Source organism: Mesorhizobium sp. M7A.F.Ca.US.005.03.1.1 (assembly GCF_003997975.1).
In the GTDB taxonomy this organism is placed as follows: domain Bacteria; phylum Pseudomonadota; class Alphaproteobacteria; order Rhizobiales; family Rhizobiaceae; genus Mesorhizobium; species Mesorhizobium ciceri.
On the sequence record NZ_RZRO01000037.1, the window covers coordinates 1 to 55015 of the forward strand.

At 63.7% G+C, this 55015-nt stretch carries 52 protein-coding genes and 1 tRNA gene; 28 read left to right on the top strand and 25 right to left on the bottom strand.

Annotated elements, in window-relative coordinates; genetic code table 11:
- Positions 1-1971 (top strand): TonB-dependent siderophore receptor (locus EN990_RS16865; RefSeq protein WP_127388329.1); only part of this gene is annotated, 1971 nt, incomplete at its 5' end.
- Between the two features lie 80 nt (positions 1972-2051).
- On the opposite strand, the gene EN990_RS16870 is transcribed toward EN990_RS16865, so the two are convergent.
- Complete coding sequence (locus EN990_RS16870) at positions 2052-6866, bottom strand: NAD-glutamate dehydrogenase (protein WP_127368341.1); 4815 nt, start codon at positions 6864-6866, stop codon at positions 2052-2054.
- A 136-nt stretch (positions 6867-7002) separates the two neighbouring features.
- On the opposite strand from EN990_RS16870, the gene EN990_RS16875 reads away from it, so the two are divergent.
- Positions 7003-7566, top strand: coding sequence for a peroxidase-related enzyme (locus tag EN990_RS16875; protein ID WP_063169467.1), 564 nt, complete (start codon positions 7003-7005; stop codon positions 7564-7566).
- A 138-nt stretch (positions 7567-7704) separates the two neighbouring features.
- Complete coding sequence (locus tag EN990_RS16880; RefSeq protein ID WP_013529006.1) at positions 7705-8028, top strand: hypothetical protein; 324 nt, start codon at positions 7705-7707, stop codon at positions 8026-8028.
- A 9-nt stretch (positions 8029-8037) separates the two neighbouring features.
- Here EN990_RS16880 and EN990_RS16885 read toward each other — a convergent pair whose 3' ends face one another.
- On the bottom strand, positions 8038-8652 hold the full coding sequence (locus EN990_RS16885) for a LysE family translocator (RefSeq protein ID WP_127385320.1): 615 nt from the start codon (positions 8650-8652) through the stop codon (positions 8038-8040).
- A 394-nt stretch (positions 8653-9046) separates the two neighbouring features.
- Between EN990_RS16885 and EN990_RS16890 the strand changes: the two genes are divergently transcribed.
- The gene (locus tag EN990_RS16890) at positions 9047-9673 is read left to right on the top strand and encodes a DUF1062 domain-containing protein (protein ID WP_127368952.1); all 627 of its coding nucleotides are present in this window, start codon (positions 9047-9049) and stop codon (positions 9671-9673) included.
- 61 nt (positions 9674-9734) lie between these two features.
- On the opposite strand, the gene typA is transcribed toward EN990_RS16890, so the two are convergent.
- Positions 9735-11564, bottom strand: a complete 1830-nt coding sequence (typA, locus tag EN990_RS16895) for a translational GTPase TypA (RefSeq protein WP_013529003.1) — start codon at positions 11562-11564, stop codon at positions 9735-9737.
- A gap of 197 nt (positions 11565-11761) precedes the next feature.
- Between typA and EN990_RS16900 the strand changes: the two genes are divergently transcribed.
- Positions 11762-12043: a hypothetical protein gene (locus EN990_RS16900; protein ID WP_244506871.1), complete on the top strand. Its 282-nt coding sequence runs from the start codon at positions 11762-11764 to the stop codon at positions 12041-12043.
- A gap of 46 nt (positions 12044-12089) precedes the next feature.
- Here EN990_RS16900 and EN990_RS16905 read toward each other — a convergent pair whose 3' ends face one another.
- Positions 12090-13664 carry an alkaline phosphatase gene (locus EN990_RS16905; protein WP_127368954.1) on the bottom strand — a complete coding sequence of 525 codons (1575 nt, stop codon included), beginning with the start codon at positions 13662-13664 and terminating at the stop codon, positions 12090-12092.
- Between the two features lie 180 nt (positions 13665-13844).
- Positions 13845-15128 (bottom strand): MFS transporter, encoded by a 1284-nt coding sequence (locus EN990_RS16910; RefSeq protein ID WP_024504198.1) that lies wholly within the window; start codon positions 15126-15128, stop codon positions 13845-13847.
- Between the two features lie 74 nt (positions 15129-15202).
- Between EN990_RS16910 and EN990_RS16915 the strand changes: the two genes are divergently transcribed.
- The gene (locus tag EN990_RS16915) at positions 15203-15820 is read left to right on the top strand and encodes a TetR/AcrR family transcriptional regulator (protein ID WP_127368956.1); all 618 of its coding nucleotides are present in this window, start codon (positions 15203-15205) and stop codon (positions 15818-15820) included.
- 45 nt (positions 15821-15865) lie between these two features.
- Positions 15866-16459: a hypothetical protein gene (locus EN990_RS16920; RefSeq protein WP_027163693.1), complete on the top strand. Its 594-nt coding sequence runs from the start codon at positions 15866-15868 to the stop codon at positions 16457-16459.
- 9 nt (positions 16460-16468) lie between these two features.
- On the opposite strand, the gene ppa is transcribed toward EN990_RS16920, so the two are convergent.
- The 5 genes from ppa to EN990_RS16950 form a co-directional block, all read right to left on the bottom strand.
- A complete protein-coding gene (gene ppa, locus EN990_RS16925) occupies positions 16469-17002 on the bottom strand; it encodes an inorganic diphosphatase (protein ID WP_127385704.1) in 534 nt (177 codons plus the stop codon).
- Between the two features lie 112 nt (positions 17003-17114).
- The gene (locus EN990_RS16930) at positions 17115-17621 is read right to left on the bottom strand and encodes a GNAT family N-acetyltransferase (RefSeq protein WP_013528996.1); all 507 of its coding nucleotides are present in this window, start codon (positions 17619-17621) and stop codon (positions 17115-17117) included.
- A gap of 118 nt (positions 17622-17739) precedes the next feature.
- Entirely contained in the window at positions 17740-18378 is a 639-nt protein-coding gene (locus EN990_RS16935; RefSeq protein ID WP_027163695.1) for a TPM domain-containing protein, read from the bottom strand.
- An 8-nt stretch (positions 18379-18386) separates the two neighbouring features.
- On the bottom strand, positions 18387-19256 hold the full coding sequence (locus EN990_RS16940; protein ID WP_127388330.1) for a YgcG family protein: 870 nt from the start codon (positions 19254-19256) through the stop codon (positions 18387-18389).
- Positions 19257-19433: 177 nt separating this feature from the next.
- Positions 19434-20072 carry a LemA family protein gene (locus EN990_RS16950; RefSeq protein WP_013528992.1) on the bottom strand — a complete coding sequence of 213 codons (639 nt, stop codon included), beginning with the start codon at positions 20070-20072 and terminating at the stop codon, positions 19434-19436.
- A gap of 163 nt (positions 20073-20235) precedes the next feature.
- On the opposite strand from EN990_RS16950, the gene EN990_RS16955 reads away from it, so the two are divergent.
- The 6 genes from EN990_RS16955 to EN990_RS16980 all read left to right on the top strand — a co-directional run bounded on the left by EN990_RS16955 (position 20236) and on the right by EN990_RS16980 (position 25527).
- Positions 20236-20487, top strand: coding sequence for a hypothetical protein (locus EN990_RS16955; protein WP_013528991.1), 252 nt, complete (start codon positions 20236-20238; stop codon positions 20485-20487).
- A 13-nt stretch (positions 20488-20500) separates the two neighbouring features.
- Positions 20501-21385 carry a pyridoxal kinase PdxY gene (gene pdxY, locus EN990_RS16960; RefSeq protein ID WP_064995967.1) on the top strand — a complete coding sequence of 295 codons (885 nt, stop codon included), beginning with the start codon at positions 20501-20503 and terminating at the stop codon, positions 21383-21385.
- Positions 21382-22152, top strand: coding sequence for a DUF429 domain-containing protein (locus tag EN990_RS16965; RefSeq protein WP_013528989.1), 771 nt, complete (start codon positions 21382-21384; stop codon positions 22150-22152). The genes pdxY and EN990_RS16965 overlap by 4 nt, the downstream gene beginning before the upstream one ends.
- A gap of 148 nt (positions 22153-22300) precedes the next feature.
- The gene (locus tag EN990_RS16970) at positions 22301-22945 is read left to right on the top strand and encodes a carbonic anhydrase (protein WP_013528988.1); all 645 of its coding nucleotides are present in this window, start codon (positions 22301-22303) and stop codon (positions 22943-22945) included.
- A complete protein-coding gene (locus tag EN990_RS16975; RefSeq protein WP_013528987.1) occupies positions 22942-23376 on the top strand; it encodes a hypothetical protein in 435 nt (144 codons plus the stop codon). Before EN990_RS16970 ends, EN990_RS16975 begins: the two co-directional genes overlap by 4 nt.
- Positions 23377-23472: 96 nt before the next feature.
- Entirely contained in the window at positions 23473-25527 is a 2055-nt protein-coding gene (locus EN990_RS16980) for a M3 family metallopeptidase (protein WP_013528986.1), read from the top strand.
- Here the strand turns inward: EN990_RS16980 and EN990_RS16985 are convergent, their stop codons facing one another.
- From EN990_RS16985 to EN990_RS17000, 4 genes are all read right to left on the bottom strand, one after another.
- Positions 25528-27033, bottom strand: coding sequence for a M81 family metallopeptidase (locus tag EN990_RS16985; protein ID WP_013528985.1), 1506 nt, complete (start codon positions 27031-27033; stop codon positions 25528-25530). It lies immediately after the preceding gene.
- A gap of 24 nt (positions 27034-27057) precedes the next feature.
- Positions 27058-27882 carry a carbohydrate ABC transporter permease gene (locus tag EN990_RS16990; protein WP_127384654.1) on the bottom strand — a complete coding sequence of 275 codons (825 nt, stop codon included), beginning with the start codon at positions 27880-27882 and terminating at the stop codon, positions 27058-27060.
- The gene (locus EN990_RS16995) at positions 27879-28748 is read right to left on the bottom strand and encodes a sugar ABC transporter permease (protein ID WP_024504714.1); all 870 of its coding nucleotides are present in this window, start codon (positions 28746-28748) and stop codon (positions 27879-27881) included. The genes EN990_RS16990 and EN990_RS16995 overlap by 4 nt, the downstream gene beginning before the upstream one ends.
- Positions 28749-29238: 490 nt before the next feature.
- Positions 29239-30471 carry a sugar ABC transporter substrate-binding protein gene (locus EN990_RS17000; protein WP_127368162.1) on the bottom strand — a complete coding sequence of 411 codons (1233 nt, stop codon included), beginning with the start codon at positions 30469-30471 and terminating at the stop codon, positions 29239-29241.
- Positions 30472-30654: 183 nt separating this feature from the next.
- On the opposite strand from EN990_RS17000, the gene EN990_RS17005 reads away from it, so the two are divergent.
- Genes EN990_RS17005 through EN990_RS17015 form a run of 3 tightly spaced genes read left to right on the top strand, consistent with a single transcriptional unit; the run spans position 30655 to position 33405 of the window.
- A complete protein-coding gene (locus EN990_RS17005; RefSeq protein ID WP_013528981.1) occupies positions 30655-31443 on the top strand; it encodes an SDR family oxidoreductase in 789 nt (262 codons plus the stop codon).
- A 2-nt stretch (positions 31444-31445) separates the two neighbouring features.
- The gene (gene ugpC / locus EN990_RS17010) at positions 31446-32513 is read left to right on the top strand and encodes a sn-glycerol-3-phosphate ABC transporter ATP-binding protein UgpC (RefSeq protein ID WP_013528980.1); all 1068 of its coding nucleotides are present in this window, start codon (positions 31446-31448) and stop codon (positions 32511-32513) included.
- 10 nt (positions 32514-32523) lie between these two features.
- Positions 32524-33405, top strand: a complete 882-nt coding sequence (locus EN990_RS17015) for a MurR/RpiR family transcriptional regulator (RefSeq protein WP_013528979.1) — start codon at positions 32524-32526, stop codon at positions 33403-33405.
- A 16-nt stretch (positions 33406-33421) separates the two neighbouring features.
- Here EN990_RS17015 and EN990_RS17020 read toward each other — a convergent pair whose 3' ends face one another.
- Positions 33422-33739 carry a DUF167 family protein gene (locus EN990_RS17020; protein ID WP_127368163.1) on the bottom strand — a complete coding sequence of 106 codons (318 nt, stop codon included), beginning with the start codon at positions 33737-33739 and terminating at the stop codon, positions 33422-33424.
- Between the two features lie 13 nt (positions 33740-33752).
- Positions 33753-34043: a YggT family protein gene (locus EN990_RS17025; RefSeq protein WP_013528977.1), complete on the bottom strand. Its 291-nt coding sequence runs from the start codon at positions 34041-34043 to the stop codon at positions 33753-33755.
- A 160-nt stretch (positions 34044-34203) separates the two neighbouring features.
- Between EN990_RS17025 and EN990_RS17030 the strand changes: the two genes are divergently transcribed.
- The 6 genes from EN990_RS17030 to EN990_RS17060 all read left to right on the top strand — a co-directional run bounded on the left by EN990_RS17030 (position 34204) and on the right by EN990_RS17060 (position 37877).
- Positions 34204-34279 (top strand) — tRNA-Ala (locus EN990_RS17030).
- 331 nt (positions 34280-34610) lie between these two features.
- Entirely contained in the window at positions 34611-35360 is a 750-nt protein-coding gene (locus tag EN990_RS17035) for a helix-turn-helix transcriptional regulator (RefSeq protein WP_013528976.1), read from the top strand.
- Positions 35361-35890: 530 nt separating this feature from the next.
- The gene (locus tag EN990_RS17045) at positions 35891-36853 is read left to right on the top strand and encodes a SagB/ThcOx family dehydrogenase (RefSeq protein WP_224674654.1); all 963 of its coding nucleotides are present in this window, start codon (positions 35891-35893) and stop codon (positions 36851-36853) included.
- Positions 36854-36997: 144 nt separating this feature from the next.
- Positions 36998-37174: a hypothetical protein gene (locus tag EN990_RS17050; RefSeq protein ID WP_224700463.1), complete on the top strand. Its 177-nt coding sequence runs from the start codon at positions 36998-37000 to the stop codon at positions 37172-37174.
- 4 nt (positions 37175-37178) lie between these two features.
- Positions 37179-37436, top strand: a complete 258-nt coding sequence (locus EN990_RS17055; RefSeq protein WP_127368165.1) for a hypothetical protein — start codon at positions 37179-37181, stop codon at positions 37434-37436.
- Positions 37437-37556: 120 nt separating this feature from the next.
- A complete protein-coding gene (locus tag EN990_RS17060; protein WP_127368166.1) occupies positions 37557-37877 on the top strand; it encodes a hypothetical protein in 321 nt (106 codons plus the stop codon).
- A 25-nt stretch (positions 37878-37902) separates the two neighbouring features.
- Here the strand turns inward: EN990_RS17060 and EN990_RS17065 are convergent, their stop codons facing one another.
- The 4 genes from EN990_RS17065 to EN990_RS17080 all read right to left on the bottom strand — a co-directional run bounded on the left by EN990_RS17065 (position 37903) and on the right by EN990_RS17080 (position 41144).
- Positions 37903-38847 (bottom strand): energy transducer TonB, encoded by a 945-nt coding sequence (locus tag EN990_RS17065; RefSeq protein WP_127368167.1) that lies wholly within the window; start codon positions 38845-38847, stop codon positions 37903-37905.
- On the bottom strand, positions 38844-39311 hold the full coding sequence (gene exbD / locus EN990_RS17070) for a TonB system transport protein ExbD (RefSeq protein ID WP_127368168.1): 468 nt from the start codon (positions 39309-39311) through the stop codon (positions 38844-38846). The genes EN990_RS17065 and exbD overlap by 4 nt, the downstream gene beginning before the upstream one ends.
- A 4-nt stretch (positions 39312-39315) precedes the next feature.
- The gene (exbB, locus tag EN990_RS17075; protein WP_127388331.1) at positions 39316-40287 is read right to left on the bottom strand and encodes a tonB-system energizer ExbB; all 972 of its coding nucleotides are present in this window, start codon (positions 40285-40287) and stop codon (positions 39316-39318) included.
- Positions 40288-40352: 65 nt separating this feature from the next.
- The gene (locus EN990_RS17080) at positions 40353-41144 is read right to left on the bottom strand and encodes an ATP-binding cassette domain-containing protein (protein WP_164753497.1); all 792 of its coding nucleotides are present in this window, start codon (positions 41142-41144) and stop codon (positions 40353-40355) included.
- 212 nt (positions 41145-41356) lie between these two features.
- On the opposite strand from EN990_RS17080, the gene EN990_RS17085 reads away from it, so the two are divergent.
- From EN990_RS17085 to EN990_RS17105, 5 genes are all read left to right on the top strand, one after another.
- Entirely contained in the window at positions 41357-43540 is a 2184-nt protein-coding gene (locus tag EN990_RS17085) for a TonB-dependent siderophore receptor (protein WP_245460888.1), read from the top strand.
- A 25-nt stretch (positions 43541-43565) separates the two neighbouring features.
- On the top strand, positions 43566-44426 hold the full coding sequence (locus EN990_RS17090; RefSeq protein WP_127368171.1) for an ABC transporter substrate-binding protein: 861 nt from the start codon (positions 43566-43568) through the stop codon (positions 44424-44426).
- On the top strand, positions 44423-46426 hold the full coding sequence (fhuB, locus tag EN990_RS17095; RefSeq protein ID WP_127388332.1) for a Fe(3+)-hydroxamate ABC transporter permease FhuB: 2004 nt from the start codon (positions 44423-44425) through the stop codon (positions 46424-46426). Before EN990_RS17090 ends, fhuB begins: the two co-directional genes overlap by 4 nt.
- Before the next feature lie 109 nt (positions 46427-46535).
- Entirely contained in the window at positions 46536-48260 is a 1725-nt protein-coding gene (locus tag EN990_RS17100) for an ABC transporter ATP-binding protein (protein ID WP_027163019.1), read from the top strand.
- A gap of 36 nt (positions 48261-48296) precedes the next feature.
- Positions 48297-48983: an isochorismatase family cysteine hydrolase gene (locus EN990_RS17105; RefSeq protein ID WP_127369481.1), complete on the top strand. Its 687-nt coding sequence runs from the start codon at positions 48297-48299 to the stop codon at positions 48981-48983.
- 6 nt (positions 48984-48989) lie between these two features.
- On the opposite strand, the gene EN990_RS17110 is transcribed toward EN990_RS17105, so the two are convergent.
- Entirely contained in the window at positions 48990-49931 is a 942-nt protein-coding gene (locus tag EN990_RS17110) for an LLM class flavin-dependent oxidoreductase (RefSeq protein ID WP_013528961.1), read from the bottom strand.
- Positions 49932-50041: 110 nt separating this feature from the next.
- Positions 50042-50197, bottom strand: a complete 156-nt coding sequence (locus EN990_RS17115; protein WP_013528960.1) for a hypothetical protein — start codon at positions 50195-50197, stop codon at positions 50042-50044.
- 289 nt (positions 50198-50486) lie between these two features.
- Between EN990_RS17115 and EN990_RS17120 the strand changes: the two genes are divergently transcribed.
- On the top strand, positions 50487-51254 hold the full coding sequence (locus EN990_RS17120; protein WP_024504731.1) for an SDR family oxidoreductase: 768 nt from the start codon (positions 50487-50489) through the stop codon (positions 51252-51254).
- 27 nt (positions 51255-51281) lie between these two features.
- On the opposite strand, the gene EN990_RS17125 is transcribed toward EN990_RS17120, so the two are convergent.
- The 3 genes from EN990_RS17125 to EN990_RS17135 are packed head-to-tail and all read right to left on the bottom strand — an operon-like array spanning position 51282 to position 54789.
- Positions 51282-52226, bottom strand: a complete 945-nt coding sequence (locus EN990_RS17125; RefSeq protein WP_013528958.1) for an ABC transporter permease — start codon at positions 52224-52226, stop codon at positions 51282-51284.
- Positions 52223-53278 carry an ABC transporter permease gene (locus EN990_RS17130; protein ID WP_063169488.1) on the bottom strand — a complete coding sequence of 352 codons (1056 nt, stop codon included), beginning with the start codon at positions 53276-53278 and terminating at the stop codon, positions 52223-52225. Before EN990_RS17130 ends, EN990_RS17125 begins: the two co-directional genes overlap by 4 nt.
- A complete protein-coding gene (locus EN990_RS17135; RefSeq protein WP_013528956.1) occupies positions 53278-54789 on the bottom strand; it encodes an ABC transporter ATP-binding protein in 1512 nt (503 codons plus the stop codon). Before EN990_RS17135 ends, EN990_RS17130 begins: the two co-directional genes overlap by 1 nt.
- Between the last annotated feature and the right edge of the window lie 226 nt (positions 54790-55015).

Sequence of the window (55015 nt, forward strand, 5' to 3'; positions counted from 1 at the left end):
GGCGGGCCCGATAAAACGATCGTCGCCAAGGATCCGGGGACCGCCACCAAGACCGATACGCCGATCGTCGACGTTCCCGCCTCGGTTTCAGTTGTAACCCAAAAGGAACTGGAGGCGCGCCATATCGAAAGCCTCCAGCAGGCCGTGGCCTACACATCCAGCGTCCTCACCGACGAGTTCGGCAACGATGACCGATACGACTATATTCGCATCCGCGGTTTCGACCAGACATCGCTCGGTACCTATCGCGACGGCCTGACGGCGCGCATCCCAGCCTGGTTCACGGCCAGCCGTCTCGAACCTTACGGACTTCAGCGCGTGGAGGTCCTGAAGGGATCGACATCGACGCTTTTTGGTCTCAACGGCCCTGGCGGATTGGTGAACGCCATTACCAAGCGGCCGCTGGACCAGAAGCAGGGGGAGATTTACACGTCCTATGGCGACGGCACCAAGGAGATTGGCGTTGATTTTGGCGGGCCGATCGACGCCGATGGCGTGTGGACCTATCGGCTTACCGGGCTGGCCAAGGATAGCGATCAAGGATGGGATTATTCCAACGACGACCGGCTTTACATCGCACCCGCGTTGACCATCAAGCCCGAGGAAGGAACCTCGCTCACCATCCTGACTGACTATTACAAGCGAGATGGCACAGGCGCACGCGGCACCCCCGCCGGCGCCAATATCGACATCGGCACCTTCCTGGGCGAGCCGGATTTCAACCGCTTCAACACCGAGCAGGTCGATATCGGCTACCAGTTCGAACATCAATTCAACGAGAATCTCACCTTCCGCTCCAATGCCCGCTACACGCATTTGAGCCTCGACTACGCCGAGGTCTACGGCGCGTCGCTTGACCCCACGGCGGACCGCACGGCATTTTCCGTCGGCGGCCTGTCCAACCGCTATGCCTTCGACAATCAGTTGCAATACGATACGGGCTGGGACCGGGTCGACAGCAAGACGCTTGTCGGCGTCGACTACGCCAACGACAACACCCGCGAAAACATCCTCTTCGGCACCGCGGGTCCCATCGACATCGACAACCCGACCTATTGCGGTCTATCCTGCATCAACCTCGGCCCCTACGTGAACTGGCGGGTCAAGCAACAGGCGGTCGGTGTCTATGCCCAGGAGCAATTGACGTTTGACGACCGCTGGATCGTCACCCTGGGCGGGCGCTGGGACCGCGTGCAGACGACTGCTGATTATCTCGACCTGGGAACGCAGGACGACGACACCGCATCGGCCTTCACCAAGCGCGCCGGCCTGACCTACAAATTCACCCCGAACCTCGCGGTCTACGCCAACTATTCGGAAAGCTTCCAGCCGCTCGTGTCGCCAAGCGCCAACGGGTATGCGGTCTCGGGCTCGTTGAAGCCTCAGGAGGGCAAACAGTATGAGGCAGGCATCAAGTACAAGCCCGACGGCTTCGACGGCCTGTTCACAGCCGCGGTCTTCGACCTTACCCAAACCAATGTTCCGACCTATGTCACGCCTGTTGTCCAGCAGCAGATCGGCAAGGTTGGCGTCCGCGGCATCGAACTCGAGGGCAAGGCCGCCATCGCGGAAAACCTGAACCTGACGCTTGCCTATTCCTACTGGGATGCCGAGATCCTGGAAGACGGCATTGGCGGGAATGCCGGCAATCGGCCGCAGCGCGTTCCTCGCCACCTGGCGTCAGCCTGGGTCGACTACACGCTTCCCGAGGAAGGACCGCGTGGCGACCTGACCATCGGCGGTGGCGTGCGCTATATCGGACAAACCTACGGGGATGACGCGAACACCATTTCGATTGGCGGCTACGCACTGGTGGATGCGGCGATTAGCTACAAGATGACCAAGGACGTGACGTTGGCCTTGAACGCAACGAACCTGTTCGACCGGAAGTATCTGACAACCAGCTATTACGGGACCGAATTCTACGGCGACCGGCTGAAAATCGTCGGCACCCTCAAACATTCCTGGTGAGCTTGCTGAACGCCAAGCGCCGACAACATTGGAAAAGGCGCCACACGCACCCGACAATGCGTGTGGCAATCATCGACGGTTCACATCCCCGTCAGATCGCTCATCAGCCCCGACGCCACCGACAGCCGCGACACGGTGATGTCGCCGCCCTCGGTCAACGCCTGCAGCCGCTCGCGGATGCGCGCCACCCGCTCGCCGCCGGCGTCCAGCCAGGCAGCCACCGGATCGGCCGTCTTGGCGTGGCCGGTGAGCGCCGCCACCGCGATGCCGCGCCGTGCCGCATCGATCGTGTCGGTGGCGCGCGAAAGCGCCAGCTGATCGTAGTAGTCCGATGGCGTGATCGAGCGTGCGGCGTCCTCGACACGCGGAATGCGGAAGGCATCGCTGACGGCGAAGAACGCCTTGGCCGCGGCGACGATATCGGCGCCGGCGGTGCGCGCCGTCAGCGCGATGTCGGGGATGAGTTCCGCCACCTCGCTCAGTGCCAGCTGCCCGGCCAAGCTTTCCGGCGCGCCGGCCTTGAACAGCCCATGCCGCTTCTCCTCGATGCGCTCGCGTGAAAAGGCCGGCAGCAGCGAAACGAGCTTGGGCTCCAGCGCCTTACGGGCTTCCTGCAACTCGGCAATGCGCTGGCTGAGGGGTGCCGTGCCGGCATCGTTCTTCAGATACCAGCCGCTGGTCACATAGATCAGCCGGCTGACCATCTGATAGAGATCAAGCTGCACCTGGCCGTCGATCTGGTTGTCGAGCGCGTCGATCTCGCGATAGAGCGCCGGCAAGGCAAAACCGTCACGCACCACCGCGAAGGTCCGCACCACGTCGGCGGCGGTGCGCCCGGTGGCCTCCTGCAGCCGGTTGACGAAGGATGGGCCGCCGCGATTGACCAGATCGTTGGCGACGACCCGTGTGATGATCTCGCGGCGCAGCCTGTGGCCATGGATCTCGGCGGCGTATTTCTTCGCCATCTGGTCGGGAAAATAGCCCATCAGGTCCCGGTCGAAATGCGCGTCATCAGGCACGTCGCTGGCGACGATGTCGGAAAACAGCACAATCTTGGCATAGGCGAGCAGCACGCCGAGTTCGGCTCTGGTCAGCGGTTCGCCACGCGCTTCACGCTCGGCCAGCGCTGCCGGCGACGGCAGCGTCTCGACGGCACGGTCGAGCAGGCCGCGCGCCTCCAGCGCCGTCATGAAGCGGCTCTGATGCGCGATGTCGGCGAGGCCGCGCTTGCGGGCGATCGAAAGCGCCAGCGTCTGCTGGTAGTTGTTGGACAGCACCAGCGAGCCGACCTCCTCGGTCATCTCGGCCAGCAGCTTGTTGCGTGCCGGGCGTGTCAACGACCCCTTGCGCATGGCGGAAGCCAGCGCGATCTTGATGTTGACCTCGACGTCGGAGCAGTTGACGCCGCCCGAATTGTCGATGGCGTCGGAGTTGCAGCGGCCGCCATTCATGCCGAACTCGATGCGCGCCCGCTGCGTGACGCCGAGATTGGCGCCCTCGCCGATCACTTTCGCCCGGACGTCGAGCGCGGTGATGCGAATGGCATCGTTGGCGCGGTCGCCGACCTCGGCATTGGTCTCGGTCGATGCCCTGAGATACGTGCCGATGCCGCCGAACCACAGAAGATCGACCGGCGCTTTGAGGATGGCGGTCATGATCTCGACCGGCGTGGCGGTGGTCTTGGCCAGGCCGATCGCCGCCGCCGCCGCCGCCGGCAAGGTGATCGATTTCTGGTTGCGCGAGACGATGATGCCGCCTTCCGACAGTTTCGTCTTGTCGTAGTCCTGCCAGCTCGAACGCGGCAGCGCGAACATGCGCTCGCGCTCGGCCATCGAGGCTGCCATGTCGGGATCGGGATCGATGAAGATGTCGCGATGGTCGAAGGCCGCGATCAGCCGGGTTTTCGGGGACAAAAGCATGCCGTTGCCGAACACGTCGCCCGACATGTCGCCGACCCCAACGACGGTGAAGGACGAGGTCTGGATGTCGCGGTTGATCTCGCGGAAATGCCGCTTGACCGCTTCCCAGGCGCCCTTGGCGGTGATGCCCATCTTCTTGTGGTCATAGCCGGCCGAGCCGCCGCTGGCGAAGGCGTCGTCGAGCCAGAAGCCGTGCTTCTCCGAGATCGCGTTAGCGGTATCGGAGAAGGTCGCCGTGCCCTTGTCGGCGGCAACGACGAAATACGGATCGTCCGGGTCGCGTCTGATAACGCCGGCCGGCGGGATGACGCCGTCGAGGCCGATATTGTCGGTGATCGACAGCAGGCTGGAGACGAAGTTCTTGTAGGCCGAAGTACCGGCCTCGAAGATCGCGTCGCGGCCGGCGCTCATCGGCAGCTTCTTCGGATAGAAGCCCCCCTTGGCGCCCACCGGCACGATGACGGCATTCTTGACCTGCTGTGCCTTGACCAGGCCGAGCACCTCGGTGCGGTAGTCCTGGGCGCGGTCGGACCAGCGCAAGCCACCGCGCGCCACCGGACCGAAGCGCAGATGCAGACCTTCGACCTCGGAGCCGTAGACGAAGATCTCCCGCCACGGCCGCGGCGCCGGCAAGCCCTCGACCGCGTGCGAGTCCAGCTTGATCGCCAGCGACTGGCCCTTTTCTTTCGTATCGGCAACGAAATGATTGGTGCGCAGCGTGGCTTCGATCAGATTGAGGTAGCGCCGGATGATGGTGTCGTCGTCGATGTTCGGCACATCCTCCAGCGCATCCTTGATCTTGGCCTTGAGGTGCTTTGCGGCCACCACGCCTTCGGTCTCCGCTGTCGGGCCAAGCCGGGCGATGAACAGCGCATGCAGGCCACGCGCTATGTCGGGATAGCGGTTGAGCGCGGCGGCGATGAAATCCTGGCTTTGCGGAATGCCGACCTGCTGCAGATAACGGCCATAGGCGCGCAGGATGGTGATCTCGCCAGACCACAGGCCGGCGGTCTGGGCGAGGCCGTTATAGCCGTCATTGTCGACGTCGCCGCGCCAGACGGAGAGGAACGCATCTTCGAACAGCGCGCCGCCATCGGTCAGGTCGATCGGCTGGCCGTAGCTGTTCTCAAGCTCCATGTCATGAATAAAGACTAAGCCGGGCCGATCACTATTGATCGTGCCGACCTGGTCGTCGCCGACCTCGAAAGTGCGCTCGCTGATGACGCGGAAGCCGATGTTTTCCAGCACCGGCACCCGGCGCGACAGCGCCACCGGGCTGCCATGATGATAGATTTTCAGTGATGCCTGGTGCGGTTTCTGCTCGGCATGGCGATAATAATCGATGGCGATCGGATTGCCGGCGCTGATCTTGGCAATGCGCCTGGCATCGGCCAGCGCCACCGCCGCGCTGAACGAATCGCGGTAGCTTTCCGGCAGCCGCGCGGCAATCGCCTTCAAAGCCTGGTCGCCGCCACTGGCCTCGGCCGCATCGGAAAGGGCGTCCTCCCAGGTACGCACGATGTCGCGGATCGCCGCCTCTATCGTCGCTTGCTCGACCTTCGGCGTCTTGCCGCCGGAGCGGCCGATGATGAAGTGCACGCGCGCCAGCCCGCCCTCGGGAAAGGCCGGGTAGTAGGCCGACAGCCGGCCTTCGAATACGGTTTTCAGATAGGAGCCAATCTTCTCGCGCACGACGCTGTCGTAACGGTCGCGCGGCACGAAGACGAGGATTGAGACGAAACGGTCGAATTGGTCGGCGCGCACCAGCGCCCGCACGCGTGGCCGCTCGACCAGGCCCAGAATGGCGGCGGCATGTTTGCGCAGGATCGGCACCGGCACTTGGAACAGCTCGTCGCGCGGATAGCTTTCCAGCACGTTGATCAGCGCTTTGCCGGAATGATCGTGCCGGTCGAAGCCGGACTTGGCGATGATGGTTTCGGCTTTTGACCTCAGATACGGGATCTTCATCACCGAGCGCGTGTAGGCGGTCGAGGTGAACAGGCCGACGATGCGCAATTCGCCCGCGAGCGTACCCTTGGCGGTGTAGGTCTTGATGCCGATGTAATCGAGATAGATGCGGCGGTGCACGGACGACTTGGCATTGGCCTTGGTGACGATCAGCGGCTCCGGCCCATGCAGGAAGGCGCGGATCTCCGGCGTCGTCGTTACCGCTTCGGTGCCGCGCCTGAGCACCAGCACGTCGGGATCGGACAGGATGCCGAGGCCAGGCTTTTCAGCGCGCTCCAGCGTGCCGCTTTCCTCGCCGCCGGTGTATTTGAACTCGCGCATGCCAAGGAAGGTGAAATTGTCGTCGCGCAGCCACTCCAGGAAGGCGAGAGCCTCGGCAACGCTCTTCTTGTCGAGCGGCACGGCCGTATAGCGGAATTCCGAGATCGCCTGATCGAGGCGGGCCAGCATTGGCCTCCAGTCGTGAACGGCGGCATGAACCTGGCCAAGGATCTTGCGCAGCCGCTCGCTCAATCCGCTCGCCTGCTCGGATGTCAGCCGCGGGATGTGGACATGGATGACGCTCAGCCGGTCGTGGCTGCCATCGTCCTTGGCGAAATTGCCGTCGCCGAGGATTTCTTCCACGCCGCCCTTGCCGTGGCGCACGACGATAACCGGATGGGTGACCAGGGTCGGTTCGCCCGATGTCTCGGTGATCTCGCCGAGGATGGAATCGAACAGGAACGGCATGTTGTCGTTGACGACCGTGACAACCGTCATCGGGCGGCCGTCTCGCACAACGCCCGAATCGGCATCGACGGCGACGACGCACTCGCCTTTCCTGTGAGTGGCGACTGCCTGGCCGGCGAGATCGGCAGCCCGCTCCAGGTCGGCCACATCGTAGGGAGCAATGTCTTCAGCTGGCGCGCGGGCGAGCAGATAGTCTGCAAGCCTGGCTGGCCTTTCCTCCGCTTTAAGCGCTGCCGTGGCTTTTTTCTTCGGCTTGCTCGCGGATTTCACGCTGGCCATGACGCACGTCCCTCCCGTCGAATGCTTTTACGACTATGGTAGCAGATGACCGCTGTTTGGCGACAAAGGTTTGACGGCTTGCCAAGAATTATCGGAATTTGGCGACAAGATGCCGCGCAACGAGGAGAAATGACCCATGACCGGCAAAATCAGCGCGCTTGATCTTGGCCAGGGAGAGCTGAGCGAGGCGACAAAAACCTATTTCGCCAAATGCGAGGAGAAGCTCGGCCTCGTCCCCAACGTGCTCAGGGCCTATGCCTTCGACGACAAGAAGCTGCGCGCCTTCACCGACATGTACAACGATTTGATGCTGGGTGAGTCCGGCCTGTCGAAGCTGGAGCGCGAAATGATCGCGGTCGCCGTCTCCTCGATCAATCATTGCTACTATTGCCTGACCGCGCACGGCGCGGCGGTGCGCCAGCTCTCCGGCGATCCGGCGCTCGGCGAAATGATGGTGATGAATTTCCGCGCCGCCGATCTTTCGCCCAGGCAGACGGCAATGCTCGAATTCGCCGTCAAGCTGACGCAAGAGCCGGCCAAGATCGTCGAGGCCGACCGGGGCGCGCTGCGTCAGGCCGGCTTCACCGATCGCGACATCTGGGACATCGCCTCGACCGCTGCCTTCTTCAACATGTCGAACCGCGTGGCCGCGGCAATCGATATGCGGCCGAACGACGAATACCACGCCATGGCAAGGTGACGGATTGCGGCAGGATCCAGACCGGGGCGTTATATTAGCAGTGTCGCATTCTCGTTGCTTGTTTGCCGGTTTGGTCCGATGATCGGCAGGCGGCATGACCGCATGCCGGTTCGATGCCGCTCACCAAGGGAGGAGAACATGGCGAAGTATCTCTACGTCTATCATGGCTCGGGCAAGATGCCGACCGACGAGGCCGAGCGGAAGGCCGCAATGGACGCCTGGAACGGCTGGTACGGCAAGCTCGGCTCGGCTGTGGTCGACGGCGGCAATCCGGTCGGCATGTCGAAGATGGTGCTGCCCGGCGGCAAGGTCGAGAACAATGGCGGCAGCAATCCGGCCGCCGGCTACACGATCGTCGAAGCGAAAGACATCGACGATGCCGTCGCCAAGGCCAAGGACTGCCCGATCCTGATGAACCCGGCCTTCAGCGTCGAGATCGCGCCGATCATTGAAGTGATGTGACGCGCCGGCTCAGGACCGCGTCGCTATGGCGGCCGCCGCACCGGCCATCGTCGTGGCGCTGATGCGATTGGCGATCTTCATGGCGCGCTTGCTCTTCAAAAGCTTGCGCGCCTGTGATGCGGCGAGCACCCAGGCGAGATCGATGGCGACCAGCACCACGGCCATGGTCGCCGTCAGCTCGACCCAGCCGACGATGCTGACCGAAGCGAGGTCGATGACGGTCGGCAGCAGCGCCAGGTAGAACATCATGATCTTGGGATTGCCGAGCGTCACCGCCATGCCGGCGAAGAACAGTTTTATCGCCGAATCCTCGCGCGGCATCTCGCCCTCTTTTGCATCGACAGGCGCGGTCCACATCTTCCAGGCGAGGTAAGCGAGATAGGCAACGCCGACCCATTTCACCACGACGAAGGCGAAATGGAAGGTCTGCGCCACGACAGCCAGCCCGAACACCGCCAGCGATAGCCAGATGCCCTCGCCGATCCACATGGCGAGCAGGAACGGGAACACGTCGCGAAACCCTTTCGAGATGACGCGGGCGACAAGCGCCGCGATCGATGGCCCAGGCGAGCCCGCGGCAACGAACAGAGCGGCGGCGAAAATCAGGAGCGAGGTGGGGTGCATAACCGGGTCTCTGGTTGAAAACCTTCGATTTCGGATATTAACGCAAGTGGCTCGGCTGCGGTAGCACCGACAAAAGACCCTTGTCGGTCCGGCATGTCGCGGCTAGAAAGGCCATCGCGAAACAATTTTGAGCTTCACTTTGCCTACGTAACCGCCGGTCTCGCCAACTCCCCCGACACACTGCATGACACCGCATTTGCGGTATCTGTTTTCATTTTCATGTGTTCTTCTGGGCGGCGGTTCGAGACCGGTTTGGCACTGCTGAACCGTTGTTGCGCGCTGCCGCCCGTGACATCCGATTTCCAATCATAGCAAGCGACCGCCACGCCGCGCCCGCATGGGCATCTCGACATCGCCGGCCTGATGAACTTCCCGACGGGAAGGGCTTATCGGCATGTCTGGACTTCTGCGTATCCACTGGGCAATCGCACCCCAGACCGCACCTCGACCGCTCATCAATTGCAACCGCTGCGGCACCGTGAGGGCCTATTGCAGCAGCGGAAAGTTCCGCGTCAACGCCAGTGGCAAACGCATCGACGTGTGGCTGATCTATCGCTGCATCGACTGCGACAATTCCTGGAATTTCGGCATTTTTGAACGCTGCAACCGCCGCGACATCGACCCGGCGCTGCTGGCGGCGCTCGAAAGCAACGATCCTGCACTCGCTCACCGTCATGCCTTCGATGCGGTGGCGTTGCGCAACCGGATCGGGCGCGTCGAGGAGTTCTCCGATGTCAGCGTTCACAAGCGCAGGCTCGGCGACACCAGGGAAGCCGCGACCGTGTTGGAACTCCAGCTTGGGCTCGAAATGCCGACATCGCTGCGGCTCGACCGGCTGCTCGCAAGTGAACTCTGCATCTCGCGATCACGGCTTCAGGCGCTGGAGGAGAAGCGGCTGCTCATCGTTGACCCGGATGGAGCAAAGGCCCTGCGCAAGCCGGCCCGTGCGAGAAACACGATCCGCATCGATCTGGCCGGCGAGGCCGATCGGCAGGCCATCATCGCGGCTGCCGGTGGATGAACGAAAAAGGGGCGGAACACTGGTTGCTCCGCCCCTCTCCGCTGTTGGAAAAAATAAGAGCTTACGCCGCGCCGACCACCTTGGACGACTTCTCGAACCGCTTGCGCTCGTTCGGATCGAGATAGAGCTTGCGCAGCCGAATGGTCTTCGGCGTCACTTCGACCAGCTCGTCGTCCTGGATCCAGGCCAGCGCGCGTTCCAGCGTCATGCGGATCGGCGGGGTCAGCTTGACCGCCTCGTCCTTGCCGGCGGCACGGATGTTGGTCAGCTTCTTGCCCTTGAGCACGTTCACTTCAAGGTCATTGTCGCGGCTATGGATGCCGATGATCATGCCCTGATACACCTTGACGCCCGGATCGATGACCATCGGGCCGCGATCTTCCAGGTTCCACATGGCGTAGGCGACCGATTCGCCCTGTTCGTTGGAAATCAGCACGCCATTGGTGCGGCCTGGCAGCTCGCCCTTGTAGGGCTCATAGGCATGGAAAAGCCGGTTCATCACGGCGGTGCCGCGCGTGTCGGTCAAAAGCTCCGACTGGTAGCCGATCAGGCCACGGGTCGGCGCATGGAAGACAATGCGCTGACGATTGCCGCCGGATGGGCGCAGTTCGACCATCTCGGCCTTGCGCTCGGACATCTTCTGCACGACGACGCCGGCATGCTCCTCGTCGACGTCGATGACGACTTCTTCGACCGGCTCCAGCAATTCGCCATTCTCGCCCTTCTGCATGACGACGCGCGGACGCGACACGGCGATTTCAAAGCCTTCGCGCCGCATCGTCTCGATCAGCACGGCCAGCTGCAATTCGCCGCGGCCGGAGACGAAGAACGAATCCTTGTCAGGCGATTCCTCGATCTTCAGCGCGACATTGCCTTCGGCTTCGCGCAGCAGGCGGTCGCGGATGACGCGGCTGGTCACCTTGTCGCCTTCGGTGCCGGCCAGCGGACTGTCGTTGACCAGGAACGACATGGTCACGGTCGGCGGATCGATCGGCTGCGCATGCAGCGGTTCGCTCACGCTCGGGTCGCAGAACGTGTCGGCGACGGTGCCCTTCGACAAGCCGGCAATGGCGACGATGTCGCCCGCCTGCGCTTCTTCGATCGGCTGGCGCTCAAGGCCGCGGAAGGCCAGGATCTTGGAAATACGGCCGGTTTCGATCTGAGTACCGTCATGGTGCAGCACCTTGACCGGCTGGTTGGCCTTCAGCGTGCCGCTCTCGATGCGGCCGGTGATGATGCGGCCGAGAAACGGATTGGCTTCCAGGATGGTGCCGATCATGCGGAACGGACCGGGATGAACGGTCGGCTCCGGCACATGCTTGATGACGAGGTCGAACAGCGGCGCCAACTGCTGGTCCTTCGGTCCTTCCGGATTTTCCGAAACCCAGCCATCGCGGCCTGAGCCGTACAGAATCGGGAAGTCGAGCTGCTCGTCGGTGGCGTCGAGCGCTGCGAAAAGGTCGAACACCTCGTTGACCACCTCGACATGACGGGCGTCCGGGCGATCGATCTTGTTGATGACGACGATCGGCTTCAGGCCGACCTTGAGCGCCTTGCCGACGACGAATTTGGTCTGCGGCATCGGCCCTTCGGCGGCATCGACCAGCACGATGGCTGAGTCGACCATCGACAGGATGCGTTCGACCTCGCCACCGAAATCGGCGTGGCCGGGGGTGTCGACGATGTTGATGCGGGTATCCTTCCAGTCGACCGAGGTCGCTTTGGCCAGGATGGTGATGCCGCGCTCCTTTTCGAGGTCGTTGGAATCCATGGCGCGCTCGGCCACGCGCTGATTGTCTCGGAAGGAGCCGGACTGCTTCAAAAGCTGGTCGACCAGGGTGGTCTTTCCATGGTCGACGTGCGCGATGATCGCGATATTACGGATTTTCATGTTCTGGTCTCGGAAGCGTTGCAGGCAGCAGGCCAAAAGGCGCTGCCTCTTTCGGTTGCGCGGCTCATACAGGGTTTTTCGCAGTTGCGAAAGAGGAGGCGCGTCACCAAATACTCATCAAATCTTAAGCATCTGCGTGTGAGATGATTTTGTTAACCAAGGCGGGAACCCTTCGGGGCCCGGGCAGTTCGAACATCATGACCGACAAACTCAACCGATTCTGGCCGCTCATCGCCTCTGTTGCCTTCGCCGTCCTGCTGGCGGCCAACGCCGCGCAGTCGGCCGCGACGACGAAGGAATCACGGCCTGCCTTGCCGTCAGAGGCACAGTCGGCCGAGCAGATTTTCGCCGACGCGCCCGACGGCGTCGACCCGGTGGTGACCGGCCCGGTCAGCGCCGCCTTCAAGCAGCGGCAGGACGCCGCCAACTGCGACAGCGCCGTCTGGCCGAATATCTCCATGGTCTGCTACCCGGACTAAGACATCGCGCGCCCTAGACGCGCGACACCTTTCCATCAGCGCGCGCTTATGCCGACCGTACCGGGTCGAGCGTCACCTTGTAGAGTTCATTGTCGTCGCGATCCATCAGCCGCACCGTCATCTGCTCGCTGGCGCCTGAAATATCGACCAGTCCGAAGAATTGCAGACCTGCCGACGGCGGTAGGTTCTGTCCCTGTTCGGCGGTCGGCGCCTTGATGAACTTCAGCTCCGGACCGAACGTCATGTCGAAATCGTTCGGCCCGAACGTTCCGGCATGGATCGGACCCGAAACGAATTCCCAGAACGGATTGAAATCCTGGAACTGCGCCTTGTCCGGGTTGTAATAATGCGCGGCCGTGTAATGCACGTCGGCGGTGAGCCAGACGGTGTTGCTGATGCCGGCATTCTTGATGAAGCGCAGCAGGTCGGCGATCTCGAGCTCACGCCCTTTTGGCAAGCCATTGTCGCCATTGCTGACTGCTTCGGCACCAACCTTCTTGGTGCCGTCGTCCCAGACGACGAGGCCGAGCGGCATGTCGGCGGCGATGATTTTCCAGGTCGCCTTCGAATTCGCCAGTTCGCGCTTCAGCCATTTCGTCTGCTGTTCGCCGAGCATGCGCGATTGCGGCGTCATCTCATCCTGCATGTCGGGACCATTGGGGCCGCGATAGGAGCGCATGTCGAGGAAGAACACGTCGAGCAGCGGCCCGTAGGCGATCTTGCGATACACGCGGCCGGGCTCGGAAGGTTCGTAGCGGATCGTCGTCATCTCGTGGAAAGCCCGCGCCGCACGGGCCGCCAGCACGTGGATGGATTTTTCCGTATAGCGGCTGTCGGCGCTGAGATCCTTCGAATCCGACCAGTTGTTCAGGACTTCATGGTCGTCCCACTGGTAGAAAGTCGGGCAGATGGCGCTGAGGCCGAGCACGTTCCTGTCCATCATGTTGTACTTCCACTGGTCCCGGTATTCGTCCAGCGTCTCGGCAACCTTGCGCTTGCCGTCGATCAGCACGACGTTCTTCCACTTGCCGCCGCCGGGCAGGTCGACCTCGTCCTTCATGGCGCCGTCGGCATAGATGGTGTCGCCCGAATGCAGGAAGAAGTCGGGCGTGTGCTTGCCGATCGTGGCGTAGGTCTTCATGCCGGTCTCATCGATGCCCCAGCCCTGGCCGGCGGTGTCGCCTGACCAGGCAAAGCGGATGTCGCGCTTCGAGGCCGGCGCCGTCCTGAAGCGCCCGGTGATCGGCTCGGAAACGGCGTTGATGTCGGCGAGATCGGCTGCCGTCATGCGATAGAAGATATCCTGGTCCGAAGCGAGGTCGGTGAGCAGCCGCTTGACGGTGTAGTCGCTGGCCGGCGACGTATCGAGCGGCGCCAGGCGTGTCGCAGTGGCGAAGTTCTCCGTCGACGACACTTCGAACATGACGCGCGACGGGCGATCGGTGCGCGTCCACACCATGCCGCTGGTTGCGTCGACATCGCCGGACTGGACGCCATGGGTGAAGGCCGGCCGCTGACTGGCGCGCGAATAGTAGGGCAGCGCCAGGCTCGAGACGCCAGCCAGGCCAACGGCGCTGGCGGAGGTGACGAAAGCGCGGCGAGTCATCGAAAGCTTGTTCACGGCTGTCTCCTGGATGGCTTGAACGGTGCCACCAAAATCCAGCGTCAATGTTTCAGGGACATCTCGGGATCATGAAGTTTTTCTGACGATCAACAGGCGGGTGGGCGTTTGCGCGGACGGCGAAGCTGCCGATCTTCCTCCGTGTGGGGGAGATGGCAGCTTGGCCGGTAGCGTCTCTCCCTACGCCGCCTGCGGCTCCGGCTCGAATGCCGGCTTGCTGGTGTTGATCAGCAGCGAGATACAGGCAGCGGCTATTGCCGTCATGCCGGCGATCAGGAAGGCCAGTTCGTAATTGCCCTGCAACTCGCGCATGGTGCCACCGAAGGCGGCGGCGGTCGCCGCACCGATCTGGTGGCCGGCGACGATCCAGCCGAACACGATCGGCCCACTGCGATCGCCGAACGCCTCATTGGCGAGCCTCAGAGTCGGCGGCACGGTGGCGATCCAGTCGAGACCGTAGAGCACGGCGAAGATGATCAGGCTGGTCGCTGAGAAGCCGGAATAGGGCAGGTAGATCAGCGACAGGCCGCGGATGCCGTAATAGACGCCGAGCAGCTTGCGCGGGTCGAAACGGTCGGTGAGCCAGCCCGACAATGTCGTGCCGATCAGATCGAAAATGCCCATCATCGACAGCAGGCCGGCGGCCTGCACCTCGCCGATGCCCATGTCGCCGCAAAACGCGATCAGATGCGTGCCGACCAGCCCGTTGGTGGTGAAGCCGCAGACGAAGAAGGTGGCGAACAGATACCAGAACACCCGCGTGCCGGCGGCACGGCGCAGCGTCGAGAACGTATGCGCCAGAAAGTTGCCCTGTGACGCAGGCGGCGTCGGCGGCACATCGTCAGCCTCGGCGCCATAGCGCACCATGCCGATCGATGCCGGCCGCTCCGGCACCAGCAGCCAGACCAGCGGTATCAGGGCAGCGGTCGCGATCGCGACCGCAATGACAACCGGCTGCCAGCCGCCCGACTGTGCCAGAGCGGCGATCAGCGGCAGGAACACCAGCATGCCCGAGGCACTGGAGGCCGACATCAATCCCATGACAAGGCCGCGATTGGTCTTGAACCAGCGATTGACGATGGTCGCGCCGAGCACGCTGGCGACGGCACCGGAACCAATGCCCGAGAACACGCCCCAGGTGATGAACAGATGCCACGGCTTGGTCATCAGCAGGCTGAGCATGGTCGAGCCCGACATCACCACCAGCGAGGCGAGCAGCGTGCGGCGCAGCCCGATGCGCTCCATCAGGGCTGCGGCAAATGGCCCCGTCAAACCGTAAAGCAGAATGCCGACACCGGCGGCCAGGGAGATGATGTCGCGGCGCCAGCCGAAACTGTTCTCGAGTGGCAGCATCATGACCGAGGGTGCGGAGCGCAGGCCAGCCGCGACCAGCAGGCTGAGGAAGATGACGCCGACCACGACGAAAGCGTAGCGCTGGCCAAAGGGGCGAGATTGAGTTATCATGTTACTGACCGGTACGTTGCAGAGTGGGAACATGTATACGTACCGATCGGTAACATTGTCAATCGAGTCACACGATGCCAACCGACAAAAATATTGAACTGACCATCAGCGACGGTCATGCATCCGCTCCGCCGAAAGCCGCCAAGAAGATCCTCGATGTGGCCTATGACCTGTTCTACCGGCGCGGCATCAGGGCGATCGGCGTCGACGAGATCGTCAAGCGTGCCGGCGTCACCAAGCCCAGCCTCTACCGCAGCTTTCCGTCCAAGGACGAACTGGCCGCTTCCTATCTCAGGCAATATGACCGTGAATACTGGGAGCGCTTCGACGAGGCGGTCGCCGCTCATCCCGGCGACCCGCGCGCTCAGATCAAGGCTTTCCTGACCCGCATCGGCAAGCGCACGCAGGTGGCGGACTATCGCGGCTGCGGCATGACCAATGCGGCGGTCGAATATCCCGACCACAGCCACCCGGCTCGCGTGGTCAGCGAGGCCAACAAGCAGGAACTGCGCCGCCGGCTGCGCGCCATGGCGGCTGCGATGGGCGCGCAAGACCCAGACACGCTCGGCGACGGCCTGCTGCTGCTGATCGAGGGCGCCTATATCAGCGGCCAGTTGTTCGGCCTCGGCGGTCCGGCGCAAGCGGTTGCCCGCAATGCCGACCTGCTGATCCAAGCCAGCTTGAAGAAATAGCGTTTGGCGCTACGCTGCGGCGGCTTGCAACGGAGATTGACCGCCATGCGTGCCATTCTGATCCCGCTTGTCCTGGTCGGTCTCGGTCAGGCGGCGCAAGCCGACGGCATTTCCAGCGCCTACACCGATCTGGATTCGAAAACGGACTGCGTGACCTACGCGCAGGCAGAAGAAGGCGACGGCGACTGGGCCGAACTCGCCTGTTCAGGCTATCGCGGCTATCCCGTACTGATCGCCTATGACGACGCCCGTGAATCGCTGTTCTACGGTTTTCCGCCCGGCGGCGACATGACGACGGTCTGGGAAAGCTTTTCCGGCCTCAATTCGTCCGGAGCCAAAGTCGAATGGCGCATCGAAACCAAGGGCGACACGGCAGTGCCCTATGCCGTCATCCATCGCCGCTCGATCAGCAATCCCGAGGACGAGAAAAAGCCGACCGAGGTGCTGCTCGTCGCCAAGGTCGGCCAGATGGACGCCCGCGACGGCTGCACCGTCGGCCTGGTGCTGGCCACCGGCAATCCCGCCGCCAACGACCAGGCGCGCAAGCTTGCCGACGACAAGGCACGCACCTTCGCCTGCGGCAAGGACAGACACACCGTCATCGGCAAAGTGCCGGCCTTCGGCCGGGTCGACAACTGACGGATCGGGCTACTTGGTCGCCTTGGCCCGCTCGATCGCGTCGACGATCATCTTCTTGGCATATTTGGAATCGTGCCAGCCTTCGATCTTGACCCATTTGCCGGGCTCGAGATCCTTGTAGTGCTCGAAGAAGTGCTGCACCTGCTGGCGCGTAATGTCGGGCAGCTGAGTGTATTCGGTGACATTCTCGTAACGCAGCGTCAGTTTTGGCGACGGCACGGCGATGATCTTCTCATCCTGGCCGGCATTGTCTTCCATGATCAGCACCCCGATCGGCCGCACGTTGATGACGCAGCCCGGCACCAGCGCGCGCGTGTTGCAGACCAGCACGTCGATCGGATCGCCGTCGCCCGACAGCGTGTGCGGCACGAAGCCGTAATTGCCGGGGTAGCGCATCGAGGTGTGCAGGAAGCGGTCGACGAACAGCGTGCCGGCCTCCTTGTCCATCTCGTACTTGATCGGCTCGCCGCCGATCGGCACCTCGATGATGACGTTGACGTCCTCAGGCGGATTCTTTCCGCTGGCTATGGCTTCAATGCGCATGGCTTAAATCCCTCTCTCGATGGACGATCGATAGCGGGCGGCGCGTCATGGTGCAATGCGGCGAATGGTGCTGGGTGCGAATGGAACGCCCAATTGCCGAAAGGCCGGGTTGTCATTCCCAGACGAAAGCGACCTTCTTCAGCGCCTTCTGCTCGAAGATCTCGACGCCCTCGGCGACATCGCGGCCACCGGCGCCGGCATAGAAGGCAAGCGCGTTCTGGTTGTCCTCCAGCGCCCACACGACCATGCCTTTCAGCCCGTGATCGGCCAGCCGCGCCTTGGCCGCCGAAAACAGGCGGCTGCCGAGCCCGATGCCCTGATATTCCGGGCGCAGGTACAATTCGTAGATTTCGCCCTGCTGGCGCAGTTCACGGGCGCGGTTCTTGCCGATCGTCGCATAGCCGGCGATCTTGCCGCCGATTTCGACGACCAGAACGGTGGCGGCGCGGCGAATCGCATTCGCCCACCAGTCGGCGCCTCGACGGTTGATCATCGATGTCAGGGTCCGGTGCGGAATGATGCCGGAATAGGCGCCGCGCCAGGCTTCCAGATGCACCTCGGCGATGGCACTGGCATCGCGCGGGTCGGCTTTCCGGATGTCGATCGTCAGCGTATTCATGATTTGTTAACCATAAACCCGCATCGCCCGATTGCAAGGGTCCGGGCGGCCAGCCGGCTGCTTTCTCACAGGCGATCACCGCGCTGGTGAGGGGCCTTCAAGACTTCTGTGGAAAGGCTCAAATCTCGACGAGATGGTCGTCGAGTTCGTTGCTGTCGCCCGCAGTGACCGGGAAATGCTCGGCCAGCACCGCACCCACCAACTCGATCGCCTTGACGAAGCCGTCGGCAAGCCGGTCGTCGCCGGCATGCGCGGTAAGGTCGCGTACGACGCCGTCCCAGACATGCTGGCCGACCTTGGCGTCGATACCCGAATCGGCGACCACCTCGGCATAGCGCTCGGCGATCGAGACGAAGACCAGCACGCCGGTGCGCGCCGTGGTGCGGTGGACGTTGCGGGCGAGGAACTGCTTGATCGCGTTGGCGTGCGCCGCCTGGTAGCGCAGCCGCCTCGGCACCAAGTGAATGCGCAGGCCGGGCAGCGCCCACAACAAGGCCAGCAGGCAGGCAAGCGCCAGGAGCTGGGCGAGGACGAAATGCGGCAGCCGGATCGACAGCCACCAGGCCTCCAGACCGTAGCCGACAGCCAGGCTGACGATCAGCATGCACACGGTCGCCATGAAGGCGGCCGGGAAGAAATAGCCGTCGCTGGCATGCGCCACGACACAGTAGATTTCGCCGTCGGTTTTCTCCTCGGCGGCGCGGATCGCGGTTGCGATGCGCTCATGATCCTGCGGGCTAATTGGTCGTGTTGCCATGATCTGTCTCACCAGCTTCCTGAAGAACCGCCACCACCCGACGAGCCGCCGCCACCGGAAAATCCGCCACCGCCGGAAAATCCGCCACCGCCGCTTGACCCCGAAGACCAGCCGCCGCCGGAACTCCCCGACGACCAGCCGCCACTGGAGGATCGCCGGCTTGGCTCGAAGGTCATGCCAAGCCAGCGGTAGCGGCCGGGGCCAAGCTTCTGGCCGAAGATCGGCGGCAGCACGGAAGCCGCAATGCTGCCGAAGAAGATGATCGCCCAGATGCTGATGAAGACGGCGAAGAACAGGTCGTCGGAATCGAAAGGCGCTTGCTGGTTGCGCTCGCCGCGCGCCTCCAGCTCCTCCGGATTGCCTTCCAGCACCATGACCATGTCGTCGACGGCCTTGCTGATACCGCCCGAGAAGTCCCCGGCGCGGAAGGCCGGCACCATGTCATTTTCGATGATCAGCTTGGTGTGCAGGTCGGTCAGCGTGCCTTCCAGCCCATAGCCGACCTCGATGCGCATCTTGCGGTCGTTCGGGGCCACCAGCAGCAGCACGCCATTGTTTTCCTTCGCCTGGCCGAGCTTCCAGAAGCGGAACAGCCGGTTGGCGTAAGGCTCGATCTCCTCGCCATCGAGGCTGGGAATCGTCGCGACGACGATCTGGTCGGAGCCTTTTGTCTCGAAATCGGCGAGTTTTTGGGTCAGCGCCGCCCTGGTCGCGGCGTCGATGATGCCGGCATTGTCGACGACACGGCCGGTCAGCGCCGGGAGATCGGCCGCGAGGGCGGTGAAGGGGAGGAAGAGGAGGCTTAGAAGAGCGAAAAGGAACCCTAGGCTTGCGTTCCGGAGCGCCCCCCTCTGCCCTGCCGGGCATCTCCCCCTCAAGTGGGGAGATTGGCCGCCATCTCCACTTTCACCAATTTTCAACGTCGCAAGATGGGCGTCAGCGCCGAAGCTGCCAATCTCCCCCCTTGAGGGGGAGATGTCCGGTAGGACAGAGGGGGGTGTTTGCACGCCAGCAGCCCGTCATTTCGGGGGATTTATTCCGATGACAGTGGACGTTCACCCGCCCTGCTTCGTGCCGAAATCGACCTTCGGCGGCTGCATCTTGTCTTCGGCGACGGTGAAATTGGCGAAGGGCTCGTTGCCGCGGAACCAGAAGGTCGCCCACAGCATCGAGGGGAACGTCCTCAGCGTCAGATTGTAGTCCCTGACCGCCTGGATGTAATCGCGCCGCGACACCGCGATGCGGTTCTCGGTGCCTTCGAGCTGCGCCTGCAGCGCCAGGAAGTTCTGATTGGCCTTGAGGTCGGGATAGGCCTCCGAGACCGCGATCAGCCGCGACAGCGCGCTGGTCAGCCCCGCCTGGGCATCCTGAAACTTCTTGAGGGCTTCGGGATCCTTCAGCGTTTCCGGTGTTACCGTGATCTGCGTTGCCTTGGCGCGCGCCTCGACCACCGCGTCGAGCGTATCCTTTTCATGCGAGGCATAGCCCTTGACCGTCTCGACCAGGTTGGGGATGAGGTCGGCGCGGCGCTGATACTGGTTCAGCACCTCGCTCCATGCCGCCCTGGCATTTTCTTCCGCCGTCGGGATGGTGTTATAGCCGCAGCCTGCAAGCAGCGGCAGCACGATCGCCATCATCAGGAAGGCGGGCAGCGTGCGGAACGTGGACGGCAAGGCAAGGCGCTGGGCAAACATGATGGGGTCCCTCGGTAGAAGTTGCACGCGAAGCATTACCACAATCAGCGCGCAAGAAAACCGCCCGCGCCGGCAGCCCCTCGCCTGGCACGCCCGGTGCCGCTGCAAGGCTCTGTGATTGGCCGTGCGAACGCGATAAGGTCCGGCAAAACGGGACATCATCATGGCGGAACGCCAGGACAGCGACAAGGAATCGCGCCGTATCCTCGAGCGCATTGCGCGCGAGACGGATCCGGCCGGCAACTCGTTTGTAGCGCGGGCAGCGAAAGGCATGCACGATCACGTCACCGCGGCCGATGCCGATCGTGCCGATCCGATCGAAGTCTGGGGCACCCGCTTTGGCCGCACGCTGGGCCTGCTGCTGGCGCTGGGCCTGATGGTCTGGCTCGTGCTTTACGTCATCCGGGGCAGTTAGGAATCAAACGACAATGAGCGCCGAACAAACCGACGCGCCGCGTGCGGTCATCGTCATTTCCAGCCATGTCGCGCGTGGCTCGGTCGGCAACCGTGCCGCCGTCTTTGCGCTGGAGACCCTGGGGTTCCCGGTCTGGGCGGTGCCGACCGTCATCTTGCCCTGGCATCCCGGCCATGGGCGCGCGACGCGCATCGTGCCGCCGCTCGACGAGTTCAAGGCTCTGATGGCCGATCTCGAGCGGGCGCCATGGCTGGGTGAGGTCGGCGCCGTGCTGTCCGGCTATCTCGGCGAGGCGGGCCAGGCCGAGGCCGTCGCCTCGCTGGTCGCCGCGGTCAAGGCAAGGACGCCCGGCGCCGTCTATATCTGCGATCCGGTGATGGGTGATTCGGGCGGCCTCTATGTGCCCGAACCGACCGCCATCGCCATGCGCGATCGGCTGATGCCGATCGCCGACATAGCCACCCCTAACCGCTACGAACTGGAATGGATGGCCGGCGCCGCGTTGCCAGACATGAAATCGGTGATCGCGGCGGCGCTGCATGCCGGGCCATCGACCATGCTGGTCACCTCGGCGCCGTCGATGATGACGGGCGGCACCGGCAACCTCCTGCTCGATAGCAGCCAGGCGCTGCTCGCCGAACACCGCCTGATCGACAAGCCGCCGAACGGCCTGGGCGATCTGACGGCGGCCGTCTACCTGGCACGCATCCTGTCCGGCCAGCCACCGATCAAGGCGCTGCAATCGACGACGGCGGCGGTCTACGAGATCCTGGCACGCACTGCCAAGCGCGGCGGCGACGAACTGCAGCTAGAAACCGATGCGCAGAGCCTGTCGCATCCGATGGCGATGGTCCAGCTTCGCCACCTCACACATCCAGGGCGGGGCCGCCGGGCGTGACATCGACTGAGGCCGTACTTGTCGGCGTCGATGGCTGCAAGGCCGGCTGGATCGCCGTCCGACGAACTTTTGGCATGGCACCGTCGGTCGGTGTCTTTGCAACCTTCACTGCCCTGCTCGCATCCCTTCCCGAAGACGCTGTCATCGCCGTCGACATGCCGATCGGCCTGCCCGGCTTTTCGGGCAAGGGCGGGCGCGGCCCCGAAGCCCTGGTGCGGCCGCTGCTCGGGGCACGCCAGTCCAGTGTCTTCTCGATCCCGTCCCGTGCCGCGCTCTATGCCGACACCAACGGCTTCACCACCATCGAAGCCTGGTATGCCGCGCACATCAGGGCAAGCGCGGTGGCCCTGACCACATCCGATCCGCCGCGCGGCGTCTCGATCCAGGCGTTCGGCATTTTTGCCAAGATCCGCGAGATCGACGCCCTGCTGATCGCGCGGCCCGATTTGCGCGGCCGCGTGTTCGAATCCCATCCGGAAGTCGCTTTCTGCCGCTTGAACGGCGATCAAGCCATGCAACTGCCGAAGAAGATCAAGGGCAGCATCAATCCGGCCGGCATGGCGGAACGCAAGGCGCTGCTCTGCCGGCTCGGCTATGATAAGGGCTTTCTCGACCAGCCGCCGCCCCGCGGTGCCGCCGCTGATGACTTCCTCGACGCAGCCGCGATGACGCTGATCGCCGGTCGCATCGCCAGCGGCGAGGCGCGGCCGTTTCCCGACCCGCCGGGCCGCGATAGCTTTGGCATTCCCGTCGCCATCTGGGCGTGACGCTGTTGGCCACGGTTGCGCTGGATGCATGGCATTTCTAGCCAGCCCTCATAATTCTGCATTGCTCGCGACCGGCTTTTGCCGCTAGAGCCTCTCTAGACCGCAACGAGCTGCCGCATCCAACTCGGAAAGGCTCCAGACGCCGCCCATGTCCCATCTCCCTGAACATCTTCTCGCCGGCTATCGCAATTTCATGAATGGCCGCTATCTCACCGAGAGCGGGCGCTATCGCGATCTCGCTCGCGAAGGCCAGGCGCCGGAGACGATGATCGTCGCCTGCTGCGATTCGCGTTCGGCGCCCGAGGCGATCTTCGACGCTGGGCCGGGCGAACTCTTCGTGCTGCGCAATGTCGGCAATCTGGTGCCGCCCTATGCACCCGACGGCGAGTTCCATTCGACCTCGGCGGCGCTTGAATTCGCCGTGCAGAGCCTCAAGGTCAAGAACATCGTCGTCATGGGCCATGGCCGCTGTGGCGGCATCCGGGCCGCGCTCGACACCAATTCCACGCCGCTGTCGCCGGGCGACTTCATCGGCAAGTGGATGAGCCTGATCGCGCCGGCGGCCGAAACCGTCTCCTCCAGCACCTTCATGACCGCTTCGGAGCGCCAGACCGCGCTGGAGCGCATCTCGATCCGCTATTCCATCGCCAACCTCAGAACCTTTCCCTGCGTCTCGATTCTCGAAGGCAAGGGACGGCTGTCGCTGCATGGGGCCTGGTTCGATATCTCGACCGGCGAACTCTGGACGATGAACAAGGAGACTGGCGATTTCGAACGGCCGGAGCTGGGATGAACGCGGCGGCGCGCAAGCTGGTGAACATCAGGTCGGTCGCTTTTGTGGCGGCCGCACTGCTGCTGGCGATTATTGCCGCCCGCGCCGATGATCGTGCCCTCATCAGCCGCTGGTATTCGGCGCTGCTGGTCGCCGACCGCACGGAACTGTCCGACCTGCTCGCCGACGATGTCCGCATCAAGCTGGACGACCTCGGCATCGTGCAAAGCAAGCAGGAATTCATCGCTTCGATCGACGAATGGAAAGGTGCCGTTGCCGGTGCTGCGATCCGGCACCGGATCGAGAAAAGCGAAGGCGGCGTCACCACGGTGGTCGCCTGCTACGATTTCCCCAACAACGACATGCTGATGCAGGAAACTTTCGCGGTCACCGACAACCGCATCACCGCCAGTTCACAAGCGGCGATCGCCGAAAACTGCGACGGCTTTTGAGGGCGATATCGGCCAAATCCGCATATTGCGGGTCCGCCGGCCGCGCCCTACATCGGGTACGACCCACCTGCCTGCTTCACCAACGAAAGACTGTCCATGCCTTCCACGAAAGCCGTCGACCTCGCCGCCCATCCGCTGACCGCGTGGCAGGGGCCGCTCGGCCTGCCCGATTTCACGCGCATTGGCGACGGCGACTTCTCCCCGGTCTTCGACGCGGCGCTGAAGGCGCACGAGGCCGAGATCGAGGCGATCGCCGGCAACAAGGATGCGCCGACCGTCGAGAACACGCTTGCCGCGCTGGAACTCGGCGGCGAAGCGCTCGATCGTGTCTCGTCGATCTTCTGGTGCCGCGCCGGCGCCTACACCAATGAGACGATCCAGGCGCTAGAGCGCGACATCTCGCCGAAAATGTCCAGGCATTTCTCGGCGATTTCAATGAATGAGCGGCTGTTTGCCCGCATCGACGATCTCTACCAGCGCCGTGAGAGCCTGAAGCTCGACGCCGAGACCTTGCGGGTGCTGGAAAAGACCTGGAAGGGCTTCGTCCGTTCCGGCGCCAAGCTCGACGCCGACGGCAAGAAGCGGCTGGCAAGCATCAGCGAGGAATTGTCCTCGCTCGGCACAGCTTTCGGCCAGAATGTTCTGGCCGACGAGCGCGACTGGGCGCTGTTCCTCGATGAAGCCGACCTTGCCGGCCTGCCGGACTTCGTGAAAAGTTCCATGGCCGAAGCGGCCGAGATACGCGGCCAGAAGGGCCGCTATGCCGTCACTCTGTCGCGCTCGATCTATGAGCCGTTCTCGACCTTCTCCGAACGCCGCGATCTGCGCGAGATCGCCTTCCGCGCCTTCACCATGCGCGGCCAGAATGGCGGCGCCACCGACAACACGAACGTGGTGCGCGACATGCTGCGCCTGCGGGCCGAAAAGGCAAAGCTGCTCGGCTATGCCTCTTTCGCCGCGCTGAAGCTCGATGACACCATGGCCAAGACGCCGAAGGCCGTGCACGCGCTGCTCGATCCGGTGTGGGAAAAGGCGCTTGAGAAGGCAGCAAGCGACCAGATCGAATTGCAACGGCTGGCCACCGCAGCCGGCAGCAACGAAAAATTCGCTGCCTGGGACTGGCGCTTCTACCAGGAGAAGCTGCGCGCGGAGAAATTCGCCTTCGACGAGGCGGAACTGAAACCCTATCTGCAGCTCGACCGGATCATCGACGCTTGCTTCGACGTGGCGACACGGCTGTTCGGCATCACCTTCGAAGAGAAAAAGGACATCGCGGCCTGGCATCCGGACGCCCGCGTCTTCGTGGTGAAGAATGCCGACGGCAGCGAGCGCGGCCTTTTCCTGGCCGACTATTTCGCCCGGCCGTCAAAGCGATCCGGCGCCTGGATGAGCGCGTTGCAATCCGGCTACAGGCTCGGCCACGGTGCGAGCCCGGTCATCTACAACATCATGAACTTCGCCAAGCCGCCGGTGGGCGAGCCGGCTCTGCTGTCGGTCGACGAGGCCAAAACGCTGTTCCACGAGTTCGGCCATGCTTTGCACGGCATGCTGACCGACGTCACCTGGCCCTCGGTTTCGGGCACTTCGGTCAGCCGCGATTTCGTCGAACTGCCTTCGCAGCTCTACGAGCACTGGCTGACCGTGCCGGCAGTGCTGGAGAAGCACGCGCTGCACGTCAAGACCGGCAAGCCGATGCCCAAGGCGCTGCTCGACAAGATGCTGGCCGCGCGCACCTTCGGCGCCGGCTTCGCCACGGTCGAATTCACCGCCTCCGCCTTGATGGACATGGCCTATCACGCGCGGGCGGAGGCGCCTGAAGCGCCGCTTCGTTTCGAAGCCGAAACGCTTGCAGAACTGCATATGCCGGACACCATAGCCATGCGTCACCGCACCCCGCATTTCGGCCATGTCTTTTCCGGCGAAGGCTATTCGGCCGGCTACTATTCCTACATGTGGTCGGAAGTGCTCGATGCCGATGCTTTTGCCGCCTTCGAGGAAACCGGCGACCCCTTCAACCCGGCACTCGCCGAGCGGTTGCGCAAGAACATCTACGCGGCCGGCGGCTCGAAGGATCCGGAAGAACTCTACACCGCCTTCCGCGGCAAGATGCCGTCGCCGGAAGCGATGATGGCCAAGCGCGGGTTGGTGTGATTAGCCAATCTCCCCCCTCGTGGGGGAGATTGGCAGCTTCCAAGGATCCGTCACCCTCGGCCACACCGGCCTTGTCAGCTTCTTGTAATCGGTCACCGCCGGATTGCTGGGATACGAACTCGGCGCCGAGACATAGATGATCTCGGCGGCGATCGGCTCGAAGCCGGCGTAGAAATGATTGGTCGACTTGATCAGCAGCATGTCCTTGGCTAGCGGATCGACGCCGATGTTGGAAAAGATATCCGGCTCGAAAGTCTGCGTGCGGTTGGTGTTGAGGATGATGTCGACCTCGGTGCCTTCGAGGCGGACCAGCGCCGTCGGCCCAAGCGTCACCCGGCTTGGCCCGAAACTCTGCCAGCCCTCCGCAACCGCCTTCAGCACGCGCACGCGCGCATCGATCGGCTCGCCGGCTTGCGGCCCGGCCTTGCCGCCGAAGCGCAGGTCGATGATTGCGCCCTCGCCTGCCGCCAGGCAGAAGGTGACCGCAATCGGATCCCAGATGGTCGCGACGGCGAACCTGTCCAGGCCACGCGCCAGCATCTGGCGCAGCACGAAGGTGCCGTCGCCGGGCACACCGCCGCCGGGATTGTCCCAGATATCGGCGATGACCACCGGCTTGCCCGGATTTTCTGTGCGCACGGCCAGCGCCCGATCGATGCCGTCGGCAGCACTCAGCATCGTCATCGCCGTCTTTTCGCGCAGCGCGTAGAGTTCCCGCCCGAGCCGTTCCGCCAGCGCGTCGCCCTTGGCCTTGTCATTGTCGGTGACGACCAGGATGCGCGTGCCCATCTCGGGCACATCGGCCGCCATGAAGCCGTGGATGACGGAGACCGACAGCACGCCGTCCTTGCCGTGCAGCGCCTTGATGCGATCGACGAAGGACCGCATCGGCTCGCGGCTGGTCGGCAGCACCTGGATCATGCGGCAGTCGAAGGTCGAAATGACAGGGTTGATCTCACCACGCACTGCTGCCAGGCCAAGCTCGACGACATGTTCGCCGCGCTCGTAGAAATCGGTGTGCGGAAATTCGAGGAAATAGGCGAGAATGTCGGAGGCCGCGACGCGCTTCGGTGTCAGATGGCTGTGCGGATCGAGTTCCACGGCGATCACCACCTCCGGCCCGACCATTGCGCGAACCCGTTCGAGCAGATCGCCTTCGCAATCGTCATAGCCTTGCGCCACCATGGCGCCATGCAGGCCGAGGATGACAGCATCGACCGGCAGCGCCGCCTTGAGCTGGCCCAGAATCTCGTCGCGCAAAGCCTCATAGGTCTGCCGCTGCACCAGGCCGCCCGGCTCGGCCCAGGTGGCGGTGCCTTCGATGACATCGAGGCCTTCGGCCACCGCACGCCGGCGTAGCGCCACCATCGGCGAGGAGCACAGCGTCGGCGTTTCCGGGTGCTTGCCGGGCCCGGCATAGAAGGCCATCTCGAACGAAGCCCTATCGGTCGGCACCGGCGAGAAGGTGTTGGTTTCCGTCGCCAGCGAGGCGGTGAAAATGCGCATGAAAGCTCCGTCCGTGAATAGGCGCTATTTGACCGCCCCGAGCGCCAGGCCTCTGACGAGGTAGCGCTGCAGCCAGATGAACAGGATGGCCACCGGCAAGGTCGCCAGCAGCGTCGCGGCCATGACGTGATGCCATTCGATGGTGTAGCGGCCGGCGACCAGCGAAAACACCTGGATCGGCAGCGTGTAGCTTTCCTGGCTGCGCAGCATGGTGAGCGCCACGACGAACTCGTTCCAGGCGTTGATGAAGGTGAAGATCGCCGTCACCGCGATCGCCGGCAGGCAGAGCGGCAGGAACACCTTGCGCAAGGTCAGCCAGCGGCCGGCGCCCTCCATCCAGGCGGCTTCCTCGAGATCGCGCGGGATGGTGTCGAAATAGCTCTGCAGCATCCACACCGTGAAGGCGATGTTGAAGGCCATGTAGATGAAGCCGAGCGCCGTCGTGCTCTCGACCAGGCCCCAGGCGGCCATCAGCCGGAACAGGCCGAGCACCAGCACGATCGGCGAGATCATCTGCGAAATCAGCAGGAACTGGCGCAAGGCGCCGTAGCCGGCAAAGCGGAAGCGCGACATCGCATAGGCCGCCGGAACCGAGATCAGGATGGCGCCTACGGTGGCGATCACAGACACGTAGAGCGAATTGAGCAACGCCTGGCCGAAGCCGGTCGCCACCCACATGTCGGAAAAATTCGACCAGCGGAATTCGCTCGGCCACCAGGTCGGCGACAGCACTTCCTGCCTCGGCTTGACCGCGGTCAGGAACATCACCGCGAAGGGAAAGAGCGTCACCGCGATCAGCGGCGCCAGCAGCAGCCAGGCGATGATCGAACGCTTGAGCTTGCTCGTCATGCGCGTTGCTCCCGCATCGCCAGCCGCACATAGATCATGGTGAAGACCAGCAAGATGGCGAACATCACCAGCGACACCGCCGATGCTTCGCCCAGCTTGCCGATGCGGAAGGCCAGCTTGTAGAGATGGGTGACCAGGATATCGGTCGAGTTGGCCGGCCCGCCCTGCGTCATCACCCAGATGATCGGGAAGGAATTGAAGACGTAGATGGTGTTGAGCACGATGGCGATGTTGATGAACGGTTTCAGGAGCGGAAAGGTAATTTCGCGGAACTGCTGCAGCGGCGTCGCCCCTTCAAGCGCCGCCGCCTCGTAGAGATCGTCCGGGATCGACGACAGCCCGCCGAGGAAGATCGTCGTCGTGAACGGCACCGTCACCAGGATGCCGATCAGCACTTGCATCGGAAAGGCGGTTTCGGCACTCGCCAGCCACTGGATGTTGTGATCGATGAGGCCGAGGCCGATCAGCGCCGAATTGAGCATGCCGCTTTCGCCGCTCAGCGCCCAGCGCCAGACCACCGCAGTCATGGTCAGCGACACCGCCCAGGGCAGCATGATGATGACGCGGGCAATGCCGCGGCCATAGAAATCGGTGTTGAGGATCATCGCCACCGGGATCGACAAGAGAAGCGCGCCGCCGACCACCATCACCGTCCATTGGCCGGTGCGCCAAAGCGCGGCCGTGAAATCGGGATCGGCAGCGAGTGCCGCGAAATTGGCGAAGTCGTTGAAGTCACGAAGCTGGCCGAAGCGGCTGACGTCATGCGTCGAGATCTGGATCAGGTCCCAGACCGGCCAGAAGATGACCACCGCCGCCAGAAACAGGCTGGGCAAGGTCAGGAGATAGGGCAAGAAACGATTTTGCATCGGCTGGCTTTGTACCGCGTTGCGGGGAGATTGGATTTCGCTGGCTTAACAGATTGACTTGGTCCGGCCTCGTTCTTCTCAGGGCACCGCTTCAGGATTCCTTGCAACCGTCGGCGCTGCCCTCACCTGCTCGTCCGTTCTCCGCAGCAGTTGCGGAAGGGCCCCTTTCCTCTCCCCCGTCGATCGGGGGAGAGGTGTCGAGCGAAGCTCGACGGAGTGGGGGTCGACCCCTTGGGCGCAAGGCGAGGCTTGCGCCTGGTGCTCTTCCTATATCCGTTCGCGGTGGCTGCCAGGTGGTTCCCCCACTCCGTCTCGGCTTCGCCGAGCCACCTCTCCCCCCTCCGGTGGGAGAGGAAAGGAGCCTGGCTGGGCGGCGTTGACATCGACGAACTATCTTTCTGCTCGAGGCTGCAAGATGTGGCGCGCCCCGCCTGAATCTGGGGCGCGCCACGGGCGCAGGGAGATACGCCCTATTCCTTCAGCACTGCCCCTACTTCTTCAGCACCGCATTGGCCTTGGCCGCCGCGTCCTTCAGGCCTGCCTCGGGGTCGCCGCCGAGATAGATCTTCTGCATGGCGTCCGACGTGATCTGGGCGACCTCTTCCCAGCCCGGGATGACCGGCGCGAAGCGGGCGTCGGGCAGCAGAGCGGTGAACGCGGCCAGATCGGCATTGTTGACGTAGTAGTCCATCTTGGCCTCTTCCTTGTTCACCGGCAGGAAGCCTTCGCCCTGTGTGAACTTGGCACGCTGCTCCGTGGTGAACAGGAAATCGAGCAGCTTCCAGGCCTCGTCCTTGTTCTTGGAGTTCTTGAACATGATGATGGAATCGGTGACGCCATAGGTGCCGCGCGCGCCGGTCGGTCCGGCGGGAATGGCCGCAACGCCGTATTTCAGGTTCGGCGCCTCGTCCTTGATCTGGTTGGACAGGAAGGGTGCGGTGATCATCATGCCGACCTTGCCCTGCTTGAACAGGTTCTGCACGTCCTCGCGGTTGTTGGAGGTGACGCCGGGTTCGGTCAGGCCTTCGTCGATCATCGACTTGTAGAGCTTGGCGGCTTCAAGCGCGCCGGGCGTGCTCAGGCCCGAAGTGCCGTCCTTGTTGAGGATTTCCGTGCCGTAGGACCACATCGCATAATAGTAATAGACGTCGGTCTCGATCTCCTTGCCCTGCAGGCCGAAGCCGAACGTGCCCGACCCCAGAGCCTTGATCTTGCGCGCATCTTCCTGCAACTCGGTCCAGTTTGCCGGTGGCTTGGCGATGCCGGCCTTCTCGAACAGCTCCTTGTTGTAATACATGGCGCGCGCCGAGGCCGCGATCGGCAGGCCGTAGGTCTTGCCATCCATGATCGAGGGCGACAGGAAGGTGTCGATGAAGCGGTCCTTGAAGTCGGGCTTGATGTAGCCGTCGAGCGGTTCGGCGACATCCTGCTGGACGAAGTCGATCAGCCAGCGCGTGCCGATGATCGACAGATCGGCATTGGTGCCGGCGGTGATGTCGGTGGTCAGCTTCTGCAGCAGCACATCCCACGGCACCACTTCGAACTTGACCGTGATGCCGGGGTTCGCCGCCTCGAATTCCTTCTTGACGCTGTCGAAATAAGGGCCAGTCTTGGCGCTGTACTCGGCCACGGTGACCCGCACCTCGCCCGCATCCGCCTGCGCCGCAATTGCCAGCATGCTCATTCCGGCCATCAGGCCGATAGTCCATTTTGCAAGACTCATTTGAACTCTCCCATTTTGATTTTTGCGCCTGCGCGCCTCTTCGTTACCCAAGCAGAAGATTTATGTGACTTTCCTACATTATCGAGGATTTGAGGGCTTGCAAGCAGATTATTATGTTGCTTAATTACATTTTGTGGACTAGGCCTGATACGACCTGTCGGAGGTCCCGGAGGATGACGCACGGTGGTTTCGCAAACGGAACTCGAAGGCAGGGCCGAATTCGAGGGCAAGACTGTCGTTGTGACGGGTGCGGGCGGCGGCCTCGGTACGGCCATCGTGGCGCTGATGGCGCAAAGGGGCGCCAGGGTCGTAGGCTGCGACCAGTCGAGCGAGGCGTTGAAGAGCCCGCATTTTGCCGCCCGCCACGTCTTCGATCTTCTCGACAAGGCGTCGATAGCCACGGCGATCGCCGCCATCCTCGACCGGGACGGTGTGCCCGACATTCTCATCAACAATGCCGGCTGGACGCGCGCCGAGACGCTCCCCGCGCTCAACCCCGACAGGATTGAGCAGGAACTCGACCTCAACCTGACCGGCGTGATGAATTTCGCCGATCCGCTGGTCAAGGCGATGGCCAGCCGTGGCTCCGGCAGCGTCGTCTTCATCTCCTCGGTCAACGCCATCGCGCATTTCGGCAATCCCGCCTATGCCGCGGCCAAGGCCGGCATCAACGCCTATGCCAAGGCGATCGCCGTCGAGCTCGGCCGCAGCGGCCTGCGCGCCAATGTCGTCTGCCCCGGATCGATCCGCACCGCCGCCTGGGACCACCGCCTTGCCAAGGATCCCGAAATCCTCGGCAAATTGCAGCGGCTCTATCCGCTCGGCCGCATCGTCAACGCTGCGGAAGTGGCGGAAGCCGTCGCTTTCCTTGCGTCCGATCGCGCATCGGGAGTAACAGGCGTGGTGATGCCCGTGGACGCGGGACTGACCGCCGGTTGCCTGCCCTTCATCGACGACATATTGGGAGCGTGAGCATGACCGACGTCGAGTTCCGCGACCTGTCGAAATCCTTCGGGCAGCACAAGATCCTCGAGAACATCAGCCTCGATATCAAGAGCGGCGAGTTCGTCGTCCTGGTCGGCCCGTCCGGCTGCGGCAAGTCGACCTTGCTGCGCATGCTCGCCGGCCTGGAGACGATCACTTCCGGCGATCTGTTGATCGGCGGCGTGCGCGCCAACGCGCTGCCGCCGCAGCAGCGCAACATCGCCATGGTGTTCCAGTCCTATGCGCTGTTTCCGCATCTGAAGGCATCGGACAATATCGGTTTCGGCCCGAAGATACGCGGCGAGACGCGCACGGTAATCGATGAGAAGGTCAAGAAGGCATCGGGGGTCCTCAATCTCTTCTCCTATCTCGACCGCTATCCCCGCCAGCTGTCGGGCGGCCAGCGCCAGCGCGTCGCCATGGGCCGCGCCATCGTGCGCGAACCGTCTGTGTTCCTGTTTGACGAACCGCTGTCCAATCTCGACGCACAATTGCGCGTGCAGATGCGAGTCGAGATCAAGGCGCTGCACCAGCGGCTGAAGTCGACGATCGTCTACGTCACCCACGACCAGATCGAGGCTATGACCATGGCCGACCGCATCGTCGTGATGGATCGCGGCAGGATCCAGCAGGTCGGGGCGCCGCTGGAGCTCTATGACAGGCCGGCCAACAAGTTCGTCGCCTCCTTCCTCGGCTCGCCGTCGATGAGTTTCGTCTCGGGTTCGCTCAAGACGACGCTTGAGAAAACCTGGTTCGAATCGGCCGGCGGCGGGCGGCTGGCGCTTGCCGGCAAACAGGTGCCGGCGGACAGCGCGGTGGAGGCCGGCATCCGCCCCGAGCATTTTGTCATCGGCGAGGCTGTCGACGCGATGGCGATCAGGGTGGATGTCGTTGAGCCCACCGGCTCCGAAACACATGTCTATGGCGCTATCGGTGCTGATACGGTACGCGCCGTGTTCCGTGACAGGGTGCCGGTCAGGCCGGGAGACCTGCTGCCGGTCTCGGTCGATCCCGGCAACATCCATCTGTTCGACAAGGCGACGGGCCTGCCTCTATGAAAATATCAGCATGAAGACGCCGGCCGACATCATCACGCGCCTGCAGCTGATGTCGCAGGACGGAACGAAGTCGGATCGCAAGCTGGCCGGCTTCGTGCTGGCAGACCTCGACTTCGTTTCCAAGGCGGCGATTTCGGAAATTGCCGCGCGCGTCGGTGTCAGCGAGCCGACGGTGACGCGGTTCTGCCGCAACCTCGGCTGCGAGGGCCTGCGCGACTTCAAATTCTATCTGGCGCAAGCCATCGCCATCGGCGGCCAGTATCTGTCGCCGGAGCCGTTGAGCCGCGATGCCCGCGAACAGCGCATCGCTTCCGCCATCACCGAAGCGGCGATATCGGCCATCCAGCGCGCCAGCGAAAACCTCGACATGACGACGCTGGTCGCCGTCGCCGCACGCATCGCGGTTTCCGGCAATGTGCTGTGCATCGGCTCCGGTGGCATTTCGTCGATGATGGCGACCGAAATGCAGAACCGGCTGTTCAGGCTTGGCGTGTCCGTGCTGGCGCAAATCGACGGACAGTTGCAACGCATGTACGCTGCCGTCGCCACCCCCGACACCACGCTGATCGCCTTCTCCGTCTCCGGCTATGCACGATCGGTCATCGATGCGGTGCAGGTCGCCCAGCAATATGGCGCCACCACGATCGCCATCACCCCGCCGGACTCCGCGCTCGCCAAGGTCGCCGACACGGTCATCCATTTCCAGTCGCTGGAAGACGGCAATATCTACAAGCCGACATCGTCGCGCTATGCGCTGCTGTCGATCGTCGACATGATCGTCACCTCGGTCGCCGAGACGCGCGGACCAAGGGTTCTGGAAAATCTGCGCCGCATCAAGCAGAGCGTCAACACGTTGAAAGTTGACGATCCGCGTTTGCCGCTGGGGGATTGACCCTCCGGCAAGGACATCAGGCCTGATGGCCGAGCGCCTCGATGCTTTTCGCCAACGTCTCCGGATCGCCTTCAATGCGCACGGTCTTCAGCCGCGCCGTGCCGCCGGCGACAACCGAGACGGCGGACCCCGGCACGCCAATCGCCTTGGCAATCAGCTTTTCGAGCGCATGATTGGCGGCGCCGTTTTCCGGCACGGCGCTGACGCGCGCTTTCAGATGGCTTCGCTCGTCCGCCGTGGTCTCGATGCCTTCGAGCCTGTCCAGCGCAGCCTTCGGCGTCAGCCGGACAAACAGCTCGACGCCATCATCGCGCAGGCGAAACGGCGCGCTCATACGATCATCGGCCTCACAGGACCAGAGGCGCCACACTGGTCAATATGAACTGCCGCAGGAAGAACAGGATCAAAAGCAGGATGATCGGCGAGATGTCGATGCCGCCAAGGTCCGGCATGAAACGGCGGATCGGCCGCAACGCCGGTTCGGTCAGCCGATAGAGCATGTTGCCGATGGAACCGACGAACTGATTGCGCGAGTTGACGACGTTGAAGGCGTAAAGCCAGGAAAAGATCGCCGATGCGATGATGATCCACCAGTAGAGGTCGAGCGCCATGACGATTGTCTGAATGAGGGCGAGCATGCCGGTCTCCAATTGTTGCCGACATGTAGCCATTGCACGCGAAACCGGCAAGGGCCGCCTGCCACGGTGCGCCGGTACGGCTGCCAGGCCACTGGATTTCGGCAAACCTCCGCCTTGACAGGAAACCGCGGCGCCCGATAAATGCGCCCATCCGCTGGACGGGGCTGTAGCTCAGCTGGGAGAGCGCGTCGTTCGCAATGACGAGGTCAGGAGTTCGATCCTCCTCAGCTCCACCAGCGGATTAATTCCTCGCTCTCCGCGCCATATGCAGTCCGCGACGCTCGTCCGGGCTGGCCTCCACGGCTGGCATTTGCCGTGCCGGCGCGCCTAAAAGGCCGCGCGCCGCGCCGCCTGTTTTCGCAATCTCCGGCAAGACTTTTGTCAATTGGACTTATGGCGGAAGCGCTCGTCGATTGTTTCCGTTTTTTTTGCAAACCGCCCCACTAAATTGACGTTACCAAATCAGTTTTTTCTGTGCGTTGTGGCCAAGGCGTTTCGGCGGGGGCGACCGGAGACGCTATATGGATTTCGAGTCGAAATGAAAAATCCGCCTGCGGAAGCAAAGACGTGTCAATTCGCGAGAATCTCGCTGCAAACCTTAGACGGCTGTGCAAGGACCATGCCTCCGTAAGCGCGGTATGCCGTGAGCTGCACATCAATCGCACCCAGTTCGAACGCTACCTGCAAGGGCAGACCGTTCCCAACAAGGCCACAGCCAAGCTGATATGCGACTACTTTCGCATCGACGAGGCGGAACTGTACCAGGATCCCGGCACACCCGAGCCAGTGATGCGCGGCCTGCCGCCGGTGTCCGAGAGCCTGTTCAACCAGATGATCCGCCCTCCCAGCCCTTCGATCGCGGGCGGCACCTATTTCACCTATTTCTCGATCCCGGGCCGCCTCGACCTCCTGGTGCGCTCGGTGACCTTCGTGCGGCGCGAAGCCGAATTGGTCACCTTTCGACGGGTCACCGGGTGGTCGGAGCGCCGGGGATCGACCTGGGCACGAGCGCGCGGCAATCACTATGGCGTGGCGATCTCGCGGCTGAACTGGATTTATTTCAGCGGCATCAATCGCCGCCAGACCGGAGAGCCGTCGCTGATCTCCGTGCAATGGGCTCCCATCTCCGAACCGGTGCTGATGGGCAAGGCCATGCTTCTGACGGAGGCCGGCCCGGCATTCGTGTCCGTCATCATGCGGCGCGACATTGCCAACATCCACGCAAGGGATGCCATCAGCATGGCGCATGTCATCAGTCTCGACGATCCGGGCGTCGACCAACTGGTTGTCAGCCTCACCCGGGACGGGTTGGGCTAATCCCTCGGATCGCCGTGTCTTACGCCAATTAAGAATAAGCGTACGCCGATAAAGCGTACGCCAACGATTGTCTACTCTGTATCTGAATAAAATCGATATTTTACACTTTGGTACCAAGAAAGATAATCCACGCATCCGCCTTCGACTCGTGGTTTTACTATAATTTTAACAAACCATTAACTCTTCCGACCTTACCTTTCTTCGCGCGGATCCCGTTCCGGGGGTCCTTCAACGGATCCCAGATTGGGGTCAGGAAAGGGATAAAAATGGCCAAGAAAGTGACCAATACTCCGAAGCTGACGATTGCCGCCGGCACGCAGACCGTCTTCTTTTCGCAGGGCATGCACTACAACAAGCGCTGAAGCCGTTCTGCGCCGACGAGCGGTTCGCTTGTCGGCGCTTCGGCTCCGCAGATGGCATCCAGCTTCATGAAAATGCGCTCTTCGAAAACGCTTGTTTTCTACCCTGGCCCGAACAAGGTCACGGCATGCAACTTCCTGACCAGAAGCGTATTTGAATGCAGCCCTGATATGGTCGGCCTTCTCGCATCGTGGGACAAATGGGCATCGACGGCGGACATTGCCCGCGCCCATGGCTGGTCGAAGTCCGAGCTGAAAGCTGTCGTTCCCCGGTTGCTCGATTTTTCCGCCCTGGTCACCGCCGGATCGCCTCTCGCCGAGCAGGAGGAACAGTTTTCAGGACAATGGAGTTGGGGGCTTCCGACGGCGCTGATGCATTTCTGCGTCCAGGACAGCGAATACATGACCATCGAGCAAGCGGAAGAGCGGCAGATGGAACGCGCCGGCCATACGCCGCAGCCGGACCTCCTGCTCAAGAATTCCGCCGGCGCCATCCAGCTGCCGAATGCACTGGAAGACAACGAACTTCTTGGCTTGATGGCGCGGCGCCGCACCAACCGCACGGCGGCTCAGCCCACCATCACGGCCAAACAGCTTTCCGATTGCCTGTTCGCAGGGCTCGGCATCATCGGTGAGACCGCCAATTGCGTCGGCACCCTGCCGCTTGGCATGACCCCTTCCGGCGGCGCGCGAAATCCCTATGAGGCCTATGTGGTCGCGCTCGGCGTCGATGGCCTCGAACCCGGTGTCTATCACTATTCCGCCGCCGACCACGACCTTGGCAGGATTTCCGCGAACCATCTGCCGAAGATCTCCGAACTGGTCGGCGGACAGGAGTGGGCTGACGCCATGCCGTGCCTGATCCTGCTTTGCGCCAGGCTCGACCGCACGATGTGGAAATATGAGGACGCCAACGCCTATCGTGTCGTGCTGATCGAGGCCGGCCATATCGGCCAGAACATCATGCTGGCGGCGACCAATCATGGCCTGTCGGCCTGCCCGACAGCCGCGCTCAGTCATTCCGCGATCAAGCGGCTGCTTGGTCTCGACAGCCTCACCGACGCACCGATCTATGCCTTGACCCTCTCGACCCCGGAAAGAGATCCCTCCACCGCGGGCCAATCCATCAATTAGTCGACCAACAATGTGTATTCGGCCAGTAACGCGTTCCCAGGGTATAACCAGAGACAGGAGCAGCACGTGCCAAATCAATCCTTACGCCAGTCGGAAATCGATAGTCTTCAATATATTTCGTCGATGACCAATGAGCTCGTGCAAATGGCCGAAGCAAGCCGTTTTCCGATGATCTCCTATCTGCTGGGCATGGCCTATGCAGAGGCCTTCGACGTTCTTCGCGGCGCACGGCCAGCCAGGCACGCGCAGCTCAGCGGCAACCCGCTGCACCCCAAGGCGCAGGCAAAAGACAATCGCGCCGCCCAGCCACGGAGAGCCTAACGAGATGCAATCGTCAGCATGCGCGGTGGCCGGCTCGACCTCGCGGCCAAACCGCTGGGAGACGCTGTGCGCATTGCAAAGCCTGCTGCCGCTGCTGAAGAAAGCCGCGACGGACCTGCACCGCGCCGACATGGTCTACTGGTTCGAGCAGGCAGATGCCGAGGTCGCCAACATCATCAGGGGCCATCCCTCCGATGCAACCGCCATCCCGGCCCTGATTGCATCCTGCCCGCAGGACCGGCATCCGGTCGCGCTAGCTTGATGCATGTCGCCCGCCAAAACGCCACGCGCTCATTGGCGCCGCTGAAAATGCTCTGCTCACCAGTTTTTCAATTTCAGACCGGAACCTATTGCGCGTCTGGAATGCCAAGGGGACCTGCACATGAACATGATAGCCAACATCAGAAGCGTCGATGCCAGGGAAAGCATTTTCAGCCGGCTCGACGTCTTGATCGTCAGGCGGCCGCCATCGCCTGTCGCCGCGCAGATCGAGGCCCGCCAACTCGTCTCGATGGCGATTGCCGACAGCTGCCAGGCCGACAGTCTCTGGGGTACAGTGGACGCCTTCCACGCCCATTTCGACTTCATGATGCAGACCATCGAAATCAACGGAGCCGATGACCCGAGCCTCGGGCTGTTGCGCACGAAATGCCGTTTCTATCTCGAACAGGTCGAGGCCCTGAGCCTGTCGCTGGCCTACTGACAGGCCGCTTAGACCAAATTCGGTCCTAGTTGCGCAGGCTGAACACGAACGGCGCTGTACGGCTCAGACGCGAACCGAGTTCCGGCGGCGGTGCCGGCACCGTGGCGCCTTGCAGCACGGCGAGCGCCGCACGGTCCAGATCCGCATCCCCGGAGGAACGAGAGAGCCTGGCAGACAGGACCCGGCCGGACGAGTCGACCGTGAAGGCGACATACGGCCTGCCTTCCACGCCTCGGGCCTTGGCAGAACTGGGATAGCGCGTGTGCCGCTTGATCCAGGCACCCAGACGGGAGTCCCATTTGCTGGAGTCGCCGGAGCGCGACGTCGATTCCGCTGCTTTCGGCGCGGCGGTCCTGGCCGCGGGCCGTGCGTCGGCGCTGGCGACGGTTGCCGTCTTCGGCGGAGCCGCCTTCTCCTTCTTAAGCCGCGGCTTGGGCTTCTCGACAGGTTTTTTCGCCTTGGCCTCGACCGGTTTCTTGTCTTTGACAATTTCGACCGGTTTCGGCTGCGGCAAGGGAATGACGACGTCTGGCGTGACAGCCTCGACAACATCCGGGATGACCTCATCCGGCGGCGGCTGATCGGCCTCTTCAGTCGTTTCGGTCCGGTTGGGTTCGGCCTCGTCGGGCGCGACCGCTTCCGGCGGCTCGACAACCGGCTCCGCCTTTTCGACCGGTTCTTCAGGTGTCGGCTCGGTCGTCGGTGTCGGTTCGGTCTGATCTGGCGTCACCGCGTCCAGCGCGGCGACCTGTTCTTGTACGGCCGGCATCACCACCATCGGCGCCATCTCGATCACCTGGGCCGGTGGCGGACCGCCGTCCGCTTCGGTGACCATGGTGAGATTCTGCACTGCATAGGCGACCGCGACATGGGCTCCGAGGACCAGCGCGGCAGCACCGGCCCACAAGCCAAGGTCGCGCCAGCCGAAGCGCGACATCTGGACCGAGGGCACGGCGACCGCTTGCGTCATGGCGCCGCCGCACCGGTGGCTGTGGGCGCGGGGGCATTGGACGCGGGAGCCGTCTCCAGGCCGACCAGCGCGATCTTCAGATAGCCGGCGCCGCGCAACAGGTTCATCGTCTCCATCAGGTCGCCATAGGCGACCGCCTTGTCGGCGCGCAGGAAGATGCGCGTCTGCTTGTCGCCCTTGGTCTTGGCGTCCAGCGTCGCGGCGAAAGCCGGGCGTGGCACGCCGTCATTGCCGATCGCCAGCGTCAGATCGTCCTTCAGCGTCAGGAACAGCGGTGTCTCGGGCCTCGGCGCGGGCGTTGCGGTCGAACCCGGCAGGTCGACATTGACATCCACCGTGGCCAGCGGTGCCGCGACCATGAAGATAATCAACAGCACCAGGATGACATCGATGAACGGGGTGACGTTGATCTCGTGGCTTTCCTCGAGATCGTCATCCATGGTCTGTCGGATTCTGCTTCCCATGGCGCTACTCCGCTGCCAGTGGCGCGGCCGGCGCGACGGTGCGGAAGTCGAGGTCGCGGCTGACCAGTCGTTCGACCCCTGCCGAGGCATCGGCGAGGATCTGCCGATAGCCGGCTATCGAGCGGGCGAAGACGTTATAGATGACGACGGCCGGTATGGCCGCGACCAGGCCCATCGCGGTGGCCAGCAGCGCTTCGGCGATGCCCGGCGCGACCACGGCGAGATTGGTGGTCTGCGCCTGCGAGATGCCGATGAAGGCGTTCATGATGCCCCAGACCGTGCCGAACAGGCCGACGAAGGGCGCGGTCGAGCCGATCGTCGCCAGCACGCCGGTGCCGCGTGACATGCGCCGCGCCGCCGCCGCCTCGATGCGCGACAGGCGCGACGTAACCCGTTCCTTGAGGCCATCGCCTGAGACATGATCGAGGGCGCCGGCTGAGAGTGCGGTCTCCTCCTCGGCCGCCCGCACCAGCAGCGCGCCCGGGCCGCCGCTGCGGTCGAGGGTACTGCTGGCCTGCTTCAGCGTGGCGGCCTTGCCGATCGCCCGCACGGCGCGACGGATGCGCAGCTTGCCGCCGAAAAGCTCCAGCGACTTGGCCAGCCATATCGTCCAGGTGACGAGGGAGGCAAAGGCCAGCCCGATCATCACCGCCTTGACGACGATATCGGCCGCCATGAACATGCCCCATGGCGACAGGTCATGCGGCAAGGTCAATTCCATCGCCGTCGAAGGTCCGGCCTCGGCTGGCGCGGCCGTGTTCGGCTGGGTGCCCGGCTGCGAAGGCGCCATCGTGGCCGGCGGAGCGACTGCCGGTGCGGCGGGCGCCGGCGCCATCGGCGCTGGGGCCGTGGGAGCAGCCGGGGTGGGGGCATCAATCGCCGGCGCGGCACCGGCGGGTTGCTCCTGGGCCATCGCGCTGCCGGCCGACAGGATGACGGATGCGACCAACGCCGCCAACAAACCACTTCTCGACAACAGCTTCTTCCTTGTTCTCACAGCGGCCAGCCGCCTTCTATTTCCCGCCGCCGCACCAGATCTCGTCACTGCACATAGCCGACGGGCTGGCCGGTGACGGGGTGCGCGAACACGCCCATCTCCACGCCGAAAATGCCTTTCAGAACATCGCTGCGCATGATCTCGCCGGGTGTGCCGCGCGTCAGCAGCTTGCCGTCCTTGAGCGCGATCAGTTCGTCGCAGTAGCGCGCCGCCATGTTGGGATCGTGCAGCACGACGACGACACATAGGTCGCGTTTGCGGCTGAGTTCCTTGACCAGCCCGAGCACCTCGACCTGATGGGCGATGTCGAGTGCCGAGATCGGCTCGTCGAGCAGCATGACGCCGGCGTTCTGCGCCACCAGCATGGCGAGCCAGGCGCGCTGGCGCTCGCCGCCCGACAATTCGTCCACCAGCCGGTCGGCAAAACCTTCCATGTCGGTCAGGGCCAGCGCCTCCTCGACATGCTGCCTGTCCTGCGCGCGGAAACGGCCAAGCGCGCCGTGCCAGGGATAGCGTCCCAACGTCGCCAGTTCGCGCACGGTCAGGCCGGTCGCCGCCGGCGTCGTCTGCGGCAGATAGGCAAGCGCGCGGGCAAATTCGCGGGCGCCCCATTGCGGCAGCGGACGCTTGGCGAAAGTGATGGCGCCTGAACTCGCCGGCTGCTGGCGCGCCATGAGCTTGATCAGCGTCGACTTGCCCGAACCATTGTGGCCGATCAGCCCATAGACGCGCGAGCGCTCCAGTTCGAGCGAGACCGGACCGAGCAGCGTCCGCTCGCCGACGGCAAAGCGCACCGCGTCGATATGGAAGGCAGTCTGGGCATCAATTCCAGCCATGCTCATGGCTTTTCTCCAGTGCGGCCGCCCGCATTTCCAGATTCCGGCTTTCGACGGCTCATGCCCGGTTGACTATGAAACATGACCTTACTAGTCAACATTGAAGATGACTGCAACGATCAACAAATCGTCGCGACCGGCAATATCGACATGAAATTTGGAAAAGGGGGCGCAGGATGATCTCGGGACGTGGACTGATTTGGCAGGACCGGATGGCGCGAAAGCGCCTGCTGATCGCAGCGGTGTCGGTGCCGGCCCTGCTTGGCTGCGGCCATGCACTGGCCCAGGAGACGGTCACCACCACCCTGGACCCGATCAACGTCCAGGAACGTGTCGAAAGCGCCTTCGGGCCGGTCAAGGGCTACGTGGCCACCAAGGGCTCCACCGGCACCAAGACCGACACGCCGCTGATCGAGACGCCCCAGTCGATATCGGTGATCACCAAGGACCAGATGGAAGCACAGGCGATCGACAACCTCGGCGGCGTTCTGCGCTACACGCCCGGCGCCACCGGCGATCTCTACGGCACCGACAATCGCGGCCTCGGCCTGCAGTTGCGCGGCATTTCGAACGCCAACGGCGTCTTCTACAGGGACGGGCTGCAGCTTAAGGAGAGCAATTTCACCCTGTTCACCGCACTCGATTCCTATGGCGCGGAACGCTACGAGGTGCTGCGCGGACCAGCGTCGGTGCTCTACGGCCAGGCTAGCCCCGGCGGCATCATCAACTATGTCAGCAAGCGGCCGACCGAGGAAAACCTGCGCGAGATCGAACTCGGTGGCGGCAGCTTCAATCGCTATGAAGGCAAGTTCGATTTCAGCGGTGCCGTGAACGCCGACAAGTCGCTGCTGTTTCGCCTCACCGGTGCCGCTCACATGGGCGACACGCAGACCGATTTCGTCAAGGACGATCGCATCTTCATCGCGCCGGCGATCACCTGGCAGCCCGATGCCGACACCAGCCTGACCATCCTCGCCAACTATCAGCGCGACCGCTCGGGATGGGCGATGCAGTACCTGCCTGCCTACGGCACGGTCATACCGGGCAAGGACGGCAAGTACCTGCCGAACAGCATGTTCGTCGGCGAACCCGGCTTCGATTCCTACGACACCGACCAGGCCTCGATCGGCTACGAATTCGATCACCGTTTCAACGAAACCTGGCAGGTGCGACAGCATGCCCGCTACGTCCACCTCACTCACACCGAGGAGGGCGTCTTTGGTGGCGGACTGACGGACTCGAACGGCCTGGAACCTTCAAGCGGCGACTACTACCGTTACGCAGATGCCGGCGGCACCAAACTCAGCGGCGTCACCATCGACAACCAGGCACAAGCCGATTTCGGCACCGGGCCGCTTGCCCACACGCTGCTCGTCGGCCTCGACTACAAACGCTACACTTACCGCGACTATGCCTCGGAAGGGACCGTCGAGGACGGTTTCAACATCTTCGATCCGGTTTACGGGTACCCGATCACCGATCTGACGCCCTACACCGATACCGACACCACCCAGCAGCAGGTCGGTCTCTATGCCCAGGACCAGGTCAAGTTCGGCAACTGGCGGCTGACCCTTGGCGGCCGCCAGGATTGGTCGGACGCCAAGGTCTACGACAATCTGGCCGGCGGCTACATTCCCGAGCAGAAGGACAACGCCTTCACCAGCCGGGCGGGGCTCGTCTATCTCGCCGACAACGGGCTTGCGCCCTATGTCAGCTACTCCGAATCGTTCCAGCCGGTGGCCGGCGCCGACAGCGACGGCAATCTGTTCGTGCCCGAGACCGGCAGGCAGTACGAGATCGGGCTGAAGTACCAGCCGACCGGCTGGAATTCCTTCATTACGGCATCGGTTTTCGACCTGACCCGACAGAATGTCGTGCGTTCCGGTAATGAGGGCTCGCCCAACGATCTGTTCCAGACCGGTGAGATCCGTTCGCGCGGCGTGGAACTCGAGGCCGTTGCCAGCCTCGATTCCGGCTTCGACCTGAGAGCGGCCTACACCTATCTCGACACGAAGATCACCAGGGCGACCGCTGTCGAAGACGTCAACGGCGTCTGGGTCAGCAACGAGGGCAACACGCCCTTCGGCGTGCCGGCCCATTCCGCATCGCTTTGGGCCAATTACACCTTCATGAGCGGCAAGCTCGAAGGTCTCGGCCTGGGCGCCGGTGTCCGTTATGTCGGCTCGACCTATGGCGACGACGCCAACAGCTTCAAGGTTCCGTCGGTCGTGCTCGCCGACGCGGCGGTGCATTACGCCTGGCAGAACGCCACGCTCAGCCTCAATGCCAGCAATCTGTTCGACAAACGCTACGTCGCCTCCTGCTTCTCCTCGGGCTTCGGCTGCTTCTACGGCGAGGGCCGCAGGATCAACGGTTCGGTGAAATACACATGGTAGAAGCAATGTGGCGGGCCGGCCCAAAATGGCGGCGCTGACACGGCGCCAGTACCTTGCCGGCCTCGCCGCGACCGGTCTCGCTTTGCCGGGCGGCACGGCACGCGCGGCACCTGCCCGCGTCGTCTGCCTGGAATGGACATCGGCCGAACTGGTGGTCTCGCTCGGCCTGTCGCCGCTCGCCGTCGGCGACACCAGGGGTTATGGCGACTGGGTCCAGGGCCCGGCGCTGCCGCAGGCCACCATCGACCTGGGGTCGCGCAGCGAGCCCAATCTCGAACTGCTTCGGGAATTGCGGCCCGACCTGATCGTCGGCGCCTATGGCTATGGCTTGGACGAGAACAGCTTCACCAGATTGGCGCCGACCTTCAATGTGCCGTTCTACAGCGGCAAGGCTCCACCTTACGCGCAGGCGCAGCAGGTGACGCTGCAGCTTGGCAACATGCTTGGCCGTGGGACGGAAGCAGAAAACCTTGTCGGGCGCATCGAAGCCTCTATCGCCCAAGCGCGTGCCAGGCTGGAGCGGGCGGTGCAAAAACCGGTCTGCGTCGTCAGCATGTTCGACGATCGCCATGTCCGCGTCTACGGCGCCGGCAGCCTGCTGCAGGACGTCCTCGACCGACTCGGCCTCGTCAACGCCTGGACCGGCGCCACCAATGAATGGGGTTTTTCGACGGTCGGCATCGAGGAACTGGTCGCCGTCGGCGAGGCGCAACTGATCTCGCTCGATCCGATCCCGCCGCACGTCAGGATCAGGATCGCCCGCAACTCGCTCTGGGCCAACCTGCCCTGCGTCCGGAACGGCCAGGTGCGGACCATTCCGCCGGTCTGGCCGTTCGGCGGTCTCACTGCCGCCGGGCGTTTCGCCGAATTCATGGCAGCGGCATGATCGCTCAGGCAATGTCCCTGCCGCGACAGCGCGACGGCATCGGCGCGCTCATCCTGCTGGTTGCCGTGCCCGCGGGTCTGGCGCTGATGCTGACCGTCTTCGATCTCATCCATGTTCTGCCGACGCACCTGTGGTGGCAGGCGCTCACCGCCCCCGACACATCCGATCCAGTGCAGTTGCTGTATCGCTATGCTTTCCTGCCACGTGTCGCCGTCAGCGTGCTGGCCGGCGCGGCGCTCGGTCTCGCCGGTGTGGTCATGCAGCATGTGCTGCGCAACCCGCTGGCCGAGCCGACCACGATCGGCACCAATGCCGGAGCAAGCCTCGCTTTGGCGGCCGCCACCCTCTACGCACCATGGCTGCTGGAAGGCGGCCGTGAAGGGGTGGCGCTGGCTGGCGGCGCTCTCGCCACATCAGCCGTTTTCGCACTGGCGCGCGGGCGCAGCTTTTCGCCAGTGTCGATCATCATCGCCGGCCTCGTCGTCAGCCTCACTTTCGGTTCGGCCGGCGCGCTGCTGATGGCGCTCAACCGCGAATACACCGAGGAGCTGTTCATCTGGCAGAGCGGCTCGCTGGTGCAGAATGGCGATGCGGCCGTCGTTGCTCTGGCGCCGTGGCTGCTGGCCGGCATCTGCGCCGCGTTCCTGCTCTGGCGACCGCTACGCCTGCTCGATCTCAGCGACGACGGCGCGGCATCGCTCGGCACCCGCCCGGCCGTCATCCGCCTTGCCGGCATGGCTGTCGCCGTCTCGCTTGGCGCGTTGGTCGTCGCCGAGGTCGGCGTCATCGGGTTCGTGGCGCTCGCTGCCCCGGCGCTGGCGCGGCTGGCCGGAGCGCGCACGCTTGGCCGCCGCCTGGTCTGGTCGCCGCTGGTCGGCGGCGCCCTGCTCTGGCTCACCGACCGTCTGGTGCAGCATCTGCCGTTCGCCGGCGAAATCCCCGCCGGCGCCGCGACCGCTTTGCTCGGCGCGCCGCTGCTGCTGTTCCTGTTGCCGCGAATGCGAACCACCCCCGAAAGGCAGGCCGACATGATGTCGTCCGTACGCCTGCCGACAAACGGCCTGCCGTTGATCGCCGGCCTGCTGGCGCTCATCCTCGCGGTTGTCGTCGCAATGGGCTTTGGCCGTGGTGCAGGCGGCTGGCACTGGATCGCATCCGAGGATTTGACCGAGCTGCTTGCCCTGCGCGCGCCTCGCGTCGTCGTCGCCCTGTCGGCGGGCGTCCTGCTCGCGGTCGCTGGCACGCTGATGCAGCGCATGACCGGCAACCCGATGGCAGCACCCGAAGTGCTCGGCATTTCCGGCGGCGCCTCTTTCGGCGTGCTGGCGCTGCTGTTGCTCAGCGACGGCTTCGACCGCGCGGCAATGCTCGGCGCCGCACTCGCGGGCGCCTTGCTGGCGCTGACGATCGTCGTACTGGTCGGGCGGCGCAATGCACTGTCGCCGGCGCGGCTGCTGCTTGCCGGCGTCGCCGTGGCGACGGTCGCGTCGGCCTTCGCCGCGCTGCTTCTGGCCAGCGGCGATCCGCGCACGGGCTTCCTGCTCGCCTGGCTATCGGGATCGACCTATCGCGCAACGCCCAATGATGCCTTCACTGCCGCTGCGGTCGCGGTCGCCGTCCTCGCGCTGGCGCCGCTGACGGCGCGCTGGCTCGATATAGTGCCGCTCGGCGAAACTGCCGCGCGTGGCCTTGGCCTGCGGCTTGGACGGGTTCGCGCCATTCTGCTGGCACTTACCGCGCTGGCCACCGCAACCGCGACATTGGTCATCGGCCCGCTGAGCTTCGTCGGCCTGATGGCGCCGCATCTCGCGCGCATGCTCGGCTTCCGCCGTGCCGTGCCGCAGCTTCTGGCCTCGGCCATGACAGGCGGGCTGATCCTCGTTGCCGCCGACTGGGCAGGCCGGACGCTGATCTTTCCCTGGCAGGTGCCGGCCGGGCTCATCGCCGCCTTCGTCGGCGGCCCCTATTTCATGGCGCTGATGTGGAAAAGCAGGCAATGAAGTCGGCCCTGGCATATTGCCGGCCCTACCCTGCCGATTGTAGGCAGCGCCCATCGATGGCGGCCGGTGCCCTCGCCGCGTCCATCAAGACAGCTTGCGGTTCACCTCGATGATCAGACGTTTCCTGTCCTATTACGCGCCCTGGAAGGGGCTGTTCGCGCTCGACTTCTCCTGCGCGGTGCTGGCCGGCCTGCTCGAACTCGGCTTTCCCATGGCGGTCCGCACCTTCGTCGACCAGCTCCTGCCACGGCAGGACTGGACGCTGATCATCATCGCCTCGGCTGGGCTGCTGGTAATCTATCTGCTCAACACGGTGCTGATGGCGGTCGTCACCTATTGGGGCCACATGCTTGGCATCAACATCGAGACCGAGATGCGGCGCAAGAGCTTCGATCATCTGCAGAAACTGTCGTTCCGCTTCTACGACAACCACAAGACCGGCCATCTCGTCGGTCGCGTCACCAAGGATCTCGAGGAGATCGGCGAGATCGCGCATCATGGCCCCGAGGACCTGTTCATCGCCATCATGACGTTCGCCGGCGCCTTCGTGCTGATGTTCACGGTCAACATGCATCTGGCGCTGATCACGGCGGTGATCGTGCCTCTGATCGCCTGGGTGACGATGCGCTACGGCGACCGCATGGAGCGCAACTGGCAGGCGCTCTACCGGCGTGTCGGCGATTTCAACGTCCGCATCGAGGAGAATGTCGGCGGCATGCGCGTCGTCCAGGCCTTCGCCAACGAGGAGCATGAGCGCACGCTGTTCGCGCATGACAACCAGCGCTACCGCCAGACCAAGCTCGACGCCTACCGCATCATGTCGGCCAGCAATTCGCTGAACTACATGGGCATAAGGCTGATCCAGCTCGTGGTCATGATTGCCGGCAGCTACCTCGTCATCACGGGAGGCCTGAGCAATGGCGGCTTCGTCGGCTTCCTGCTTTTGGTCGGCGTCTTCGTGCGGCCGATCGAGAAGATCAATTCGGTGATCGAGACCTATCCAAAAGGCATTGCCGGCTTCCGCCGCTACACAGAGTTGCTCGACACCGAACCCGACATCGCCGACCGGCCCGGTGCCGTTACCGCCAGCGGCCTCAAGGGCTCCATCGAATATCGCGGTGTGAGCTTCGGCTACGGCGACGGCAAGCCGGTGCTGAAGGATATCGATCTCACCATCCGCGCCGGCGAAACCATCGCCTTCGTCGGGCCGTCAGGTGCCGGCAAGACCACCATATGCTCGCTGCTGCCGCGGTTCTACGAAGTCAGCGCCGGGCGGATCAGCATCGACGGCATCGATATCAGGGACATGACGCTCGCTTCGCTGCGCGGCCAGATCGGCATCGTCCAACAGGATGTCTTCCTGTTCGGCGGCTCGATCCGCGAAAACATTGCCTATGGCCGTCTCGGCGCCTCCGACGGCGCCATCGCCGATGCCGCGCGGCGGGCGCAGCTCGACGGCATGATATCAGGCCTGCCGGCCGGTTACGACACGATCATCGGCGAGCGCGGCGTAAAACTGTCCGGCGGCCAGAAGCAGCGGCTGGCGATTGCCCGTATGTTCTTGAAGAACCCGCCGATCCTGATCCTCGACGAGGCGACGTCGGCGCTCGACACCGAGACCGAGCGCGAAATCCAGAAGTCGCTGGCCGAACTTGCCGAGGGCCGAACCACGCTGGTCATCGCACACCGGCTGGCAACGATCCGCGGCGCCGACCGCATCGTCGTCGTCTCGGAGTCGGGCGTCGTCGAGCAGGGGTCGCACAGCGAACTGATCCGTGCCGGCGGAATCTATCGACGCCTGCACGACGCCCAGCATCTGGTGTCATCGCGTTGATCCACTATGGTAGCGGCCAAAGCAGGGAGCGCCCGGATGATCAAGGCAACGCCCTTCGACTTTCCCTTTGACGGCAGGCTGGTGGCCGAAAACACCGCGCTGATCGTCATCGACCTGCAGCAGGATTTCCTGTCGACGACGGGCTACTTCGCCAGGCAGGGCTATGACCCGTCGCCTCTGAGGGCGATCCTGCCGACGGTGAGCCGGCTGATCGCGGCCGCGCGCAAGGCCGGCGTCAGGGTCATCCATACCAGGCAGGGCTATAGGGCCGACATGGCCGATATGACGCCTTACGAAAAATGGCGCCGCAAGCGCTCCGGTCTCGACGGCACCGATATCCTGCTGCGCTCGGGCACGGGGTTCCAGATCGTTCCGGAGATCGACGTGGCACCGCAGGACATCATCGTCGACAAGACCTGCAACAGCGCCTTCATTTATACGGATTTCGAGCTTGTGCTCCGCGCGCAAGGCATCACGCATCTCATGTTTTCCGGATGCACGACGGATGTCTGCGTCCACACCACGCTGCGCGAAGCCTGCGACCGCAACTTTCAATGCCTGACGATTTCCGACGCCTGCGCCAGCGGCGACAAACAAGCCCACGAGGCCGCGCTTCATATGGTGACGGTCGAAGATGGCGTCTTCGGCGCGCTGGCGGATTCGGGCGCTGTCATTGAAGGCCTGTCGCGGCTTGGCGACAGGCCAGAGGCAACAAAAGGCTGAAGGAGTTCAGCCCGTTGCGCGCGTCTCCAATCCTGCACGAGACGCATATGCCCCAGGCTGGAATGCCTCGTGTTCGCGACGCGCCAGCGAATTGCGCAGCAGGGCGATCGTTTCCCGGCCGAGCGTTGCGATCTCGCGTGGCGTGTCGACACCGACAATCATGAATTCATCGATCCCGAGGGCTGCATAGGCAAGCAGCGACAGGGCGGCCTGGGCTGGCGGCCCGGCAACATCGACCGCCTTGTGACCGGAGGCGGAAGCACCCTGGTGAATCCCGACCGGAAGCGCGAAGCGCAGCTTGCCGGCCCGGCCATGTTCGGCGGCGGAGCGGCGCACCCGCTCCATCAATTGCCGGATCTCGTCGATCGAGCCCGGCGCCAGTTCAAAGACATCGGCATGTCGGCCGGCCACCTTGAGCGCCGTTCCGGACTGCCCGCCCATGCGGATGACCAGGTCGGCGCCGTGCGGTCCCTTGCGCGGCACGTAGCCGCCCTTGATGCTGTAGAACGTTCCTTCGTGGTCGAAGGGCCGGTCGTTCGACCACAGCCGCTTCAGCAGCACCAGATATTCGTCTATTCGCTGCCAGATGACGGTGTGCCCGACCGGCCGTGTTTCGGCGTCGGCATCGCTCAGCGGCTCGCTGATCATTCTCAGCGCCAGGCGTCCGCCGCTTTGCCTGTCGATCGACGCCAGTTGGCGGGCCGCCACAGTCGGTTCGACCACGCCCGCCCAATGGGTGAGCACGACTTCCAGCGACGAGGTGCGATCGAGCACCTGGGCCGCAAGATCCATGTTGGTCAGCAGTCCGGCCGAATCGTCGACGACGATCTTGCGGAAGCCGCCGTCCTCAATCAGCCCGAGCTTGGTCGCGGTCTCGGCAAAGTCGTAGAAAAAAGGAACCGCGGCATCGGCGGTCTTGCCGGGAATATGCGTGAACTCGATCGGCATTGCCATGTCCTCCGTGGTGTCGGGCGCGCGAAAGCACGCCGAGGATTCGGTTCATTCAACTCCAATTGCCTGTAAGTGGTGGGGCAGCTAACCCCGGTCGATCTGACGACTCAGGGAATAAGACCCAGAACAACGGCCCCGGTGAACACGAACGCAAGGGCAAAGACGAGATAGGCGAAAGCCCCGGCATAGGCCGGGCGGAAGGTCTGGGCATTGGCCGCCCGCTGACCACTGCGATCCGTCTGGGCGTTCTGGATATAGGACATATCGACCTCCGTCTCGTCGGTTAATCTATAAAACTTGTAGACTTTGTCGATTGCTATTTTTCGGTCAAATCTAGAATAATTTTCTCTTATGTGATGGGAAGTTGGTAGCCACTTGCTTACAGGGGCACTCGGGCGGCCGATCCGTATGGCGCGTCCGTTTTCGGGTCTGCGTCCGAATGGACCTATGACCTTGCCCTCGCGGCACTCAATTCGTGGATTGGCCGCCCGGCGCCGGCGCGGTAGCATCACCCAACCAGCAAAGCGAAATCGTCACATAGGGGCAAAAAAAATGGGCACAAGACTGGCCGGCAAGGTCGCCATCATTTCGGGCGGCGCGACGGGAATGGGTGGAGCAGCCTCGGAGCTGTTCGCCGCCGAAGGCGCCAAGGTGGCGATCATCGACCGCAACGGCGAGGCGGCCGCCGCAACCGCAGCGACAATCAGGGCACGCGGCCATGTCGCCGAGCATTTTGTCGCCGACGTCTCCGACGAGGCACAGGTCGAAGCCGCCGTGAAGGGTGCTATCGAAAAACTCGGGCCCATCACCGTGCTGTTCAACCACGCCGGCACCATCGTGATAAAGCCCTTCCTGGAGACCACGGTGCAGGAATGGGATTGGCTGCATGCCGTCAATGTGCGCTCGATGTTCCTGATGACGCGCGCCGTTTTGCCCGGCATGATTGCGGCGGGCGGCGGCTCGATCGTCTGCACCTCGTCGATCTCGGCGGTGGCGGCTACTCCCAACGAAGTGCTCTACGACACCACCAAGGGCGCCTGCCACATGTTCGCCCGCGCCATCGCCGTCGAGTTCCGCGACCGCAACATCCGCTGCAACGCCGTCTGCCCGGGCTTCATCCGCACGCCGCACGGCCTGCGCGAGGTTGCCGACCTCGGCAGGCTCGGCGTCGATGTCTCGGACGCAGCGCTGGCCGCGCAGCAGGGCCGCATCGGCGAGCCGGAAGAGGTGGCGAGGGCGGCGCTTTACCTCGCCAGCGACGAGTCGAGCTTCGTCAACGGCACGCATCTGTTCGTCGACAACGGTTTTACCGCGATGTGAACAGCTACGCCGACAGCCGCCCGGCTGTCAGCGCTCTTCCCGTCTAAATGGCTTGAGCAGCGCCGACGGTGCCACCGCGTTGCGCGACATCACAGCCATGGCGACGATGGTGAAGATGAACGGCAGCATCAGGAACGCCTCGTAGGGGATGTGTCCGAGCCCGCTCGCCTGCATGCGCAGCTGCAAGGCATCGACGAAGGCGAACAGAAGTGCCGCACCCGCCGAGCGCCATGGATCCCAGCGACCGAAGACGACCAGCGCGATCGCCACCCAGCCGCGCCCGGAGACGACGCCGAAGGTGAAGGCGTTGAACTGCGCCATCGACAGGAAGGCGCCGGCCAGCCCCATCAGCGCGCCGCCGAGGACAACCGCCTGAAAGCGCGTGGCGATGACGCTGACACCGGCCGAATCGGCAGCACGCGGATTTTCACCGACCATGCGCACCGACAGGCCCCATGGCGTGCGGTAGAGTATGAAAGCGGCCAACGGAATGGCCAGGATCGCCATGTAGACCAGCGCGAACTGGTTGAACACCGCCGGCCCGAGCACCGGAATGTCGGACAGGATCGGGATCGGCAGCGTCTGAAAACCATTGATGTTGGGCGGCACAGACTGCTGGCCGAAGATCAGCCGGTAGAGGAAATAGGCAAGGCCCGACGAGAACAGCGTCACGCCGATGCCGCAGACATGCTGGCTGAGGCCGAGCACCACCGTGAACAACGCATGCAGCGCGCCCATCAGCATGCCGGTCAGCACCGCCGCCAGCACGCCGAGCCACAGGCTGCCGCTGAGGCTGGCAGCAGTGAAGCCTGTCATCGCCGACAAAAGCATGATGCCTTCGATGCCGAGATTGAGCACGCCGGCCCGTTCCGAGAACATTTCGCCCAGCGTTGCAAAAGCCAGCGGCGTGGCGATACGAATGATCGCGGCCAGAAAACCGACCTGGAAGATCTGTTCGAACACCGCGCTCATCGGGCAACCCCGACGCGGCGGATGCGATAGGCGGTGAACAGCAGCGCCACCAGCATGGCGAGCAGTGCAGTGCCCTGGATGACATCGCTGAGGAAGGCCGGCACGCCGGTCGCCCGCGACATCGCCTCGGCGCCGGTCATCACGGCGGCAAGGAAGATCGCCGCCGGCACGACGCCGAGCGGGTTGAGCCGCGCCAGCATGGCCACGACGATGCCGGAATAGCCGTAGCCCGGCGAGATGTCGCTCATCACCTGGAAATGCACGCCGCCGACCTCGCCGACGCCGGCCAGTCCGGCCAGCGCGCCGGACAGCAGCGCTGTCGAGATCAGCACGCGCTCGACATGGATGCCGCCATATCTGGCCGCTTCCGGGTTTTCGCCGGTGACCCTTATCCTGAAGCCGAGCGTGGTGCGCACGATCAGGAACCAGATCAGCGGTGCCGCCAGCAGCGCCACGATAACGCCGAGATGCAGCCTTGTACCTTCGATCAGCACAGGGAAATTGGCCGAATCCTCTATCGGCGGCGAGATCGGATAGCCGCTGAAGGAGTCCTTCCACGGTCCTTCGATCAGCGCCATCAGCGCGTAGTAGATGACCGAGTTGAGCAGCAGCGAACTGACGACATCGTCGACCTTGAATTTTACCCTGAGGGTCGCCGGCACCAGCGCGACCGCGGCCCCGGCCGCAGCGCCTGCGACCGCCATCAACACCATGGCGAGCGGTCCCGGCATCGGGATGGCGCCGACAAAGCAGCTGGCCACCGCGCCGGCCAGCAATTGACCCTCGGCGCCGATGTTCCAGAATTTTGCCCGGAAGGCGACCGCCACCGCCAGTCCGGTGAAGATCATCGGCGCGGCGCGCACCATCGTTTCGGTGATCGCATAGCTGTCGCCCAGCGAGGCCGTGAACATCACGCCATACGCATCGAGCACGCCGGCGCCGGCCAGCGCGATCAGGCCGCTGCACAGGACAAGCGTCGCGCCGATAGCCAGCAGCGGCAAAGCGAGGTTGAACCAGGCCGGCGTAGAGGTGCGGACTTCCAGGCGAAACATCAGCTGTGCCCCTCCGCCCCGGTCATCATCAGGCCGAGCTGTGCGATCGTTGCATCGGCGCTGTCGAGCGTGCCGACAATGCGGCCCTCATACATCACCGCGATGCGATCGCAGAGCACCAGCAGCTCTTCCAGATCCTCGCCGATGACGATGATGCCGCAGCCCTTGGCCCGCATGTCGAGGAACTTTTCGTGGATGAAACGCGCCGCGCCGATATCGAGCCCGCGCGTCGGTTGCGAGACGATCAGAACCTTCGGGTCGAAAGCGAGTTCGCGCGCCAGAAGGGCCTTCTGCAGATTGCCGCCGGACAGCGCGCCGGCGCGGGTCATCGGCCCGGGGCACCTGATATCATAGGCCTTGATCTGCTCTTCCGCGAAGGCGCGGATCGCATCCGGCTTGAGCAGACCCTTGCTGCTGAACGCGGCGGTGCCGATGCGCGGCAACACCATCGAATCCGCGAGCGGCAGGTTGGTAACCAGCCCCGTCGTCATACGGTCTTCCGGGATGCGGCCAAGACCGAGCGCCTGCACTTCGCGCGGCGAAAAGCGTGAGACTTTCTGGCCGGCGATCGTCATCCGGCCGGCGTCAGGTACGCGCACGCCGGAGATGACCTCCGCCAGCGCGCGCTGGCCATTGCCCGACACGCCGGCAATGCCGAGGATTTCGCCTGCACGCACGGCAAGCGACACGTCGCGCAGCGCCGTACCCGAATGACGCGAGGTGGAAATGCCATTGAGGGTGAGCACAGCGGCACCCGGCGTCGATGGTCCCCGCGCCGGCGGCACGATCTCATGGCCGCACATCAGTTGCGCCATTGCGGACGATGTCGTGTTGGCGGGATCGTCGACGCGGCCGGCGACGCGCCCATGCCGCAGCACTGTGCAGCGATGCGTCAGTGCCCGCACCTCGTTGAGCTTGTGCGAGATGAAAATGATGCCGAGCCCTTGCGCCGCCATCGACCGCAACGCCGAAAACAGCCCGTCGACCTCGCTCGGCGCCAGCACCGCCGTCGGCTCGTCGAGGATCAAGAGCCTGGCGCCGCGAAACAGTGCCTTGACGATTTCGAGCCGCTGCTGCTCGCCGACCGACAGCGCCGAGACCGGAAGATCGGGATCAAGCGTCAGCCCATGCTGGCGGCCGATCTCGGCCAGCCGCGCCAGCCCGCCGGCGCGGTCGATCCGCCCTGTCTTGCCGGGAATGCCTATCAGCAGGTTCTCCAGCACCGTCAGCCTTGGCGCCAGATGAAAATGCTGGTGCACCATGCCGATGCCGGCGGCTAGCGCATCGGCGGAACTTGTGATCCGCACCGGCCTGCCCTGGATGAGAATCTCGCCGGCGTCGGGCGCATAGGCGCCGAACAGCACGTTCATCAGCGTCGTCTTGCCGGCGCCGTTCTCGCCCAGCAACCCGAGGATTTCGCCGGGCGCGACGCTGAGATCAACGGCCTCGTTCGCCTTGACGGCGCCGAAGCTCTTGGTGATGCCGCGCATTTCGATGAGGGGGGCGGACAAGGGGGCTCCTGAACGGACGGGCTTTGCGATTCAACTTTGATTGAGAGGAATGCGCTGCACCCCCCTCTGGCCTGCCGGCAATCTCCCCCTTGAGGGGGAGATTGGATGTCATATCGGCTTTCGCCAATTTTCTTGAAAGAACAGCGCGTCGCCGAAACTGCTAATCTCCCTCCTTGAGGGGGAGATGTCCGGCAGGCCAGAGGGGGGCGCTGGCCCGCGAACCTTG

What these genes read in the sequence shown, in the direction of transcription:
- EN990_RS16930 (WP_013528996.1), bottom strand. Translation starts at nt 17,621, where the DNA reads ATGAATACGCTGACGATCGACATCCGGAAAGCCGACCCGCGCGATGCC.
- EN990_RS17090 (WP_127368171.1), top strand. Translation starts at nt 43,566, where the DNA reads ATGGCGGCGCTGACACGGCGCCAGTACCTTGCCGGCCTCGCCGCGACC.
- EN990_RS16920 (WP_027163693.1), top strand. Translation starts at nt 15,866, where the DNA reads ATGCGTGCCATTCTGATCCCGCTTGTCCTGGTCGGTCTCGGTCAGGCG.
- EN990_RS17115 (WP_013528960.1), bottom strand. Translation starts at nt 50,197, where the DNA reads ATGTCCTATATCCAGAACGCCCAGACGGATCGCAGTGGTCAGCGGGCG.
- EN990_RS16875 (WP_063169467.1), top strand. Translation starts at nt 7,003, where the DNA reads ATGACCGGCAAAATCAGCGCGCTTGATCTTGGCCAGGGAGAGCTGAGC.
- EN990_RS16890 (WP_127368952.1), top strand. Translation starts at nt 9,047, where the DNA reads ATGTCTGGACTTCTGCGTATCCACTGGGCAATCGCACCCCAGACCGCA.
- EN990_RS17120 (WP_024504731.1), top strand. Translation starts at nt 50,487, where the DNA reads ATGGGCACAAGACTGGCCGGCAAGGTCGCCATCATTTCGGGCGGCGCG.
- EN990_RS16975 (WP_013528987.1), top strand. Translation starts at nt 22,942, where the DNA reads ATGAACGCGGCGGCGCGCAAGCTGGTGAACATCAGGTCGGTCGCTTTT.
- EN990_RS17000 (WP_127368162.1), bottom strand. Translation starts at nt 30,471, where the DNA reads ATGAGTCTTGCAAAATGGACTATCGGCCTGATGGCCGGAATGAGCATG.
- EN990_RS17110 (WP_013528961.1), bottom strand. Translation starts at nt 49,931, where the DNA reads ATGCCGATCGAGTTCACGCATATTCCCGGCAAGACCGCCGATGCCGCG.
- ppa (WP_127385704.1), bottom strand. Translation starts at nt 17,002, where the DNA reads ATGCGCATTGAAGCCATAGCCAGCGGAAAGAATCCGCCTGAGGACGTC.
- EN990_RS17050 (WP_224700463.1), top strand. Translation starts at nt 36,998, where the DNA reads ATGGCCGAAGCAAGCCGTTTTCCGATGATCTCCTATCTGCTGGGCATG.
- EN990_RS16950 (WP_013528992.1), bottom strand. Translation starts at nt 20,072, where the DNA reads ATGTTTGCCCAGCGCCTTGCCTTGCCGTCCACGTTCCGCACGCTGCCC.
- EN990_RS16935 (WP_027163695.1), bottom strand. Translation starts at nt 18,378, where the DNA reads ATGGCAACACGACCAATTAGCCCGCAGGATCATGAGCGCATCGCAACC.
- EN990_RS17025 (WP_013528977.1), bottom strand. Translation starts at nt 34,043, where the DNA reads ATGCTCGCCCTCATTCAGACAATCGTCATGGCGCTCGACCTCTACTGG.
- EN990_RS17080 (WP_164753497.1), bottom strand. Translation starts at nt 41,144, where the DNA reads ATGGCTGGAATTGATGCCCAGACTGCCTTCCATATCGACGCGGTGCGC.
- typA (WP_013529003.1), bottom strand. Translation starts at nt 11,564, where the DNA reads ATGAAAATCCGTAATATCGCGATCATCGCGCACGTCGACCATGGAAAG.
- EN990_RS16980 (WP_013528986.1), top strand. Translation starts at nt 23,473, where the DNA reads ATGCCTTCCACGAAAGCCGTCGACCTCGCCGCCCATCCGCTGACCGCG.
- EN990_RS17100 (WP_027163019.1), top strand. Translation starts at nt 46,536, where the DNA reads ATGATCAGACGTTTCCTGTCCTATTACGCGCCCTGGAAGGGGCTGTTC.
- fhuB (WP_127388332.1), top strand. Translation starts at nt 44,423, where the DNA reads ATGATCGCTCAGGCAATGTCCCTGCCGCGACAGCGCGACGGCATCGGC.
- EN990_RS17045 (WP_224674654.1), top strand. Translation starts at nt 35,891, where the DNA reads ATGGTCGGCCTTCTCGCATCGTGGGACAAATGGGCATCGACGGCGGAC.
- EN990_RS16970 (WP_013528988.1), top strand. Translation starts at nt 22,301, where the DNA reads ATGTCCCATCTCCCTGAACATCTTCTCGCCGGCTATCGCAATTTCATG.
- EN990_RS16915 (WP_127368956.1), top strand. Translation starts at nt 15,203, where the DNA reads ATGCCAACCGACAAAAATATTGAACTGACCATCAGCGACGGTCATGCA.
- pdxY (WP_064995967.1), top strand. Translation starts at nt 20,501, where the DNA reads ATGAGCGCCGAACAAACCGACGCGCCGCGTGCGGTCATCGTCATTTCC.
- EN990_RS16990 (WP_127384654.1), bottom strand. Translation starts at nt 27,882, where the DNA reads ATGACGAGCAAGCTCAAGCGTTCGATCATCGCCTGGCTGCTGCTGGCG.
- EN990_RS17105 (WP_127369481.1), top strand. Translation starts at nt 48,297, where the DNA reads ATGATCAAGGCAACGCCCTTCGACTTTCCCTTTGACGGCAGGCTGGTG.
- EN990_RS16995 (WP_024504714.1), bottom strand. Translation starts at nt 28,748, where the DNA reads ATGCAAAATCGTTTCTTGCCCTATCTCCTGACCTTGCCCAGCCTGTTT.
- EN990_RS16910 (WP_024504198.1), bottom strand. Translation starts at nt 15,128, where the DNA reads ATGATAACTCAATCTCGCCCCTTTGGCCAGCGCTACGCTTTCGTCGTG.
- EN990_RS17055 (WP_127368165.1), top strand. Translation starts at nt 37,179, where the DNA reads ATGCAATCGTCAGCATGCGCGGTGGCCGGCTCGACCTCGCGGCCAAAC.
- EN990_RS16880 (WP_013529006.1), top strand. Translation starts at nt 7,705, where the DNA reads ATGGCGAAGTATCTCTACGTCTATCATGGCTCGGGCAAGATGCCGACC.
- EN990_RS16870 (WP_127368341.1), bottom strand. Translation starts at nt 6,866, where the DNA reads ATGGCCAGCGTGAAATCCGCGAGCAAGCCGAAGAAAAAAGCCACGGCA.
- EN990_RS16900 (WP_244506871.1), top strand. Translation starts at nt 11,762, where the DNA reads ATGACCGACAAACTCAACCGATTCTGGCCGCTCATCGCCTCTGTTGCC.
- EN990_RS17125 (WP_013528958.1), bottom strand. Translation starts at nt 52,226, where the DNA reads ATGAGCGCGGTGTTCGAACAGATCTTCCAGGTCGGTTTTCTGGCCGCG.
- EN990_RS17085 (WP_245460888.1), top strand. Translation starts at nt 41,357, where the DNA reads ATGGCGCGAAAGCGCCTGCTGATCGCAGCGGTGTCGGTGCCGGCCCTG.
- ugpC (WP_013528980.1), top strand. Translation starts at nt 31,446, where the DNA reads ATGACCGACGTCGAGTTCCGCGACCTGTCGAAATCCTTCGGGCAGCAC.
- EN990_RS17060 (WP_127368166.1), top strand. Translation starts at nt 37,557, where the DNA reads ATGAACATGATAGCCAACATCAGAAGCGTCGATGCCAGGGAAAGCATT.
- EN990_RS16985 (WP_013528985.1), bottom strand. Translation starts at nt 27,033, where the DNA reads ATGCGCATTTTCACCGCCTCGCTGGCGACGGAAACCAACACCTTCTCG.
- exbD (WP_127368168.1), bottom strand. Translation starts at nt 39,311, where the DNA reads ATGGGAAGCAGAATCCGACAGACCATGGATGACGATCTCGAGGAAAGC.
- EN990_RS17065 (WP_127368167.1), bottom strand. Translation starts at nt 38,847, where the DNA reads ATGACGCAAGCGGTCGCCGTGCCCTCGGTCCAGATGTCGCGCTTCGGC.
- EN990_RS17015 (WP_013528979.1), top strand. Translation starts at nt 32,524, where the DNA reads ATGAAGACGCCGGCCGACATCATCACGCGCCTGCAGCTGATGTCGCAG.
- EN990_RS17020 (WP_127368163.1), bottom strand. Translation starts at nt 33,739, where the DNA reads ATGAGCGCGCCGTTTCGCCTGCGCGATGATGGCGTCGAGCTGTTTGTC.
- EN990_RS16885 (WP_127385320.1), bottom strand. Translation starts at nt 8,652, where the DNA reads ATGCACCCCACCTCGCTCCTGATTTTCGCCGCCGCTCTGTTCGTTGCC.
- EN990_RS16955 (WP_013528991.1), top strand. Translation starts at nt 20,236, where the DNA reads ATGGCGGAACGCCAGGACAGCGACAAGGAATCGCGCCGTATCCTCGAG.
- EN990_RS17130 (WP_063169488.1), bottom strand. Translation starts at nt 53,278, where the DNA reads ATGTTTCGCCTGGAAGTCCGCACCTCTACGCCGGCCTGGTTCAACCTC.